Here is a 44,326-nt window from a genome sequence, read left to right on the forward strand (position 1 = left end):
CGCCGAGCCCGAAGGCGTCGGCGACCGGGTCGGCGCCCGTGCCGGGCCCCGGCACGGCCGGCACCCCCAACGCGCCGGCGGTGATCGGCGGCACGCCCGGCGCCGTGATCGGCGGCACCCCCACGAGCGGCCCGCCCGGCACCGGCGGGGCGGCCGGCGGACCGTCGCTCAGCGGACAATAGGGGCCGCAATCGCGGCTGCACGAGGGGCCGCACGGACGCGAACGCGCTGGCCACGGCCCGGCGATGGGCTAAATCCTCGGGCATGATGCGATGCCTGCGCCGACGTCCCGCCCCCCTCGTCCTCGCGCTCCTCCTGCTTGCGGGCCCGGCCCGCGCGCAGGCGGACGCGACGCCCGGCTCTTTGCCAGGCCCCTCACTAGGCCCCTTGCCCGCCGCGCCCGAGCCGCCGCCGATCCAGTCGGACGCGGCGCGCCTGCTGCCGGTGCTCGCCACCGGCGGGATGGTCTCCTCGCAGGACGCCCTGGCGACCCGGGTCGGGGTCGCCGTGCTGGAGAAGGGTGGCAACGCCGTCGATGCGGCGGTGGCGGTCGGCTTCGCCCTCGCCGTCACCCTGCCGCGGGCGGGCAATCTCGGCGGCGGCGGCTTCATGATGGTCCACCGCGCGCCCCGTCGCGAGACGGTGGCGATCGACTACCGCGAGACCGCGCCCGGCGCGGCCACCGCCGACATGTTCCTCGACCCGAAAGGCGAGCCCGACCGGGCGGCCTCGACCCGGAGCGGCAAGGCGGTCGCGGTGCCGGGTACGGTGCGGGGGCTGGCCGAGGCGCATCGCCGCTACGGCTCGGGCCGGCTGACTTTGGCCGACCTGATCGCGCCCGCGGAGCAGCTCGCCCGCGACGGCATCCCGGTCGAGTCGGGGCTGGCCGATTCGCTGCCGCGGGCCTCGGGGCTCCTGGGGCAATGGCCGTCGAGCCGAAAGATCTTCTTCGAGGGCGACGCCGTCCTACCGCGCGGGGCCCGGCTGGTTCAGCGCGACCTCGCCGACACCCTGAAGGCGATCGCCGATCGGGGGCCGGACGCCTTCTATCACGGGCCGATCGCCGACAAGATCGCGGCGGCGGTGCAGGAGGCGGGCGGCATCCTGACGACCGCCGATCTGGCCGCCTACCGTCCCGAGATCCGAACGCCGGTGCGCGGCAGCTATCGGGGCTACGAGATCGTCTCGATGCCGCCGCCGAGTTCCGGCGGCGTCCATCTCATCGAGATCCTCAACATCCTGGAGGGCTATGACCTCGCGGGCCTGGGGGTCGGCAGCGCCGAGGCGCTGCATCTGATGGCCGAGGCGATGAAGCCCGCTTATGCCGACCGCGCCACCTGGCTCGGCGACCCGTCGCGCACGAAGGTGCCGGTCGCCGGGCTCATCGCGAAGCCCTATGCCGCGACCCTGCGCGACCGCATCGATCCGGCGCGGGCGCGGCCGGCGGCGGAGGTGAAGGCCGGCGATCCGCTGCCCTACGAATCCGACCAGACCACGCATTTCTCGGTGGTGGATGCCGAGGGCAACGCGGTGTCGAACACCTACACCCTCAACTTCTCCTACGGGATCGGGCTGGTCGCCGAGGGCACGGGGGTGCTGCTCAACAACGAGATGGACGATTTCTCCGCCAAGACCGGAGCGCGCAACGCCTACGGCCTCGTCGGCGGCGAGGCGAACGCGGTCGCGCCCGGCGCCCGCCCGCTCTCCTCCATGACGCCGACCTTCGTGTTCCGCGACGGCAAGCTCTACCTCGTCACGGGCAGTCCGGGCGGCAGCCGCATCATCACGACGGTGCTGCAGGTGATCGTCAACGTGCTCGATTTCCGCATGAACCTCGCCCAGGCCGTCGCCGCCCCGCGCCTCCATCACCAGTGGCAGCCCGACATGCTGATGGTGGAGGAAGGCGTCTCGCCCGACACGCTGGCGCTGCTGCGGGCCAAGGGCCATCCGGTGAAGGTCGGACCGACCTCCGGCTCGGCCAATTCGGTGATGGCCGAGGACGGCCTGCTCGCGGGGGCCGCCGATCCGCGCCAGCGGGGGACGCTGGCCGAGGGGCATTGAGGCCCGCCGACCCTCCGGCCGTCACGCCGGGGCCGCGCAGCGGAACCCGGAGCCCAGCCGTGAGGCGCGGCGTCGGCGTCCCTGATGGATTCCGGGTTCGCCTGCGGCACTCCGGAAGCACGGCGGCGGGGGCGAGCGGCTGACAGTGGGCAAGTGCGGGCACGCAGGATAAAGCTGCCCCGTTCTCACGCGGACTTCCGATGCTCCTCCTCCGCTCGCTCGCCTTCAACCTCTGCTTCTACGTCGCCACGGCGCTGATCGCGCTCCTGGGCCTGCCCGCGCTCGTCTCGCGCAAGGGCGTGATCCGGGTGGCCCAGTTCTGGGGGCGGACCGTGGTCTGGCTCCTGCGGGTCGTCGGCGGCACGCGGGTCGAGTTCCGGGGCCTGGAGAACATCCCGGAGGGGCCGCTGCTGGTGGCCGCCAAGCACCAGTCGGCGCTGGAGACGATCGCGCTCACGGTCCCGTTCGCCGATTTCGGCTACGTGCTCAAGCGCGAGCTGATGTGGATTCCCGTGATCGGCTGGTACTTCTCCCGGGGCGGCATGGTGCCGATCGACCGCTCCAAGGGCAGCAAGGTCATGGCGGCGATGAACGCCGCCGCCATCGAGGCGATCGGCCAGTGCCGCCAGCTCATCATCTTCCCCGAGGGCACCCGCCGCCCGGCCGGGGCGCCCGCCGCCTACAAGCAGGGCGCCTCCCACCTCTACACGGCGCTGAACGTGCCCTGCCTGCCGGTGGCGCTCAACACCGGCCTGTACTGGCGCCGCCGCGGCTTCCGCCGGATGCCCGGCACGACCGTGATCGAGTTCCTGCCTGCGATCCCGCCGGGCCTGCCGCGGCTCGAATTCCTGGCGCAGGTGCAGGAGCGCATCGAGACCGCCTCCGCGGCCCTGCTCGCCGAGGGCCGGGCCGACCTCGCCCGCCACGGTCACCCGGTCGCCGTGCCGGTGGGCGGCGCGGAGCCGGCGGCGGACACATCAGCCACGCTCTGAACGGTCAGGGGTTCCCAAAGGGCGAGCCCGTTGGCGGGTCCAGGGTGGAACCCTGGAAGGCGTCGGTCCGACCGCCCCGGTCCGCACGAAGGCATCGGCGCAGCCCGCCCCCGCAGGACGATCCCGCGGCCAGCAAAGCCCGCGACCAGGGCGAGGGAGCGGGCGCGCCGCCTCCGGTTCCACGTCGCGGTGTAACGTAGGAACGCGAAGGTCAGCTGCTCCGGGCGGCCCCGGCGGCCCCTCGGGCCGGACCCGCCCCAGGCTCGACAGAGTGCGCCGGAGGACCCGCGCCGTGGAGAGTCATACCAAATCCGGTTGATCCCTTCGGGATGGCGGATGTGGGCTTCGCTCAAACGCCGCGCGGGCTTGCCTGATACGGGCTCCGCTTTGATCAAGCGGAGCCCGTATCAGGCCGGCGCGTCGAGGGGGATCAGCGTGTCGGCCGCTGCGAGCCGGGATGCGATGGTGCCGAGAGCGTTGCCGTCGATCACCCAGGCCGGAAGGGCGGCGAGGCGCGCGATCTCCGCCGCGAAGGCGGCGGGCGCCGCGGCGACCCAGCCGGGGCGCCAGTAGACGTGGTCGAGATGGAACATCGGCAGGCCGTGTCGGGCGCCGAGGCGGCGGGCGGGCGTCGTTTTCCCACTGCCCGGGGGACCCAGCACCACGATCCGGCGTGGCGCCTCAAGTGTCACCGCGTCCCGCCCCGCCGCAACAAGAACACCCCCTGGGCGCCGATCAGGTTCCAGAACCACCACGGCATCGAGAAGCGCATCGGCCGGCCGCGCACGTCCAGCGCCGTGGCCTTCTCGATGCGGGCATCGACGAGGCGGCACAGGCCGACGAAGTCGCGGATCGTGCAGTGATGGATGTTCTGCGTCTCGTACCACGATTCCGGCATGGTCTCGGTGACCGGCATCCGCCCGCGCAAAGCGAGTTCGGCCCGCACCCGCCAATGGCCGAAATTCGGGAAGGAGATCACCACCTGCCGCCCGATCCGCAGCAGGTGCTCCAGCACGATCTTCGGGTTGCGGGTCGCCTGGATGGTCTGGGACAGGATCACCACGTCGAAGGCGTCGTCGGGATAATTGGCGAGGTCGGTGTCGGCGTCGCCCTGGATCACCGGCAGCCCCTGCGCGAGGCAGGCGTTGACGCCTTCGCGGGACAGTTCGATGCCGCGCCCGTCGACCCCGCGCCGGTCGCGCAGGAGGGCGAGCAGCGAGCCGTCGCCGCAGCCGATGTCGAGGACGCGGGCGCCCGGCGGCACGAGGCCGAGCACGACGATATGGTCGATGCGCGCCGCCGCCCCGTCGCGGGGCAGCCCCTCGGCTGCCTCCCAGGGGGCATCGGAGGCGGCATCGGTGAAGCGTTCCGTGGCCACGGACGAACCCCCGCTCACAGGCCGCGTGCCCGCGCCGCCGCGTCGATGAAGCCCTGGGCCGCCGAGAACATCGCCGGCTCGTCGAGCAGGAAGGCGTCGTGGCCCTTGTCGCTCTCGACTTCCACGAAGGCGACCGGCGCGGCGACCGCGTTCAGGGCGTGGACGATGGCCCGGGAATCGGCGGTCGGAAACAGCCAGTCGGAGGTGAACGAGATCACGCAGAAGCGGGTCTTGGAGCCCCGGAACGCCTTGGCCAGCACGCCGTCATGGTCCTCGGCGAGGTCGAAATAGTCCATCGCCCGGGTGAGGTAGAGATAGGCGTTGGCATCGAACCGCTCGACGAAGGAGAGCCCCTGGTGGCGCAGGTAGCTCTCGATCTGGAAGTCGGCGTTGAAGGAGAAGGTCGGCGCGGCCCGGTTCTGGAGGCGGCGGCCGAACTTGCGGTGGAGCGCGGGCTCCGACAGGTAGGTGATGTGGGCCCCCATCCGGGCGACGCCCAACCCCTTGGCCGGCCGCGTGCCGGCCTCGAGATAGCGTCCCTCGGCCCAGGCCGGGTCGGCCATGATCGCCTGACGGCCGACCTCGTGGAAGGCGATGTTCTGCGCCGAGTGGCGCGGGCCCGTGGCGATCGGCATGGCGGCGAAGACCCGCTCGGGGAAGAGCGAGGCCCATTGCAGCACCTGCATCCCGCCCATCGAGCCGCCGATGCACAGGAACAGGTCGGGAATGCCGAGCCGGTCGAGCAGCATAGCCTGGGCCCGGACCATGTCGCGGATCGTGACGAGCGGGAAGTCGAGCCCGTAGGCACGGCCGGTCTCGGGGTTGAGCGAGGCCGGGCCGGTCGAGCCCATGCAGGAGCCGATGACGTTGGAGCAGACGACGAAGTAGCGGTCGGTGTCGACGGGCCTGCCCGGTCCCACCAGCGTCTCCCACCAGCCGGGCTTGCCCGTCACCGGGTGGCGATGGGCGAAGTGCTGGTCGCCGGTGAGGGCGTGGCAGATCAGCACCGCGTTGGAGCGCTCGGCGTTGAGCGTGCCGGCGGTCTGATAGGCGATCTGGAAGGGCCCGAGCCGGGCGCCGGAATCCATGGCGAGCGGTTCGTCGATCGCGAACACCATGACGGGGCTGCGCGGGTCCGTCGCCTCGATGCCCGCCCGGCGCGCATCCTCGGGCGTGGCCGGCTCGGCGCCGTGCTCGGCGGTGTGGCTGAGGGTCGAATCCATCGCGCGTCCCGGGTGCCGACCCTGGAACCGGGTCCTGGCGCGGCGTGCCGTCAACGCGTCCCGCCGATGGCGCGGGCGGATGCGTGCGGCAGCACGCGCCGACGAATGCTCCGCCCCGGCCGGCTGAGAGCAGGAGGTAATGTGCGCGTCCCGAAGCGTCAACGCGGCGCGCCGGGAGTGCGACGCCGCATGCGGAGCATGGCCAAGCGGCCGGCCTGCCTCCCATCCCGCACCCTGGCCCATCCCGGGGAGGCGACCGTCGCGCGGCCCGGATCGGGTCCCTGCGCCGTGCGGCGGAAGGTCCGGCGGCGGCCGGGGCGAATCGTGCTATCGATTGTGCACCATTGAGGCTTTCGCCCGCGCGTCCGCCCCCGGCGCGCCCCGGGCCCCGTGCCGGAGACCTCGCATGAACCGCCGCCAGACCCTGCAGGCCGGCGCCTCGTTCCTCGGCCTTCTCGCCGCTTCCCGCCTGACCGGCTCGGCCTGGGCCGGTCCGGGCCCGGCCTTCGAGGTGGAGAAGACCGAGGCCGAGTGGCGGGCCGTCCTCAGCCCGGCGGCCTATACGGTGCTGCGCGAGCACGGCACCGAGCGGGCGGGCACCAGCCCCCTCGACCGCGAGAAGCGCAAGGGGCGCTTCGCCTGCGCGGGCTGCGACCTGCCGCTATTCGCCTCCGAGACCAAGTTCGACAGCGGCACCGGCTGGCCGAGCTTCTACGCGCCCCTGCCCGACGCGGTCGCGACGCGCACCGACACCGCCTACGGGATGCGCCGCACCGAGGTGCATTGCCGGCGCTGCGGCGGCCATCTCGGCCACGTCTTCGAGGATGGGCCCCGCCCGACCGGCCTGCGCTACTGCATGAACGGCGTGGCCCTGCGTTTCGACCCCGCTGCCTGATCCGTCGCCATCACCCCGTTCGCCATCACCAAGGGAGCCACGCCATGACGCGCGAAGTCTCAGGCCGTCCCCGTTCCTGGAGGCCGGCCCTGCTCGGCGGTCTCGCCGGTCTCGGTCTGCTCGGAATCGCCGGGCTGCCGCTCGCGCCGGTCTCGGCCGAGGAGGCGGGCCGGCGTCTGCCGGAGGCCGCGAGCCGCGCGCAGGAGGCGGGTGGCCTTCGCACCGCGACGCTCGCGGGCGGCTGCTTCTGGGGCGTGCAGGGCGTGTTCCAGCACGTGAAGGGCGTGACGCAGGCGGTGTCCGGCTATGCCGGCGGCACCAAGGCCAGCGCCACCTACGAGGCGGTCGGCACCGGCCGCACCGGCCACGCCGAGGTCGTGCGGATCACCTACGACCCGGCGGTGATCCGCTACGACGAACTCCTGCGGATCTTCTTCTCGGTGGCGCTCGACCCGACCCAGGTGAACCGCCAGGGCCCGGATGTCGGACCGCAATACCGCTCGGCCGTGTTCCCGGACGGCGCCGAGCAGGCGCGGGTGGCCGGGGCCTACATCGCCCAGCTCGACGCCGCGGGCGCGTTCGGAAAGCCCATCGCCACGCGGATCGAGACGGGGGCGACCTTCTACCCGGCGGAAGGCTACCACCAGGACTACATGACCCTGCACCCGACCAACGCCTACATCGCCGCCCACGACCTACCGAAGCTGCGGGACCTCAAGGCGCTGTTTCCGGAGCAGGCGAACCCGCAGCCGGTGCTGGTGGGAAAGCCGCGGGCGTGAGCGGGCCCGCGCCGCGCGGCGGATGGAGCCTGGGCCTCGCCGGGCTTCTCGGCGCCCTCGCCGGCGCCACCCTGTTCCCGCGGCCGGCCCACGGGGCGGGCCGAAGGGCGGCCGAGCGGGCCGGCAACGGGACCGGCAGAGATCGTCCGGCGGGTGATCCCGCGCCGGGAGCGCCCGATCGCGGATCGCCGGGCGCCTGAGCACGGCCCTGGCCTCCCTTGAGGGAGAGGCCGACGGCGCCGAAGATCCGCGCGACGCGGCCAGGGCATCGTGGCAAGGGCATCGTGGCACGGGCATCGTGAACGGGTCGGTGCGAGTGTCGCGCTTCGTCCAGGCCGGAGGCCGGGGCGGGGGCCGCGTCCAGAACCGGCTTGCCTCGCCCGGGGTCGTCGGCGCAGGAAGAGGGGCTTCCATAGGGAATCCTCGACCATGACGCGCCCGGTCCTTGCCCTCTGTCTCGTCGGGGTGACGATGAGCGGCGCCGCCCTGGCCCAGGAACGGCCCTTCACCCCGGCGCTGACCTGCGAGGCCGTGCGGGCGATCGTGGCGCGCCAGGGCCGCGTGGTGCTGGCCTCTTCGCCGACGGCCTACGAGACGGTGCACGCCCTCAGCGGCGCCTGCCGCAACGAATCGACCGCGGCCCCCGCCTTCGAGCCGACCCTCGACGACCCGTATTGCTTTGCCGGGTATCGATGCGTCCAGCGCAACAACGGCGACAATTCCGTCCGCTGACCTCACGATCCAAGATCTGATTTGCCGGCTACGGATCGAAGGATATGTCGGCATCGGCGGGAAGTGGGACCCGTTGTCAAGATTTTTCTGAGATCGACAGTGCGGCAATAGTGCTCTATCGCCTCGTCTGGTGAGATGGACGCCGTCTCTGTGACAAAATACCGAAGTCGCGCAATCTTTGAGAGAGTCGCTTTGGATCCGCTATCCGAGGCGATACGGGAAGAGACTGCCGATCCGGCGGGCGTCCGGACGATCGACGGGGGAATTGCTGATGTTCAATATGTTCAAGGCGCAGGCGCCGTTTGAATTGACGCCGCGCAACTGTCTTGTCGTGTCCCTGCTCTACTGCATGGCCTCCGATGGGGAGCTCGATCCCGAGGAGCTCGGCCACCTGATGTCGGTGCTCGGCCGCCACGCGACCCAGCAGCAGCTCGACGCGGCCCTGCGCTACGTCCGCGCGACCCCGCCGCCCACCTTCGCCGCCGAGGCCGCCCCGCGACTGCGGCCCGACCAGAAGCTCTGCATCCTCCTGAACATGATCGACAGCGCCATGGCGGATGGCGAGGCGGAGCCGGGCGAGCAGCAACTGATCATGGGCTTCGCGCAGAGCTTCGGCCTGTCGGAATCCGATCTCACGCCCCACTTCCGGACGCTGGTGGCCAAGAACGACCGCGCGGTGCTGGACCGCTGAGCCCGGCCGGACGCGTCAGGGCCGCCGCCCGAGCCCCGGCACGAGGGCGGCGAGCCGATCCTTGAGGGTGAGCCGCCCGGGACCGCCGGGCGGCGGCCCCGGCGGGCGCTCCGGCCGGCCGGCGGGCGTCTCGGCCCGATCGGTGAGGCCGGCGACCTCCGCGTCGCGGCGGACGCCGATGACGAGGCTCGCGACATAGCGGTCGCTCTCCTCCTTCACCGCGCAGAAGGCCCGCCGCTGCGGGTCCTCCTCTCGGGCGATCCCGTCATTGACGTTGACGACGAGGCGCTCGAACCGGCGCCCGCCATAGGCCGGGACCTGGGTGTAGAGGAACTCGCTGAGCGCGTCGGGGAAGTAGATCTGCCCGGTCAGCACCGTGCGCCGATCGAGGAAGACTTTTACGTGGATGTGGGTCGCCCGGCCCGGATACCAGCCCGGATAGATCGTCTCGAAGCTGGCCCAGCCGCCGGCATCCGTCGCCTGCGTGCCGCGCAGAAAGGTCTGGCCGCTGGTGTCGAGGGTCCGCGCGTCGCCCTGCCCCGGATAGCCCGAATAGAGCCCCTGCGCGTCGCAGTGCCAGACATCGACCCGGGCCCCCGGGATCGGCGTGCAGGGGCCCGCCTCGATCACCCGCAGGCGCAGGCGCAGCGGCACGCCGGGGCGTCCCTCCGCGATGTCGGCCCGCACGAGGCGGGGATCGGTGTAGAACGGCCCCTCGACCGCCTGGGGCGTCAGCAGGCAGACCGCTGCGTCGGCCCCGTCCGCCTGGGCGGCGGCGCTGGCCGGGGACGGCCGCGCCAGCAGCCCGGCGGCCCCGGCGCCGAGGGTGGCGAACAGGCCGCGGCGTGAGGGCGGCGGAGGCGGCATCGTGATCCTCCCGATGAGGGCGCCCCGGGGCGCGCCGCCGCCAGGATGTCCCGAATCGGTCCGGCTGTCAGCCCGCCCGCGGTCCGGTCAGGACCGGCGTCGGCTGGCCTGTGCGGCGATGCGCAGGAACACGGCCTGGGCCTGGGCATGGGCGAGGTCCGGCTCGGCCCGACGGCAGGCCAGCACCGCCTCCTGCAGCCAGGCCACCGCCGGCCGGAGACCCTCCGCCGACCAGCGGGCGAGCTGCGTCTCGGCCAGCGCCTTGCGCCGGAAGTGGAGGCCGCGCCAATTCGCGACGAGTTGGCTCGCGCTGCCATGGGGGTTGTCGACGCGCAGCGCCAGGAGCGCCAACCCGTGGCGCAGCGCGGCGCCGAGCATCGCGGAGGGGTCCATCCCCTCGTGGCGGAAGCGACGGTACTCGCGCTCGGCCTCCGCCGGGCGGCCGGCGAAGGCGGCATCGATGAGCGCGTTGAGGACGCTGGCGCCGACATCGCTGACGATCGCCTCCACGTCCTCGACCCCGACGCTGCCGCTGCCGCGGGCGTAGAGGGCGAGCTTGCCGATCTCCGAGAGGCTGGCACGCCGGTCGCTGCCGAGGCTGCCGACGAGGAGGTCGCGGGCGTCCCGATCGATGCGCAGGCCCTCCTCCTGCAGGGTGCGCTCGATGAGATCGGCGAGGGTGCGCTCGTCGTCCGGGTAGCAGGGCATCGCCAGGGCCCGGGGCGAGGCCTCGCACAGGGTGCGCAAGGGGGCGGAGCGGCCGAGATCGCCCGCCTCCACGACGATGCGGGCGCCCTCCCCCGGTGCCTTGAGCACCGCCTCGACGGCGGGGGCGTAGTTGCGGCTGCCGGACTTGACCCAGATCGTGCGGGTGCCGCCGAACAGGCCGACGGTGCCGGCCTCGTCCACGAGCCGGCCCGGATCGGCGGCCAGGGCGTCGCCGTCGAGGCGGATGAGCGCGAAGGGATCGTCGGGGTCGGCGACCCACTTGGCGATCAGGCGCGCCGCCCGGTCGCCGACGAGGCCGGTATCGGGGCCGTAGAGCAGGACCACGGGGATGCGCGGGTCGGAACCCCGCCGGATCAGGCCCTCGACCTCGCCGGCCTTGACCGCCGCCATGGCGTCAGGAGTTCGGCTTGACGGCGAGGACGGAGGCGATGCGGGTCTTGATCTGGTCGGAGAGCACCTTGGCGAGGCGGAGCTCCGCGTCGCGGGCGGCCCGCAGCGAGGCGAAGCGCTGGATCGAGCGGTCGTAGGTCGCGGTGGCGGTGGCGACGCCCTCGGTGATGATGCGGCGCCCGTCGAGGCTCTCGAGGGAGAATTTCACGGTGCCGACGATGGTGCCGGCCTCGGCGCGAGCGGTGGTGGAGGAGACGATCGGCGTCTGCACCTGCTCGCTGCCCTGCATCTTTAGACGGTAGCGCTTGGGCGGGCCGCCCTGGCCGGAGCCGTCGAGGGCGAAGATCAGCTCGCTGCGCAGGTAATGCCCCAGCCGTTCCTGGTCCTGGGCCATCAGCACGTCGTCGACCTGCACCGCGGCGAGCACGTCCTGCATCGCCTCGCCCGAGGCGGTTGGCCCGTAGAGGGGGCGGAAACAGGCGCCCAGATTCAAGGCAAGCCCCGCGGCGAGCACGAGCCGCGCGATCCGGAGTCCCGGCCTGTTCGTCGCCACACCCATCAGACGCCCCACGGCCGCTCCCAACACGCGACAAGATCCGCGCGACAGACCCGCGCGATCGGTTCCGATTCGTCGGGATCCGACCCATCGGACGGTCGCGGCGCGCGGGCGCACGGCTCCGCTTGTACGGCACGCGCCGCAGCGGGTCACCCTGCCACGGCGTTGCTTTACGAACCCTCTGCGGCGGGACGATGATCGGGCGTGGCGTGTGCGCGACCGCGCTTGTGGCGAAACGGGCGGCCCCCCACCTTGGACCTCATCGGGCAAGCCGGCGTGAACGCTCCCTGAAACGGATGCCTTGACGACGGCGGAACGCGCGGCGTAGAACAGAACAAATGGCGAACAAACGAGCCTTGTCCTGGTCGGTCGCGCTTCGCGACCTGAGGGACGACCGAACCCGGAGAGCGGATGTGCGCGAGGAGCGTCTGCGAACGATGGCCGGCCTGCGCGGCACCCCGGCTTTGGCCCTGAGCGCGTGGCGCGGGCGCTCGGGCCGCCGCTACGTCGTGGGCATCCACGAACTCGTGGCGCCCGAATTCGCCGAGGTGGACGAGGCGGTGGTGATCGCGGTGCGACGCGACGGCGCCGGCATTGCCGAGCCGGTCTCGGTCGCCGCGACCGGCCGGAGCCCGCGGGAGCGCCTGCACGGCAACTGGCTGGCCCGGGCTCGGCAGAAGGGGGCGACCGAGATGCATGTCCATCGCCTGGCCGAGGGCGAGGAGGAGCGCCGCGCCATCGTGGCCGACCTCGCTCTGGACGCGGACGCCACCGGCGACGCCTGATCCGGGCTCCGCTTGATCAAAGCGGAGCCCGGATCAGGCAAGCCCGCGCGGCGTTTGAGCGGAGCCCACATCCGCCATCCCGAAGGGATCAACCGGATTTGGTATGACGCGGGCTGAACCGCGACATCGCCGCAGGCGCACAATCCCTCCGGGAACACAGCGCACTTGCCTTGCCGCGCCCCCGTCTCCAAAGACGGGGCCGCCCGGCCGGTCCTGCCGGGTCCGCAGGAACGAGGCCGATGGCGCAGACTCCCCAACCGATCCCCGGCGGGCCGACGGCCCGGCCGCGCTGGCGGATCGGCCTGTTCCTTCCCTTCCTTCTCCTGGCCGCCCTCGTGCTGGCCTGGACGATCGGCTGGTTCGTTATCCGCGCCAAGGCGCAGAGCGAGATGGACGCGTGGTTCGCTCGTGAGGCCCAGGCCGGGCGGGACTGGACCTGCACGGACCGCTCCATCACCGGTTTCCCGTTCCGGCTCGAACTGCGCTGCGCCTCGGTGCGCTTCGCCCGCTCGGACAGCCGTTTCACCCTCGGGCCGATCACCGCCCTGGTGCAGATTTACGATCCCCGCCACGTCCTGCTACAGGCGGCCGGGCCCTTCACCGTCCAACAGGGCGATGTCGGCGCCGACGTCACCTGGACCTCGCTGGCGGCCAGTGTCCATGCCGCCTCGGACGGGTTCAGCCGCGCCTCGCTGGTGGTCGACGGGCCGAAGGGCGTCGTGACGGCGCCCGATCCCGGGCCGATCGATTTCGCCGTCGGGCATCTCGAACTGCATGCCCGCCCGACGCCGGGCCGCTTCGCCACGGACGGCGCGGTGGATGTGAGCCTGCGCCTCGCCAAGGCCGCCGTGCCCCGGCTCGACGCGTTGACCGGCAGCGCCGACCCCGCCGATCTCGATCTCGACACCACCATCGAGCAGGCCACCGTTCTGCGCACCGGCACGATCGCCCGTGAACTGGAGAAGTGGCGGCAGGCCGAAGGGCGCCTGGACGTGACACAGCTTGCCCTCGTCAAGGGCGAGCGCCGGCTCCAGGCCAAGGGCGCGGTCGGCCTCGACGGGCAGCACCGGCCCGAGGGCCGGTTCGAGCTGCGCGCCCTCGGGCTCGAGGCCCTGGTCGGGCAGGTGATGGGTCAGCGTTTCGGGGCCGACAAGGGCGCCCTGATCGGCAACATCGTCGGGCAGTTCCTGGGGGGCCTGCGCCGCAAGGAGGCGGGCGACGCGCCGGCCGCCGAGGCCGCTCCAGACGCGCTCAAGCCGCTGCCCACGCTCAAGCTCGGCGATGGCCGCCTGATGCTCGGCCCGTTCGCCGTCCCGAACGTGGTGCTGCCGCCGCTCTACTGAGCCGGGCCGCCCCTTCGATCCACCGGTCTCGGGCCGCCGCTCACCAGGGCGGCGACCGGGGCCGCAGACGCCCCTGTACGAAGCGCACCGCCCCCTCCAGCCAGCGGCGGTTGAGGTTGTCCCATCGCCAGCGCCGATGGGCGAGCGGGCGGACGGGTTCTGCGAGGTCCGGGACCGCGCCCTGCAGGGCCGCGATCCATGATCCGCCCCCCTCCGGCCGCGCCTGCGCATGGACCAGCAGGTGGCGCATCTCGTCGCGCGTCGGGCCGATCCAGGCTTGCGTCCGGAGGCAGGGGCTCGTCCCCGGCACCGCCGCGGTCGCATCGTAGCGATGGAGCTGGAGCGCGATCCCCTCCGGCTCGGACTTGGCCCGACCCTGCGTGGGCGGGCCATCGCCGTTCAGCCATTCCCCCTGAACGAGGTCTGGTACGCGGGCCTCGACGAAGCCCGCCACGGCGCCGCGGCGGTAGACGGCACGGACGGGATGGCGTCTCTCCGGCTCGCCTGGGCCCGACGGGGCCGCGGGCAGGCCCCCCAGGACGAGGCCGGACGCCGCCCCCGGATCCGCGAAGCGGCAAACCGGGAGGCGCACCGCGCCGGCATAAGCGGGGACGTCCCGGAGCCAGGCCGCGACGCTGCCGCCGGGCGGGGGCACGAGGAACTCGTCGGTGTCGAGGAAGACCGCGAAGGCGAACAGGCGGGCGTAGGAGGCCAGGAAGTGGTTCTGCGGCGTGAGCAGGTGGGCATTGGCCCGCGCCTCCGGCCACGGCACCCGGATGACCCCGAGGGCGGCATGAGCCGCGAGGATCGCGGCGGTCTCGTCCCGGGGGCCCTCGTCGTAGATCACGACATCGCGCACGCCGACGGCGCGATGGAAGGCGAGCCACTCGACGAGGCGGGGGGCTCGGCCGCGGACGACCGCGACGATCGCGAGCTGGCGCATCGGATCTCTCTCAGGCGCGGTCGGAAGCGGGCGGCGTCGCGCCCCGTGCGCGGCCGAAATCCGGCTCGGCGGTCTCCTGGCCCATGGCGACGATGCCGCGCCGGATCGCCCGGGTGCGGGTGAACAGATCGTGCAGGGCCTCGCCGTCGCCCCAGCGGATCGCCCGCGAAAGCGCGGAGAGATCCTCGTTGAACCGACCGAGCACCTCCAGCACCGCCTCGCGGTTGGTGAGGAAGATATCGCGCCACATGGTCGGGTCGGAGGCGGCGATGCGGGTGAAGTCGCGGAAGCCGCCCGCCGAGAACTTGATCACCTCCGACTGGGTCACCTCTTCGAGGTCGGCGGCCGTGCCGACGATGTTGTAGGCGATCAGGTGCGGCACGTGGCTGGTGATCGCCAGAACGAGGTCGTGATGCTCCGGCGTCATGGTCTCGACGATGGCGCCCAGCCCTTGCCAGAGCGCCTGCACCCGTTCGACCGCCGCCGGATCCGCATCCTCGGCCGGGGTCAGGATGCACCAGCGGTTCGTGAACAGGGTGGCGAAGCCCGAATCCGGCCCGGAATACTCGGTGCCGGCCACGGGATGGGCCGGGACGAAGACGTTCGTTTCCGACAGATGCGGCGTCACCGCCGCGACGACCGCCGCCTTGACCGAACCGACATCGGAGACGACCGCGCCGGGTTTGAGATGCGGCGCGATCTCGGCCGCGACCGTGCCGACGGCGCCGACGGGCACGCACAGGATGACGAGGTCGGCGCCCGCGACGCCCTCGGCCGGATCGCAGGTCGCGGTCTCGGCGAGGCCGAGTGCCCGCACCCGCTCGATCACCCCCGCGTCGCGGTCGATCGCCACGATCTCCCGGGCGAGCTCGTAGGTTCGGGCGCCGCGGGCGATCGAGGAGCCGATCAGGCCGAGACCGACGATGGCGAGGCGGTCCACCCCCCCTGTCACGCCCCAGCTCCGCCGAGGAACGCGGCCAAGGCGGCCACGAAGGCGCGGTTCGCCTCCTCGCTGCCGATGCTGACCCGGAGCGCGTCGGGCAGGCCGTAGGAGCTCACGCGGCGCACGATCACCCCGGCCTGGCTCAGATGGGCGTCCGCCTCCTCCGCCGTCCGGCCGGGAACGTTCGCGAAATGCACGAGCAGGAAGTTGCCGACGCTCGGCGTCACCGTGAGCCCGAGCGCCTCCAGCTCCCCGGTGAGCCACCCCATCCACATGTCGTTGTGGGCGACGGCCGCCGCGACATGGGCGTCGTCGGCGATGGCGGCGGCGCCCGCCGCGATGGCCCCGGCGGACACGTTGAAGGGCCCCCGGATCCGGTTGAGGGCGTCGACCACCTCGGCAGGCCCGACCATCCAGCCGATGCGCAGGGCGGCGAGACCGTGGATCTTCGAGAAGGTCCGGGTCATCACGACGTTCGGCGTCTCGAGCGCCATTTCGAGGCCGGCCGAGTAGTCGTTGGAGCGGACATACTCGGCATAGGCGCCGTCGAGGACGAGCAGCACATGGCCCGGCAGGCCCGCATGCAGGCGGCGCACCTCGTCGAAGGGCAGATAGGTGCCGGTCGGGTTGTTCGGATTGGCCAGGAAGACGATGCGGGTGCGCGGCGTCACCGCGGCAAGGATCGCATCCACATCCGCCGTGAGGCTCGTTTCGGGCGCCACGACCGGCGTTCCGCCCGCCGTCAGGATGGCGATGCGGTACACGAGAAAGCCGTGCTCGCAGTAGATGCCCTCGTCGCCAGGGCCGACGAAGGCCAGAGCCAGCAGGGTCAGCAATTCGTCCGAGCCCGCGCCGCAGACGATCCGGGCCGGATCCAGCCCGTAGCGGGCCCCGATCGCCGCGCGCAGATGCGTGGCGCTGCCGTCGGGATAGAGCGCGAGCGTGGCGGCTTCGGCCTGCAGCGCCGCGACGGCATGGGGGCTTGGGCCGAGCGGCGTCTCGTTGGACGACAGCTTGTGGATCTTGGCCACGCCCGGCGCGGCGCTCTTGCCCGGCACATAGGCATCGATGGCGAGCACGGTGGGACGGGGCACGGGACGGGTGGCAGGCATGGGATCTGGCATGGGGCAGTCGGAGCGGGAAGGCGTCGCCGTCCCTCTACAGCATTTCGGCCCCGGGGGGAGCCGTCACGGGCGCGCGTGCCGCCCCGGGACGGGCGCATGTTTCACGTGAAACATTTCGCTAACCCTGTCGGCGCCGACCCTTGAAACAGCGGCGCGGCAGCGCGCGGGGTCGAAAGCCCCGCCGCGCCCCGTCTTCCTCCACGCCCGGACCAGCACCCGGACCGGCTCCCATCCGGGCGGTTGCCCCGGCTGCGCGAGGGCGGCTCGGGGCAGTCCGACACCGCTAGCCCGCGCTCTTGCGTCTTGGGCTCAACGGCCTTGGGCTCAGGCGTCTCGGCCCAAGGCGTCTCGGCCCAAGGCGTCTTGGCCTAAGGCGTCTTGGCCTCAACCGGCTTCGTGCCCGGCGGCAGAAGGACGTTGCGGGCCACCGAACCCTCGGGGCCGTATTCGCCGGCCACCGCGAGGCAGGATTGCTCGCGATTGAGGTTCATCTGATTCGACATCAGCGTGAAGATCCCCATCACCCGATTGCCGAACGGACCGCGCGGGCTGACATCCTCCGGGCGAGCATTCTGCTTGGCGAGCAGCGCCTCGAACTCGGTGGTGCCGAGAGTGTAGCCGCAGACATTGACCGCCGCGTAGATATAGGCGGCGAATTCCACGGCCCGCGGGCTCGGCGCGTTGCGGATCGATCGCGGTTGGGGGGCCTCGCTCGGTGCGTCCTGAGCCGGCGGCCGGGCCGGCTCCTGCGCGGAGACCGAGGAGAGAAGGCCGCCGGCGAGCGCGGCGGCGAGAACGAGACGGGGGAGCATCGGGCGTTCCTCACAAGCACGGCTTCTGACGAGCCGCTTGGTTGAGGGGTCCGGATAGCCCGCCCTCCCCGCGCCTCCAAGGGCGATGGAGGCCGGCGGGCGACCCTGCGACCGTTCACCGCCCACCGGCTGTGCCGCGAGAGGCCTGTCAGGCGCTAAGCGATCTCGCGGCCCTCACGCTCTTAGGCCTCGGCACACTGGATCAGGGCGGAGGGCGCAAGGCTCTGCCCGTCGCGGGCGACGACCGAATGGAACTCGCCGGTCTTCGGATCGCGGATGCGCAGCTCGCCGGTGGCGATACCGAAATGAGCGCCGTGCAGATGCAGGCGCCCCGCCTCGACGGCCTCGCGCACGAAGCCGAAGGTCATGAGGTTCTCCAGGCTCTGGCCGATCATCGCGTATTCGAGCCGGGTGAGGTAATCCTCCTTGTCCTTGTGGTCGCCCGTGGCGGCGAGCTTCGTCTTCGCCGGCTCGACCAGAGAGACCCAGCGGCCGATGAAGTTGCCCGGAGACAGCGGGTCTGCGCCGTACCCGGCCGCTTTGATGCCGCCGCAGGTGGCGTGGCCCATCACGACGATATGCTTCACCTTGAGGGCCTGCACGGCGAATTCGATGGCCGAGGAGGTGCCGTGATAGCCGGTGTCGTCATCCTCGAAGGGCGGCACGATGTTGGCCACGTTGCGGATCGTGAAGATCTCGCCGGGCCCGGTGTCGAAGATCACTTCCGGGGCCACCCGGCTGTCGCAGCAGCCGATCAGCAGCACGTCCGGATCCTGGCCCCCGCCCAGGGTCTCGTACTTGCGGCGCTCGTTCGGCAGCCGCCCATTGAGGAAGGAAGTGTAGCCTTTCGTCAAAACCTCAGGAAACATCGTCTCGCTCTCCGGTTATCGTTGGGTGCGGCGTCGCACATGGGAGGCCGGCCGCGTCCCCCGGGAAGGCCGGACAGGGCCGCCATGGCGCACGCGGCACGGGCGGTGTGATCCCGTTTCCGGTCCCTGACCGGCGACGAGGTCAAGCATTGCGCCAGTTCAAGCGCACAGGTGTGGCCGGAACGTTTCCGGAGACGATTTGTTGCGCCAACGCGGCGAGTCCGGCCGGCTCGATCCGTTCCGCGCTCGCGGCGAGTGCGTCAAGGCACCACCAACGTGTTCCACGCACCGGATTGTCCTCGGTTTCGGCGAGGCGGTGGGTGTCGATCCGGTCGTCGGGCAGATGCACCACGAAGTAGCGCTCGCGGGCGAAGCGCGACGTGCGGAACAGGTGGAACGGACCGTCGCAGACCGCCACCAGGGGGCCGAGCGTCACGTCGGTGACGCCGATCTCCTCGGACAATTCCCGCCGGCAGGCCTCCTCGTGGCTCTCGCCGGGTTCGAGCCCGCCCCCGGGCATGAACCAGAATCCGCGCGCCTCGGGCTGCTGCGGATCGATCGGGCGCACGGATTCATACTCGATCAGGAGGAGGCGCCCGGCCGGGTCGAAGACGAGGGCACGGGCGATGTCGCGGATCGTCAGGTCTGAGTCGCTCATGCGCCCTGCCTATCAGCAAGGCGCGCCGGGTTCACGGGGGCCGTCGGCCACGAGCCCCCGGGCCGGCGCCCAGATCACGATGGGCAATCCATGGGCATCATGCTCGATCACGGGCGGCAGCGGCACGGCCCGCCCCTCCGCGATGTCGCGGGCGACCACCAAGGCGGCCATGGCGTCGAGATGGTCGTCGGTCGCCACGCCCCGCGGCGGTGCCGAGGCGACGAGGGCGGGCGGCAATCCCGCCACGGCGAGCAGGAGCCGCCGCTCGGCCGGTCCGCCCGCCTCGCGCTTGCGCCAGGACAGCGGCCGGTCGCCGTTCAGGCGGAAGAAGGCGACCTCCGGATGCACCTCGTGGACCCGCGCCCGGAAGGCCGGCTGCGCCCGCAGGAGCGCATCCACCTGCCGGATCGCCGGACAGATGTTCCAGCATTGCAGCGAGGGCGCGAAGGGCGGGTCGGACTGCGCCCGCGACAGGGCCTTCGCCGTCGCATAGTCCGCGGCCTCGACCGCGGCGCGCGGGGGCACCGGGAACACACTGTTGCGCCGCGCGCCGAGCAGGGCCCGCGCCGCCCGGTCGGCCGAACGGCCCTTGTCGAGGACGCGCTCCGGCAGGCCGATCGGCACATCGATGCCGACCACCTCCGGGGCCTCCACGGCTTCAAGGGCCTCGCGGACCTGGGCGAAGCGGGCGCTGCGCCAGCGGGTGGGATCGTCGCGATCCATCAGAACCGCGGCCCAGGCGCCCCGGCTGCCATCCAACCCCGCGATCCAGCGCGCCATCGATTCCCCCGGATTGCGCCTCGGCCGAGCTTCGCACAGAGTCGCGAACCGATCCGCACCACGCTCGACAGGAATCCGCACCGTGCCCGCTGATGGGGATTCTCCGCCGATCACGATGCGGCTCCGCCTTCTCGATCCGCGACTGCGCGGCTGGGGCTTTCCTCGCTGGGGCAGCCCGGGGGCGGCGGGGCTCGACCTGCATGCCTGCCTCGACGCGCCGCTCCTCTTGGAGCCTCAGGCGCCGCCCACCCTGATCCCCGCCGGCGTCTCGGTGCGAATCGGCGATCCGGCCTGGTGCGGGTTCGTCTTCCCCCGGTCCGGGCTCGGGCACCGGGAGGGGCTCGTCCTCGGCAACGGCACGGGGGTGATCGACGCGGATTACGAGGGGCCGCTCCTGATCTCCGCCTGGAACCGCAATCCGGCCGGGGCGGGAGCCGCGATCCGCATCGAGCCCGGCGAGCGCATCGCGCAACTCGTCTTCACCCGGGTGACCCGGCCGGACTTCGCGTGGATCGAAGGGGAAGCCGACCCCGATTCCGGCGCGGAGGCCGAGGGCTTGCGGGGACAGGGCGGCTTCGGCTCGACCGGCCGGCGGTGAGGCGCCCTCGGGGCTGCGCCACGACAGCACCCGCAACGGATAAGCTTGGCCTTAGAAAGGTTTGAGCGGGACGCGGCGCGAACCTTTTCCCGCCTCGCCCGTTGGTGGGGTCGAGCCCACCGGGACGAGACCTCATGGCTGCCCACGAAATCCTCGGCTATTTCGAGCACCGCACCGACGGCGCCTGGATCTGCGTGAAGCCTTTCACGCTCAACACCCGGTCGAGCCGGGTCGATATCCGCCGCGGCATGCGCTTCGAATACGGCCGTCGCGTCGGCGGCCTCGATCTGGCGGAATATCTCGAGCAGCTCGGCTCGCAATTCGGCTCCTGATCCGGACCGGCCTGTCCGGTCGAGCCCGTCGCCGCGGTGTATCCGGGCGCGAAGCCCGGATACCGGAGGTCTGAGCCGGACAGGCTCAGTCCTTTTCGGGCTCGATCTGCTGCAGCCCGCCGATGTGACGCTGGGCGTAGAGCGGCAGGCCGATCTGGCCGATCAGGTCCAGCTGCGTCTCGAGGAAGTCGATATGGCCCTCCTCGTCGGTGGCCAGCGCCTCGAACAGGATCTTGGTGACCCGGTCGTTGATGGAATCGCAGTACTTGGCCGCCTCGAGGTAGAGCGCCCGGGCCTCGTTCTCGGCCGCGAGATCGCACTCGATGATCTCCTGGACGTTCTGCCCGATCTTCAGCGGATCGAGTTCCTGGAGATTGGGAAAGCCGTCGAGGAACAGGATCCGATCGATGAACCGATCGGCGTGGTTCATCTCCTCGATCGATTCCTTGCGCCAGAACTTGGCGAGATCGACGTAACCCCAATCGTTCAGCAGGCGGAAATGGAGCCAGTACTGGCTGACGGCGGTCAGCTCGCTGCGCAGGCCCCTGTTCAGATATTCGATGACCTTCGCGTCGCCCTTCATCAGTCCAAACTCCTCTTGTGCGAGGCGTCGGGACGATAACGAACCGTCTCAGGCAGCGACGCCCTCGGGTTCCCTTGTAGTTTGGAATGATCCCAAACTGCAAGATGCCTCGCAGCCGCTGCCGCAGGCGTGGGACGCATGCCCCTCGGCCTCGGCCAGCGCATTGCGCAGGATGGACCGGATGGTCCGCGCGCAGCGCCCGCATTTCGCGCTGCAGCCGAGGCACCCATAGACCTGAGCCGGGGTGCGAGGACAACCCGGGCCCGCCTGCAGGCACGCGCGGACCTGACCGTCGGAGAGGACGTTACAAGAGCAGACGATCATGCGGTGAGTCGCAAACCTGTCGTGCCAGTGGGAGCGCCGGGGAACCCGCCGCGAGCCCGAAACCTTCCGATCATCCGGATCCGACCGTACCGCCAGAGGCAGAGCCGAGCGAACCCTCGCAGATTAGAATGATTGAAAAGTCCAAGCTTTTCAGGACTTTAGCGGTGGGTACGGCGTCTGGCAACTCCCCGCATGCCATATCGATCGCGCAAGGCATGATCGCGCACGTCCGGTCATCGCGCGGACGCGGCGAACGATCGTGGCGGGTCAAGGACTTGGCCGGGGTGGCGCCTCAATGCGCCATCAGAACCGGAACCGTCGCCTGCGACAGGATGTGGCTGGTCGGGCCGCCGAAGATCATCTGGCGCAGGCGGCTCTGGGTGTAGGCGCCCTTGATGATGAGATCGCAGCCGAAGCTCTCGGCGGTGTCGAGATAGAGTTCGCCCGGGGTCCGGCGCCCGGCCGGCAGGTCCTTGTGGGCGGCCTCGACCCCTTCGGCCGCCAACCCGCGGGCCACGTCCGCGGCGCTCGGCCCCGGCACCATGCCGCCCTCGGCGCTGAGAACCAGGGTGCGCCGGGCCCGGCGCAGGAAGGGCATCGCGAAGGCGACGGCCCGGGCGGTCTCGGTCGAGCCGTTCCAGGCGATCAGGATCGCCTCGCCGAGGCCCGATGGGGGCGCCGGCGGCGCCAGGATGATCGGGCGCCCGCTCTCGAACAGGGCGGTCTCGAAGGTGGTCATGCGCGGCGCCCCGTCGTCGGGGCCGGGCCGTCCCACCACGGTCGCGGAGAACAGGCGCGCATACTGGCCGAGGAAGGCGTCGCCCGGCGGGACGTCCGGCCGCCAGCGAAAGCGCGGGCCGGCCTGGGCCGCCGCGTGCGGCGCGCAGGTGGCGTCGAGGTCCCGCCGAGGCAGCCCGGCGGCTTCCATCGCGGCGATGAAGCGGGCGCCCGCATCCTGGGCCTCGGCCTGATCCGCCTCCTCGTCGCGCAGCCACGTCATGCCGCCGACCATGTCGACGGGGACGTACTCGGCCAAAGCCGGGCGCAGCGCGATCCCTTCGATCAGGCTCCCGAAACGGCGGGCCACGAGCACCGCCGTCTCGAAGACCGAGGGAAGCGCGTCGTGCAGGGTGACGGGAACGAGCAGGGTCTTCACGGCCGGCCTCCCTCGAACGCACCCGTGCGGGGCTGGGACGGGGGAGGCTAGTGCGAATCGATTCCCCAGAAAACCGCCTCCCTGGGTGCCCAACGGTCCCAGGTTCGCTCGTTCACGACTTTTTCCCATTCCCGGCCGGTCCGGCCCGAACGGAGCGCGGCACGGACGGCGCCCGGCGCATCGACCGTGGGAAGTCTATCGCAAGCACGGCCTCATGGTCCGGGAACCATGACGGACCGACAGGGTTGACGCGTCGAAGTCGATGTCGCCCCTCGACCGGTTGAGCCGGTGGCGAGGCTGCGACTTATGTCGATCTGTCTTGATTTGAGGTTAAGTATGCTGAAGAACTACGCTGTTGCGTCCGCTCTCGTCGCCGTCATGGCGACCCCCGCCTTCGCCCAGAGCACGGGCGATTTCCGGCTGGACGCGCTGCAGGCCAATTCCTTCGAGATTCAGTCCAGCCAGATCGCCCTGCAGAAGAGCCGCAACCCGGCGGTGCGCAGCTTCGCCAAGGAAGCGATCCGCGATCACCACGCCGCGGCCGTGGCGCTGACCGGCGGTGGTCGCGACGCGGTGGCCGGTGGCCCAGGTGGGCCGATCGGCGGCCTGCTCGAAGCGCCGCTTCAGGTGGCCGGTGGCGCGGTGGGTGCCGCCACGGGCGCTGCGGCGGGTGTCGTCGGCGGGACGCTGCAGGGCGGACCGGTCGGTGGCCTTGAAGGCGCGGGCGCGGGCGCCGCGCGCGGAGCCGCCGCCGGCAGCCGGGCCTTCGACGTGGACACCACCGCGGGCACGGGCCTCGGCGGTCGCCTGAGCCCGCAGCAGCAGCAGATGCTCGCCGAGCTCTCGGCCGCGCCGGCTGGCTCGCAATTCGACCGTCTCTACGGCCGTCAGCAGCTCCAGTCGCACCAGATGTCGCTCCAGATGCACCAGGCCTATGCCCAGTCCGGCCCGAACCCGGCGCTGCGCAACTACGCCCAGCAGGCCGTGCCGGTGCTGGAACAGCACTACGCGATGGCCCAGCGTCTGCCCGGCGCCCGGTAAGCGCCGACGGCCCGATCGATCAGGACGGGAAGGGGCGGGCCGGGAGGCCCGCCCCTTCCCGTTTGGGGGCCGCCGCCGTCCCTAAAACGGCCGAGCCCGACACCGATCGTCTCGGGCGCCTAACGCTCAGGCCTGCGCCGGGTCGAGACGTGGCCGCCATTCAGGCGGCGCAGGGAGACCTGGAGGCGCGCTTCCGAGGCCTTGATCTCGTTGAGGGCCCGGTGCGTGTAGTGGATATGCGCCTCCGCGGCTTGGCCGGCCGCCTCGACATCGCCCGCCATCACGCCGTCGTAGATCGCCCGATGCTGGGCGTACAATTGATCGCGCGTCTCCGGACGGGTGAACAACTTCTCCCGGTTCTCGATCACCCCCTGCCGCAGCATGCCCGACAGGGCGCGCATGGTGTGCAGGACGACGAGGTTGTGGCTCGCCTCGTACACCGCGATGTGCAGGTCGACATCCGCTTCCGCCTCCTCGCGCTGGACGCCGTCCCCGTGGGCGCGCTCGATGCGCTCCATGCAGGTGGTGAGCCGCGCCCGATCCACGGCGTTGGCGCGCTCGGCGGCGAGGCGGGCCGCCATCCGCTCCGTCGTCGCCCGGAACTCGAGATAATCGTCGACGACCTCCGCGTGGGAGGCGATGAGCGCGATCAGCGGATCGGTGATCTCGCGCCCGAGGGAGGCGACCGAGCGCCCGGCCGGCGTCGAAACCAGCAGGCCCTCCTCCTCGAGGATCTTGATCCCCTGCCGCAGAGTCGGGCGCGACACGTTGAGCTGTGCGGCGAGGTCGCGCTCGGGAATCAGCAGATCGCCCGGGCTGAGGGCCCCTTCGAGGATCAGGTCCTTGAGATGGCGGGCCGTGCTCTCGGCGACGCTCCCGCCCTTGATCGGGTCCTGCTCCATCGCCCACCCCCGCTGGAGCCTCGCCCGGGACACGGCATCCGGAGCGAGGCGTCACGTCACTGCGTCACGATTCGATCGTCCGAACCGGCCGCAGCCTTCCCGGCGGGCCGTGCCGGCCCATGGAGGGCTCGGTCGGCGCCGCCTTCCTTCACGATCGACCGTAGGACTGTAGTGTGGGCAATCGCCATTTCCAATTGACGCGTCTGGTAAAATCATTTTACCAGAATATCGCCTTCGGTTCGTGAACAGGACCGGGGCGATCCGCACGGCAGAGGGCACGGCCTCTGCCCCGGACGCGTACGCCACGCGTCCAGGGCGACGCGAAAGGCTGCCCAGCGTCCAAGCGCGGATCATTCGCATACGATGGGAGGATCACGCCGTGAGCTGGAGCCAAGTTTACGACCCGCTGGGGAGCCCGTTCTGGTCGACGGCCCTCGCGGCCTTGCCGATCGTGGTGCTGTTGGGCGGCATCGGCCTCCTGCACATGAAGGCGCATACGGCCGCCCTCCTCGGCCTCGTGGTGGCCCTGGCGGTGGCGGTGGTCGGGTTCGGCATGCCCGCCCGGATGGCCGGGGCCACGGCGGTCTACGGCGCCGCCTTCGGCCTCCTGCCGATCGGCTGGATCATCCTGAACGTGATCTTCCTGTACCGCCTGACCGAGCGGACCGGGCAGTTCGACATCCTGCGCGACTCGATCGCCGGGATCACCCCGGACCGGCGGCTGCAGCTCCTGTTCATCGCCTTCTCGTTCGGGGCCTTCTTCGAGGGCGCGGCGGGCTTCGGCACGCCGGTGGCCGTGACCGCCGCCATGCTGATGGGCCTCGGCTTCACGCCCCTGGCGGCGGCCGGCCTGTCCCTGATCGCCAACACCGCCCCGGTGGCCTACGGCGCCTTGGGCGCCCCCGTCATTGCCCTCTCGGCGGTCACCGGGCTCGACCTGCTCGAGCTCTCGGCGATGATCGGGCGCCAGCTCCCGTTCTTCTCCGTCCTCGTGCCGTTCTGGCTGATCTGGGCCTTTGCCGGCCGCAAGGGCATGCTGGAGGTATGGCCGGCCCTGCTCGTCGCCGGTCTCTCCTTCGCGATCCCGCAATACCTCGTCTCGAACTTCCACGGCCCCTGGCTCGTGGACGTGGTCGCGGCGATCTGCTCGATGGGCGCGCTCGCGGGCTTCCTGCGAGTCTGGCAGCCGGCCCGGATCTGGACCGCCACCGATCTCGACGCGCCATCGACCGCGGCCGTGATGCGCACGACCCACCGCCCCGCCGTGGTCTTCCGGGCCTGGATGCCCTGGCTGATCCTGTCGGTCTTCGTCTTCGCCTGGGGCACGCCGCAGTTCCGCGCCTGGCTCGATTCGATCTGGGTCTGGCGGATGCCGGTGCCCTCCCTGCACGGCCTCGTGCAGAAGATGCCGCCCGTCGTGGCCAAGCCCGTCAGCGAGGCCGCGATCTACACGCTCAACCTGCTTTCGGCGACGGGGACCGGGATCCTGCTCGCGGCGATCGTCGGCGGCCTGATCCTCGGCTTCACCCCGGTCCGGCTGCTGCGCGAGTACGGGCGCACCGCCTACGCCGTCCGCTATTCCCTGGTGACGATCGCGGCCATGCTGGCCCTGGGCTACGTGACCAAATATTCGGGCACCGACGCCACCCTGGGCCTCGCCTTCGCCCAGACCGGCTTCATCTATCCCTTCTTCGGCGCCATGCTGGGTTGGCTCGGCGTCGCCCTGACGGGCTCGGACACGGCGTCGAACGTGCTGTTCGGCGGCTTGCAGAAGATCACGGCGGAGCAACTCGGCCTGTCGCCGACGTTGATGGCCGCAGCGAACTCGTCCGGCGGCGTGATGGGCAAGATGATCGACGCCCAGTCGATCGTCGTCGCCTCCACGGCGACGCAATGGTACGGCGGCGAGGCGAAGATTCTTCGCTACGTCTTCTTCCACTCGATCGCGCTTGCTGGCCTCGTCGGCGTGCTGGTGATGCTGCAGGCCTACGTGCCGCCCTTCACCGCCATGGTGCCGGCGATGCCGGTGCCGGCGGTCGCACCTTAAGGCTCGCCGGGCCGGGGGCGCTCACCCGCCCCCGGCCTCTCCCCTGTCCGATCCGGGGAGGGCGCCCGCGCGCCCTCGGAGACCCGACATGCGATTGACCCACTGCCACAACTTCCACGATTTCCGCCGCCTGGCGCGCAAGCGCCTGCCGGGGCCGATCTTCGATTACATCGACGGCGCCGCCGACGACGAGGTCACCCACCGGGCCAACACCTCGGCCTTCGCGTCCTACGATCTCGTGCCCAACGTGCTGCGCGGCGTCGGCGCGGTCGACATGTCCGTGACGGTGATGGGCCAGAGGCTCGCCTTGCCGGTCTATTGCTCGCCCACGGCCCTGCAGCGGCTGTTCCACCACGAGGGCGAGCGCGCCGTCGCCGCCGCGGCGGGCAAGTACGGCACGATGTTCGGCGTCTCCTCGCTCGGCACCGTGAGCCTGGAAGAGGCGCGCCGCATCAGCGGCGCCCCGCAGGTCTACCAGTTCTACTTCCACAAGGATCGCGGCCTGAACCGGGCGATGATGGACCGCGCCAAGGGGGCCGGCATCGAGGTCATGATGCTGACCGTCGACAGCATCACCGGGGGCAACCGCGAGCGCGACAAGCGCACGGGCTTCTCGATCCCGTTCCGGCTCACCCTGCCGGGCATGCTGCAATTCGCCATGAAGCCCGCCTGGGGGATCAACTACCTGACCCATGAGCGCTTCAAGCTGCCGCAGCTCGACGGTCACGTCGACATGGGCGGCGGCGCGCTCTCGATCAGCCGCTACTTCACCGAGATGCTCGATCCCGCCCTGTCGTGGGACGACGTCGCGGCGATGGTGCGGGAATGGGGCGGCCAGTTCTGCCTCAAGGGCGTGATGTCGGTGGAGGATGCCCGGCGGGCGGTCGAGATCGGCTGCACCGGCATCGTGCTGTCCAATCACGGCGGCCGGCAGCTCGACGGTTCGCGCACGGGCTTCGACCAGCTCGCGGAGATCGTCGATGCGGTGGGCGACCGGATCGACGTGATCATGGATGGCGGCGTCCAGCGCGGCACGCATGTGCTGAAGGCCCTGTCCCTCGGGGCGAAGGCGGTCGGCCTCGGTCGCTACTACCTGTTCCCCCTCGCGGCGGCCGGACAGGCGGGCGTCGAGCGCGCGCTGGGGCTGATGCGAACCGAGATCGAGCGGGACATGCGGCTGATGGGATGCGCCTCCATCGACCAGCTCACGCGGGCCAACCTGCGCGCCCTCGGATCGACGCGGCCGATCGCGCCCCTCCCGGTGTGACCGGCCCGAATCGGAGCCGTCGGGGCGACTGGTCCCGGCCTGCGGCCACGCGGCCGTCGGCGGGCCCGTCCCGGCCCGTTGCCGAGCCCTCGATCGCGTCCCAGATGGAGGCGATCAGGGAGGGAGGGGCGCGTGGTGGGACGGCGGGTCCGGCGCTGGCGCGACGACGATCCGGACACCCACGGGCCCGGCCCGGCGGTCCTGCCGGTCTGTCCCCTGTGCGCGCGTCCGATCCCGCGTCACGCCCGCCAGAGCCTCCACCATCTCACACCGAAGCTGAAAGGTGGGGCCCGGGGCGCGACGGTGCGTCTGCACCAGATCTGCCATTCGGCGATCCACGCTCGCTACAGCGAGGCCGAAATCGCCCGGCGCCTCTCGGAGGTCGAGGCGCTGCGGACCGACCCCGAGATCGCGCGCTTCCTGGACTGGGTGCGGGGCAAGCCCGACGATTTCCACGCGCCGACCCGGCAGACCCGCGCGCGGCGCGGCGAGGGCCGGGCCCCGCGGTGAGGCCGTTTCCCGTTCGTTAACCGCCCGGCGCGCTTTCCCGCATCCATGGAGGCCGGCTTAACCCCTCGCCGCCAGGCTCGGTGCCCGATCGCCCGATCCTCAGGAGGCCCGCGGATTCCCATGGCTGGCGCCACGCACCCACTCCGCCCGCATCCCGAGGAGGCGGCCCGCCTCGCCTGGGTCGATGTCGCCAAGGGCCTGTGCATCGTCCTCGTGGTGATGATGCACTCGACGCTCGGCACCGGCGAGGCGCTCGGCGGCGAGGGCTTCATGCACACCGTCGTGGCCTTCGCCAAGCCGTTCCGGATTCCCGACTTCTTCCTGCTGTCCGGCCTCTTCCTCGGCCGCGTGATCGACCGCGACTGGCGCCTGTTCGCCGACCGGCGCGTGGTCCACTTCGCCTATTTCTACGTCCTGTGGGTGGTGATCCAGTCGGTGTTCAAGGCGGGGCTGATCACCGCCGACGCGATCGGCACGGGGGGCAAGCTCGCGGCCTTCGGCCTCCACCTCGCCGAGGCGCTGGTGGTGCCCTATTCGACGCTGTGGTTCGTCTACATGCTCGCCGTGTTCTCGGTGGTGACGAAGCTGCTGCATCGGCGGGTGCCCCCGCTCGTCCTGCTCGCCGGCGCCGCCCTGCTCCAGATGATGCCGGGGGGCCACCTGCCGCTTCTCCTCGAGGAGTTCTGTGGCCGCTACGTCTACTTCCTCGGCGGCTATTTCTTCGCCGGCTGGATCTTCCGGTTCGCCGACCGGGTCCGGGCGCGCGCCGGCCTCGCTTTGGCCGGGCTCGCCGCCTGGGCGGTCATCGAGGCGGTGCTGGTCTTCGCGCCGACCGGGCTCGACGCCCACCCCTCCGCGGCGGACCTGCCGGGGGTCAGCCTCGCCCTCGGGACGGTCGGGGCGCTGGCGATCGTCGCCTTCGCGAGCCTGATGAGCCGGGCGGGCGGGCCCGTGACGGCGGCCTTGCGCACCTGCGGCCAGAACTCCATCGTGATCTATCTCGGCTTCTTCCTGCCGATGGCCCTGACCCGGACGGCGATCGCGAAATCCGGGCTGGCCATCGATATCGGCGTGGCGAGCCTCGTCGTCACGGGCGTGGCCGTGCTTGTGCCGCTCGCCTTCGAGCGGCGGGTGCGGGGCACGCGCCTGGACGTCCTGTTCCGCCGTCCCGCCGCCTTCCACATCGCACCGGAGGCGGTCCGTTCGCCCGCCCTCCGGCCCGTCCCAGCCACGCCGCAACAGGCTTGAGACCGGGAACCCGCGCCTGCCCCCCGGCGGTTTCCCCCCGGATGCCCCCCGGTCCCCGGGTGGGCGACACGGAGCGGACGGGCATGGCGGACGAGGGCAGCGGCGGGGCGAGCGGCGATCCCGCCGTGGTGGTTCTGGAGGCGCCGCGCGACCGGGCCTACTGGGCGCGCCGCTTCGAGGTGCCGGTCGAGCAGGTCCAGGCGGCCGTGGCGGCGGTGGGCTCCGATCCCGCCCGCGTCGCGGATCATCTCGGCAAGCCCTGGCCCTACGAGGCGAGCGGCATCGTCTGATAGGCGCCGTCGGACCGTGACCCGCTACGTTTCCCCTCGCGCGGGATCGAGCCGCTGCTGCAGGCTGCGCTCGTAGGCGATGAGATCGCGTCCGCGCTTGATCGCCCGGTGGAACTGCCGGGCGGCCAGTTCGTCCTGGATCGCCAGGATATAGGGGGCCATGCTCGGCGCCGCCTCCAGCATCTGGTTCGCCTGGCGCACGAAAAGGTCGTCGGCCTCGAGCGGATTGTCGGCGAGATAGATCAACTGGAGCGTGACGCAGAGCCGCTTGGCGGCCGTGTCGGCCTCCGTCTCGAAGATGATCTCGCTCTCGCGCAGGAACTTGCACTGGTTCTCGATCATGAAGACCGAGCGGCGGTCGCCGTTGCGGATCAGGGCGCCGTTGATGATCAGCCGCTCGTTGGGCTTGAGTTCGATGCGGAGCGGCATGGTTAGCGATTCCTTGATCGGTCGGTGTGTCGGGTGGGGACTGACATTCGCTTAACCATCACGAGAGAACCTTGGGATCGACTTGACGGAGCCGGGCGGATCCCGGCGAATTCTTGGTCTCGATTAAGATCTCGGCAAGACTGGAAGGCGAGGGTTCGGGACGCCGCCAAAACGACGGCTTCGAGACCCAATAGGATCGTCCCCCGATGTCCGGCATCACGCTCTCCGCCGCCACCCGCCAGAACCTGCTCTCGCTGCAGGACACCGCCAGCCTCACCTCGACGACGCAGAACCGCCTCGCGACGGGCCTGAAGGTTTCCTCGGCGCTCGACAGCCCGGTCAACTTCTTCACCGCGCAGTCCCTGTCCAACCGCTCCTCCGACCTCGGCGGCCTTCTCGACTCGATCTCGAACGGCGTCCAGGCGGTCCAGGCGGCCAACCAGGGCATCACCTCGATCCAGAAGCTGATCGACTCGGCCAAATCCACTGCCAACCAGGCGCTCTCGACCCAGCTGACCACCACCGGCACCGCCTCGACCGCCTTCGACTCGACTGCCGCCAGCACGGTCACCCTCTACGTCAACGGCGAGGAGAAGACCGCCAACATCGCCGCCAACGACTCGATCGACACCGCGATCAGTGCGCTGAACACCTCGGCGGGCGCGACGATGTTCTCGAAGGACACGAGCGGCAAGAAGATCGTGCTGAACGCCAGCTCCGACGTGGAGTTCAAGACCGCGGCCGACCAGACCGCCCTCGGCTTCGCCGCGGGTGCGACGACCACGGCCGACACCTACGGCACCGGCAAGGACACGATCAGCAAGAGCGCCGACCTGACGGTCGCCGGCGTCGAGGCCCGTTCCAAGCTTGCCGACCAGTTCAACAGCCTGCTGACGCAGATCACGCAGCTGGCCAAGGATTCGAGCTTCAACGGCGTCAACCTGATCTCGAACGGCGATGCCTCGAACAAGCTGCACATCGCCTTCAACGAGAAGGACACCTCCAACCTCGACATCCAGGGTCAGGACCTCACCTCCGACGGTCTCGACCTGAAGGCGATCGAGGCGAATTCGGGCGCGACGGCGAACGGCCAGGGCAAGTTCCTGCTCGACACCGACATCAAGACGACGCTCTCGAGCCTTTCGGCGGCCTCCGACACCCTGCGCTCGGCGAGCTCGACCTTCGGCTCGAACCTCTCGGTCGTGCAGAACCGTCAGACCTTCTCGAAGAACCTGATCAACGTTCTCGATCAGGGCGCCGGCAACCTGACCAACGCCGACCTCAACGTCGAGGCGGCGAACTCGCAGGCGCTGTCGACCCGCCAGTCGCTGGGCATTTCGGCCCTGTCGCTCGCCAACCAGGCCCAGCAGAGCATCCTTCAGCTGCTCCGCTAAGGCCGCCCGGATCCGCCGCGCCCGCCGCGCCCGCCGCGCCCGGCGCGGCGGATCGAGGTTCTGGTGCCACCGCTGTCCTGAAACAATACGGCCGGAGCCTCGCTCCGGCCGTTTTTTTGGATCCGGAACGAAGAAGTTGGCGCAGGCGAATTCATTGTTAACCCTACGGAAACCGGAACCATGCTGAATTAACCCTAATGCCGGTTAGGCATGCGCTTTGAACGGGTAGCCAGTCATGTCGTCCAGCGTCACACTCTCCGCCGCCACACGTCAGAACCTGCTCTCGCTGCAGGACACCGCCAGCCTCACCTCGGCGACGCAGAATCGCCTCGCGACGGGCCTGAAGGTTTCCTCGGCGCTCGACAACCCGGTCAACTTCTTCACCGCGCAATCCTTCACCAGTCGCTCGGGCGATCTGGGCGCGCTGCTCGACTCGATCTCGAACGGCGTTCAGACGGTCCAGGCGGCCAACCAGGGCATCACCTCGATCCAGAAGCTGATCGACTCGGCCAAATCCACCGCCAACCAGGCGCTCTCGACCCAGCTGACCACCACGGGCACCGCCTCGACCGCCTTCGACTCGACTGCCGCCAGCACGGTCACCTTCTACGTCAACGGCGAGGAGAAGACCGCCAACATCGCCGCCGCCGACTCGATCGACACCGCGATCAGCGCGCTGAACACCTCGGCGGGCGCGACGATGTTCTCGAAGGACACGAGCGGCAAGAAGATCGTGCTGAACGCCAGCTCCGACGTGGAGTTCAAGACCGCGGCCGACCAGACCGCCCTCGGCTTCGCCGCGGGCGCCACGACCACGGCCGACACCTACGGCACCGGCAAGGACACGATCAGCAAGAGCGCCGACCTGACGGTGGCCGGCGTCGAGGGCCGCGCCAAGCTCGCCGACCAGTTCAACAGCCTGCTGACGCAGATCACGCAGCTGGCCAAGGATTCGAGCTTCAACGGCATCAACCTGATCTCGAACGGCGATCCGTCCAACAAGCTGCACATCGCCTTCAACGAGAAGGACACCGCCAACCTCGACATCCAGGGCCAGGACCTCACCTCCGACGGCCTCGGCCTCGACGCGATCGGCCCCAGCTCCGGCGCGACGGTGAACGGCCAGGGCAAGTTCCTGCTCGACACCGACATCAAGGCGACGATCTCGAGCCTGGGCGGGGCCTCCGACACCCTGCGCTCGGCGAGCTCGACCTTCGGCTCGAACCTCTCGGTCGTGCAGAACCGTCAGGACTTCACCAAGCGCCTCGTCAACATCCTCGACACCGGCGCCGCCAACCTGACCAACGCCGACCTCAACGAGGAAGCGGCGAACTCGCAGGCGCTGTCGACCCGACAGTCGCTGGGCATTTCGGCCCTGTCGCTCGCCAACCAGGCCCAGCAGGGCATCCTCCAGCTCCTGCGCTGACGCCGCGCGCCCGGCGCTCCGGCCGGGCCACGCGACGTCGCCCCGCCTGCGGGCCCGCGCCGCGCGCGCGACCCGCCGCGGATCCGGACGCGCCGTGTCCCTCCCCCGTTCCGCTCCGGTGCCCGCCGCCCGGCGCATGGCCGGGACGCTCCGGGCGAAGCCCTCCCGTCCACAAATCAGCCGCGTTGTGCGCGGCTTAATCGGGGGCACGGGCGTTGAGGTCCGTCGTGGGGTGACCCGAACGCTCGATGAACGCCATCCTGATCAAGCTGTTCGCGACCGCGCTGACGCTCAGTCAGGTCACGACGCGGCCCGACGCCGTGCGGACGCAGTTCGACCCCGCCAAGGACGGCGCGACGGTCGTGGCGATCCTGCGCGACGGCTGCGCCCATATGCGCAAGAGCTTCGACATCGAGGACATCAACCTCGACGAACTGATCACCACCGCCATGGAGGATCCGAGCGCGGTGGCGGGCGACAACGCGCCCAAGATCCTGCACGGGCTCGACCTCTCCGAGCTGAACACGAGCTACAAGCAGTTCTGCAAGGGTGAGAACCCGGCGAACTCGCCCTTCGACGCGGGCGCCGTGATCGCCTTCTACAACAACGCCGTGCGCGACCTGCCCTCGGCCGAGGCGCTGCGCGACATCAAGCTGCCGAGCGCCAGCGTGATCCTGGATTCGGCGGGCCAGCCCTATTCCGAAACCTTCGAGCCCAACGGGCGACGCCTCATCGTGGCGATCGATCGGGTGCCCGACCTCGTCCGACAAGCCTTCGTCGCGGCCGAGGACAAGCGTTTCTACAGCCATCACGGCATCGACGAGCGTGGGGTGATCCGCGCCTTCGTCGGCAACCTCGCCTCGCCGGGCCGGCCGGCGGGCGGCTCGACCATCACCCAGCAGGTGGTCAAGAACCTCTCGGTCGGCGACGACGTCACCTACGAGCGCAAGATCCGCGAGATGATCGTGGCCTCGCGCCTGGAGCGGTTGCAGACCAAGCCGCAGATCCTCGGGCTCTACCTCAACGGCATCTATCTGGGACGGGGCGCCTACGGCATCGAGATGGCGGCCCGCTCCTGGTTCGGGAAGTCGGTCGGGCAGCTGACTGTGCCGGAGGCGGCCCTGCTCGCGGGCCTGCCGAAGGGCCCCAATTATTACAGCCCGGACCGCTACCCCGACCGTGCCCGGGAGCGCCGCGCCTACGTCCTGACCCGGATGAAGGAGGAGGGCGCGATTACCGAGGACCAGATGAACGCGGCGCTCCGCAGCGACCTTGGCATCCGGCCGCCGGAGTCGAGCCGCCGCGATTCCGGGTTCTACCTCGTCGATCACGTCGCCCGCGAGTCGCGCACCTTCGCCGGGCTCGAATCGCTGACGAGCGCCTCCTACACGGTGCGGGCGACGGTGAATGCCGGCCTGCAGAGCGCGCTGGAGGGCGCCTTGCAGGAGGGGCTCTCGACCTATGAGCGCGGCACCGGCCGGGCCCGCTACGAGGGGCCGGAGCTCAATCTGGCCGAGACGATCAAGCGCCTCGAGGCCGCCGCGCCGGCGCCCGCGCCCGAAGCGCCGGCCGCGGCGCCCCTCGCGGTCCCTCCCGCCGTCCCCCCCGCCGTCCCCTTGCCCAGGGGCGTGAGGGCGGCCAAGGCCCTGCCGGTGCCCGCCCGTCCGCCGGCCCCGAAGCCCGCGTGGCAGCGGGCGCTGGAGAGCGCGCGGGCGCCCCTCTACGATCTGCGCTGGCCGCTCGCGGTGGTGCTCCAGGCCGGCAAGAACGGGGTGAAGGTCGGCCTGCCCGACGGGCGCGTCGCGAGCCTCGATCCCGGCCCCGCGCGCGGCAAGCTCCAGCTCCACGACGCGGTGCGGGTGCGCCTGCGCGAGGGTAAGGGCAGCCTCCGCGCCGACCTGCGCGTGCGCCCCTCGGTCCAGGGCGCCGCCATCGTCCTGGAGAACCGGACCGGACGCATCCTGGCGATGAGCGGGGGCTTCTCCTATCCCCTGAGCCAGCTCAACCGGGTGACGCAAACCGTGCGGCAGCCGGGCTCGACCCTGAAGCCGCTGACCTACCTCGCCGCGCTGAACGCCGGCCTCCAGCCCAACACCCTGGTGATGGACGCCCCCGTGACGCTGCCGCCCATCGGCGGCATCGGTGCCTCGTGGTCGCCCAAGAACTACGACGGCGGCGGCTCGGGGGCGACGACGATCCGGCGCGGCCTCGAATTCTCGAAGAACCTCGTCACCGCCCGCCTGCTGGAGGGCGGCATCGCGCGCGATGCGCCCCAGAGCCTGCAGCGGGTCTGCGACATCGCCCTCGAAGCCCAGCTCTATGCCGAGTGCGAGCGCTACTATCCCTTCGTGCTCGGCGCGCAAGCCGTGCGGATGATCGATCTGGCGAGCTTCTACGCCGCCATCGCCAACGAGGGGGCGCGGCCGAGCGCCTACGCGCTGGAATCGATCGAGCGCGACGGCACGCCGGTCTACACGCGCCCCGTCAAGGCCCCGGTGCGGATCGGCTCCGCCGACCGCGTCGCCTTCTACCAGCTCAAGACCATGCTCCAGGGCGTGACCCAGCACGGCACCGCCGCCGCGCTCGCCGGCATCTCCGCCTACGTCGCCGGCAAGACCGGCACCTCGGAGAACGAGAACGACGCGTGGTTCGCCGGCTTCACCAACGAGATCACGGTCGTGGTCTGGGCCGGCTACGACAACGCCGACGGCGTGCGCAAGACGCTCGGCCGCGGCCAGACCGGCGGCCATGTCGCGGTGCCGATCGCCCGCGCGATCGTCCAGGCCGCCTGGGCCAACGGCGTGCCGCGCACGCCCCTCGCGCCCCCCTCGCCCGAGGCCAAGGCCCTGATCGCCGACCTGCCGATCGAACCCCGCAGCGGCCAACGGGTCGCGGGCGGCGGCTTCATCGAGCATTTCCGCCTCAAGGACGGGCGCGTGCCCGACACGCAATTCGCGCTGGTGCCCCGCGAGACCCTCTACGCCATGCGGCCGGACGCCGAGGACGGCGATGGCGGGACTGCCGAGGATGGGGCGGACGTGGCCGGCGACATTCTCGGCAACATGATGGGCGGCGGCCGGCGCGGCAGCGACGACCCCTTCGGTGGTCAGGCCCGCACCGCCGATCCCCGAGGCGCGGATTCTCGCAGTGCCGATCCTTGGGGCCTGCGCCGCGACCGGCGCGAGGAGCCGAGCCCCTGGCCCGGCCGCGACCGCTACGGGCAGGTGAATCCCTCCCCGTTCGGCTCGCCCTTCGAGGACGAGCCCGAGCCGCGCACCCGCCAGCGCCGCCGCGATCCCGACTACCTGTTCGGCGACGACCCGCGCTACTGAGGGCCGCTCATCGAACGCCCGCCCCGCGGGCCGCGCCCGGACCGAGAACGACCGGTGGCCGGGCGTTTCGTGAACAGCCCAGTGCTCCCCTCCCCGCTCCCATTCCGACCCCGAGGTCCGTTTTGCGACAGCATCTCCCGGCCATCCTGCTCGCCGCCGCCACGCTGGCTGGTCCGGCCCGCGCGCAGGACGCGGCGAAGGCGCCCGCGGCGATGCCGGTCTCCGACCGGGTGAAGGACGTGGCGGCCCTCAACCCGGCCGATGCCGCGACCCTCAAGCCCGGCACGGTGCTGTTCCGCGATTCCCGCGAGGCGGCGTCGGTCAATCCCGAGAACGGCCTCATCGCCTTCGAGGCGTGGCGCAAGGCGCGGCCCGCGGAGGCCGCGGCGCTCTCGCCCTGGCCCGGCTATACCGAGCCGGACTATCCCCAGACCGTCAACGGCGTGACCAAGCAGCGCCACGAGAGTCTCAAGGTCTATGTCGCGGAGGGGCGCTTCATGGTGGCCAAGCCCGCCGCGTCCATCGATCTCGCGGCCTTCGCCGGGCTCGATTTCCTCGCCAGGATGGACCCGGTCATCCGCCACAAGCGGCTGGAGCCCGCCGACGCGACCCCGACCAAGGATCCGGCCGCCGCCTTCGCCAAGCGTCCGGACCGGCCCTGGTGCGGGGCGGGCGGCGTCTGCATCGAGTCGCGCTACGACCTCGAAGGCAAGCTGCCCCTCGGGGTGAAGCTCGCCAACAAGCTGGAACTCGGCTCCTCCAAGAAGGTCGCCGAATTCGTCTCGTTCCAGAGCGAGTTGCGGGTGTTGCCGTCCGCGGAGGCCGCCGGCCTCTCCGCCCTGACCCGGATCGAGACGCCGGTCGCGGGCGGCCTCGAACAGACGATCTTCTGGGTCAACCAGATCCTGCGCTTCGGCAAGTTCCTGGCGGTGATGCAGCCGGCGCCGAACGACCCGAACCGCACCGTGGTCACCACCTACATGGCGCTCGCCATCAAGGCCGACGTGCTGGACCGCAAGCAGGAATATGCCCGCGTGCCGGTGCTCAAGAACCTGTTGCCGGTACAGGTGCTCATGGGCAATTCCTCCTTCAACACCGGCACCTCGATCAGCGCGGGCGTGCCGACCTATGCCCGCAACCGCATCGTCGCCTTCGCCGACGCCCTGGCGAAGAACTGACAGCCCCCCGTCGGACCGGCCATGGCGCGCCTGAGCCTGCGTATCGATCTGGGGCCCGGCCACCGGCTCGGGCCGGGCAAGGTGCGGCTCCTCGAGGCCATCGCCGCGCACGGCTCGATCGCGGCCGGAGCCCGGGCGCTCGGCATGTCCTACCGCCGCGCCTGGACCCTGGTGGAGGCGATGAACCGCGGCTTCGGGCAGCCGGTGGTCGAATCCCAGGCCGGCGGACGGGACGGGGGTGGGGCCCGGCTGTCGCCCCTCGGCACCGAGGTGGTGGGGCAGTACCGCGCCGTCGAGCAGGCCGCGGAAGCCGCGGCGGCGCCCCTTTTGCACCGCCTCGCCGCCTGGCCGACGGGCGAAACGGCGGACACGGAAACGTGAAAGTTGCAGCTATCTGTCACCCGCGCGCCATGGACGACCGGTGGTATATTTCATACACTGATCCGGCTCGTTCCTGAGACCGCGAGTCACCTCGACCGGCGCGCCCCTTAAGGCGCGCCGTTTTTCTGTTCGGCGTCAGGGACTTCCGGGGCCGCGGGCGAGGCCGGTGAGAGTGAACAGGTCCACCGAGAGCTTGGCGCCGACCACCAACGTATCGGGGATGGTCTTCCGGTAGAACGGGAACCGGGTCTGATCCGGGTTGATGATGTATTGCAGGTTCGGCGTCAGCCGGATCGCGGGCGAGACTTGGAGCCCGTAGTTCAGCTCCATCATGATCTGCTGGTCGGGAATGGTTCGCGCCCATCCGAGCGAAGCTTGTGCCGCGGCAATGTTCGACAACGCCAGCGGGCTGAAGGCTTGCAGGTTGATGACGAAGCCGACCGTGTCGTAGGGGCGCCCCACGAAGGTCCCGGTCTGCACCGCGCCGATCTCCAGGAAGTAATCCTCGACGAGGCGTCCGCCGGTGCCCGCCATGGCCACGCCGAACAGGGTCAGGCCCTGAATGCCCGTCGGGTCGGGGCGCCAGACCATCTGGTCGAAGCGCGCATAGACGCCCGAGCGACCGAAGCGCGTCCGCGGATCGAGGCCGGTGAGCACCGCGCGGCCTCCGGCGACGTCGCGGACCGGGTCCGCGTAGGCGGAGCGGTCGATCCAGCCGCCGATGCCGTAATGGCGCGGCCGCGCGTCGTTGGCGAAGGTCGTGGCGTAGCCGAGTTCGAACGGCACGATCGCGCCGGTCGCGCCCTTCACCGAAAGGTCGAGGCCGTTGTCGCCGGGCTGCTGATGGCGCGGATTCACTTCGTAGGCGCCGACATGGAAGAAGAGCGTGTCGGTCAGCCAAGCCTTGGCATGCCCGCCCCAGCTCGACACCGGCCAGAAGGTGAAGTTCGAGGTCTTGAACACGAAGGTCGGGTTGCCGCAGGCCGAATTCGTCTGGAAATTGCAGTAGATCGGTGAATTCAGGAAATTGATGTTGGCGACCAGCCGCCCGACTTCGAGGTCGAGGCGGTTGTCGAACAGCTTCTGCTGGTAGGACAGCAGGGTGAGGCGCGTGGTCTGCCCGCCGCCATAGATCTCCTGGACCGACGTGTTGTTGCCGATCACGTCCTGGGCGAGGCTGCGGCCGTGGCGGTTGGTGACCGCGACGTGGACCGAGGCGCCGTCGATCCCGGCGAGCCGGTTCAGGTCGGCGTCGAGGCCGAAGAAGAGCTGGCCCGCCCAGGCCGTGCCCTGGCGCAGCCCGCCGACCGGGTTGGCCGCGCCCTGGCCGGTGTAGTTCAGGAGGAACGACAGGCCGTTGCCGAGGTCGAACGTGCCCGGCGGCAGGGTCGGGGGCGTCGCGCTCTGGCCGAGCACGTCGGCGGCGGCCGCTGCGCTGCCGTCGTCGCCGAAGGTTCTGCGGAGGGGGGCGCGGCGCACGATCCGGCTGACGAGCGGGCGGCGGACCGCGCGAGGCCCGGCGACGGCAGCCGGCGGCGCGACGCCAAAAGGTGCGAGGATAGGAGGTGTGAGGACGGGCGGCGCATCCTGCGCGCGCACCTGGGTGCCGAGCGCCGCGCAAAGGCCGAGCGCGACCCCGGTTGCTGTGACCGCTTTCATGTCCTCCCCCCGTGTCGACGATGTGGGACGTCAGCCCGAACGCACCGGCGCCCGGCGCCATTGGGGCGGCCCAAGGCGGAAACCCATCGCCGTTGGCCTTCCCCGCCCCTGGCGCGTCGCGCGCCGAGGGCGGCCCGAGCGCCGCGTCAGGCCGCCCGCTTCTTGAGAAGGCCCACCATCAGGCCGGTGACCAGACTGCCGGCGACCAGGGCGATGAGGGCGCCGGGCAGGTTCGTCACCGCGTTCGGGATCGGCAGAACGAACAGGCCGCCATGGGGCACCTTGAGGGTCACGCCGGAGGCGAGGGCGATGGCCCCTGCAACGCCCGAGCCCGCCACCATGGAGGGGATGACGCGCAGCGGATCGGCCGCGGCGAAGGGAATCGCGCCCTCGGTGATGAAGGCGGCGCCGAGCACCGCCGCCGCGCCGCCGGCCTCGCGCTCCGGCTTCGTGAATCGGGTGGGGAACAGCCGGGTGGCGAGGGCGAGGCCGAGCGGGGGCGTCATGCCGCCGAGCATCACCGCCGCCATCGGGGCGTCGACCCCGGAGGAGAGCAGCGCCGCGGCGGAGGCGTAGGCCGCCTTGTTGATCGGCCCGCCCATGTCGACCGCCATCATGCCGCCGAGCACGAGGCCGAGCAGCAGGGCGCTCGTCCCCTGCATGCCCTTCAGCCAGTCGGTGAGGGCGGCGAGCACTGCCGCCACGGGGACGCCGACCACGTAGACCATCAGGAGGCCGGTGATCGCGGTGGCGAGGAGCGGCAGGATCAGGACGGGCTTGAGACCCTCCAGATTCCGGGGCAGCCGGATGTGCGTGTTGAGGAAGGCCGTGACGTATCCGGCGATGAAGCCCGCCGCGATGCCGCCCAGGAAGCCCGCCTGGAGGTTGGCGGCGAGCATGCCGCCGATCATGCCGGGCGCGATGCCGGGGCGGTCGGCGATCGAAGAGGCGATGTAGCCCGCGAGCGCCGGGACGATGAGGGCGAAGGCCGCCTTGGCGCCGATCTCGCCCAGGGCGTAGCCGAGGGTGCCGGCCTTCTCCGGATTCAGGACGTCGATGCCGCCGACCGCGAAGGCGAGGGCGATGAGCAGCCCGCCCGCCACCACGAAGGGCAGCATGAACGAGACGCCGGTCATCAGGTGCTTGTAGGCGCCGGCTTGCCGCTCGGCCGCCGCCGGGCGGGCGGGACCGTCGGTCGTCGGCGCCGCCTCGGCCGTGCCCGCGGCCGCGAGCTGCGCCTCGGCGAGCGCGGTCGCGATCAGGCCCTTGCCGTCGCGGATCGCCGCCTTGGTGGTCGTGGCATAGAGCCGTTTGCCGGCAAAGCGCGCCCGGTCGACGCCGGTGTCGGCGGCGATGATGACCAGGTCGGCCGCCGCGATCTCGGGCGCCGTCAGGGCGTCGCGGGCGCCGACCGAGCCTTGCGTCTCGACGCGGATCGCGTGGCCGAGCGCCTGGGCCGCGGCTTGGAGCCCTTCGGCGGCCATGAAGGTATGGGCGATGCCGGTGGGGCAGGAGGTGATCGCCACGAGTCTCCTGGGACCAGTCGCCGCGCGCGCGGACGCGCCGGGCGTCTCCGCGGCGCCGGCCAGGAGGCGGTCCAGCACGGCATTCACGTCGGTGAGCACCTCGTCGATGGCGGCCCGCGCCCGGGCCAGCGCCCCGAACCGGCCCTCGCCGAGATCGCCGTCACCGACGAGAAGCACGGCCGTCGCCTCCCGGATCGCCGCCTCGGGGATCGGGTTGCCGCCGCCCTTGCCGCGAATCTCCAGGGCGAGCGCCGCGTTGCGCCGTCCGGCCGCCCTGCGCAGGGCCTCGGCCGCGAGGACGGCGTGGGTGGAGAGGTCGCCGCCTCCCACCACCGCTAGGAGCTGTGCCATAGGTTCCTCCTGTGACTTGGGTTCCTCCTGTGACATGGGTTCCTCCTGGGACATGGGTTTTTGGACGCGGGTCGCGCCTAGTTCAGGGGGGCCACCCGGATCTCCCGGGCGATGGCGGCCACCACGTCGCGCGGGGGCAGGTTGGCGCCCGTGCGGCTGAGCTTGCCCGCCGCGAAGGCCAGGGCCCGCCGGGCGAGGTCTTGCAGGGCGAGGCCCTCGTGCAGGCCGGCGACGAGGCCGGCCACCAGCGCATCGCCGGCGCCGACCGTGCTCGCGATCGTCGTGGGCGGCGGCAGGGCCTGCAGCGCGCCGTCCCGTGAGACGAACAGCGCGCCCTCCGCGCCGAGCGAGACGCAGACGAGGGGAATGCCCGAGGCCTGAAGCCGGCGGGCGGCCTCGCGCAGGGCGGCGGGCTCGGCGAGGGGGCGACCGGCCCATTCCTCCAGCTCGGCGCGGTTGGGCTTGATCGCGTGCGGCAGCGCGTCCGGTCCGGCCGCGAGAGCGGCCGCGAGAGCGGGGCCGGAGGCATCGAGCACCACCCGGGCGCCGCGGGCGCGCAGGGCGCCCGTCAGCCGGGCGTAGGTGTCCGGGGCAAGCGAGCGCGGCAGGCTGCCGGCTAGCACCACGAGGCTGCCGTCGCAGGCCAGCTCCGAGAGCACCGCCCGCACCGCCTCGAGGGTGGAGGGGCCGATATCGAGACCAGGAAGGTTGATGTCGGTGGTTTCGCCCGTCCCGGCGTCGAGGAGCTTGAGGTTGGTGCGGGTCTCGCCCGGCACCCAGACGAAGCGGTCGTCGATGCCCTTGGCGGCGAGAAGCTGCGCGAAGGGTGCAGCGTTGTCCTGGCCGAGCACGCCGGTGGCGGCCACGGGCAGGCCCCAATCGGCGAGGCAGGCGGCGACGTTGACGCCCTTGCCGCCGGCATCCGCCCAGACCGAGCGGGCGCGGTGGACCTGGCCGGGCCTCAGCGCGTCGAGGGTGACGGTCTGGTCGATCGCCGGATTGAGGGTGAGGGTCGCCAGCATGGCTCAGGCTCCGGTCGCGATCGGGGTGTCGAGGGCACGCACGGCGGCCGCGTCCTCCTGCTCGCAGGCGCGGACCGCGAGCGCCCGCAGCTCGGCCATGTCGGAGGCGCGCAGCCGCGCCTTCACCCCGGGCAGGTCGCGGGGCGTCATCGACAGCTCGTCGACGCCGAGCCCCGCGAGCAGGCAGGCCCCGAACGGGTCGCCCGCGATGCCGCCGCAGACGCCGACGAAGCACCCGTGCCGGGCCGCGCCCTCGCAGGTCATGTGGATGAGCCGCAGCACCGCCGGGTGGAGCGAGTCGGCCTCGGGGGCCAGCTCGGGGTTCTGCCGGTCGATGGCGAGGGCGTATTGCGTCAGGTCGTTGGTGCCGATCGAGAAGAAGTCGCAGTGGCGGGCGAGCACATCCGCCTGGATCGCGGCGGCCGGCACCTCGATCATCAGGCCGAGGGGCACGGGCGGCGCGCCGACCTCCGCCCGGATGCGCTCGCAGATGGCGCGGAGCTTCAACACTTCGGGGACCGAGGTGATCATCGGCATCATGATCGAGAGCGGCGCCGCCTTGCCGGTAGGGGCGTCGGCCGGGATGCGATCCCTGGCCGCGCGGTAGAGCGCGCGCAGCTGCGGCTCCAGCAGGTCGGGCCGGCGCAGCAGCAGGCGGGCGCCGCGCACGCCGAGGAAGGGGTTCTCCTCCTTCGGCAGGTGCAGGTGGGCGACCTGCTTGTCGCCGCCGATGTCGAGGGTGCGCACGATCAGCGGGCGCCCGCCGAGCGCCGTCAGCATCCCGGAATAGGTCTCGTACTGGTCGTCCTCGGAGGGGGTGTCGCCGCGCTCCAGGAACAGGAACTCGGTGCGCATCAGGCCGACGCCCTCCGCGCCCTGGTCGAGGGCCAGCGGCACCTGCTCGGGAGTGTTGACGTTGGCGCCGACGGCGACCCGGTGGCCGTCGCGGGTCTCGGCGGGCCGCGCCCGCTCCCGTGCCTCGGCCTCGGCCCGCTCGCGCTGCCGGACCTGCCACAGCCCAGCGGCGGCGAGGTCGGACTCGCTGGGATCGAGGTAGAGGCGGCCGGTGGTGCCATCGAGGATGGCGCGCGTGCCGTTCTCCAGGGCCAGCAGGCGCGCGCCGCCCGCGACCATCGCCGGGATGCCGAGGGTCCGGGCCAGGATCGCGGTGTGCGAGGTTGGGCCCCCTTGCGCGGTGGCGAGCCCGATGACCCGGGCGGGGTCGAGCCCGGCGGTGTCGGAGGGGGCGAGATCGGGCGCGATCAGGAGGCAGGGCACGTCCGGCAGGTCGTGGCCGCCCCGGAGGGCCGGATCGATCTGGGCGAGCACCCGGCGGCCGATGTCGCGTAGGTCCGCGGCGCGGGCGGCGAGAACCGGGTTGCCGAGGGCCGAGAGCCGGGCGGCCATCCGCTCCACCGCGGCGTTCCAGGCGAATGCCACGCCGTGGCCCTCGACCATGCCCTGGCAGGCCAGGGTGATGAGGTCGGTGTCGGCGATCAGCTCGCCCTGGGCCCTGAAGATGCCGGCATCGGCCTTGCCGAGGCGCCGCTCGGTGTCGTCCGCCAGCGCCCGGAGCTGGTCGCCGGTGGCCGCGAGCGCCCGGTGCAGGCGGTCGGCGCCGGAGGTGAGCGGCTCGGGCTCGTCCGGCACCGTGAGGTCCTGCGCGGCGAGGACGTGGATCGGGCCGATGGCGAGGCCGGGGCTCGCGCCGAGGCCGGCCAGGGTGCGCGGTGCGTCCGAGGGGGTCCAGCCCGCCACCGGTCCGGCCGCCCGGGCGGCC

Annotated in this window: 43 protein-coding genes; 21 read left to right on the forward strand and 22 right to left on the reverse strand. The window is 71.4% G+C overall.

What is annotated here, in order from left to right; all coding sequences use genetic code 11:
* Positions 1–267 precede the first annotated feature (267 nt).
* Positions 268–2,061 (forward strand): gamma-glutamyltransferase, encoded by a 1,794-nt coding sequence (gene ggt, locus LW587_RS16080; protein WP_232630643.1) that lies wholly within the window; start codon positions 268–270, stop codon positions 2,059–2,061.
* Between the two features lie 200 nt (positions 2,062–2,261).
* Complete coding sequence (locus LW587_RS16085; protein ID WP_232630604.1) at positions 2,262–3,053, forward strand: lysophospholipid acyltransferase family protein; 792 nt, start codon at positions 2,262–2,264, stop codon at positions 3,051–3,053.
* 407 nt (positions 3,054–3,460) lie between these two features.
* Here LW587_RS16085 and LW587_RS16090 read toward each other — a convergent pair whose 3' ends face one another.
* The 3 genes from LW587_RS16090 to metX all read right to left on the reverse strand — a co-directional run bounded on the left by LW587_RS16090 (position 3,461) and on the right by metX (position 5,654).
* Complete coding sequence (locus tag LW587_RS16090) at positions 3,461–3,646, reverse strand: hypothetical protein (RefSeq protein WP_232630605.1); 186 nt, start codon at positions 3,644–3,646, stop codon at positions 3,461–3,463.
* A 95-nt stretch (positions 3,647–3,741) separates the two neighbouring features.
* On the reverse strand, positions 3,742–4,431 hold the full coding sequence (metW, locus tag LW587_RS16095; RefSeq protein ID WP_232630606.1) for a methionine biosynthesis protein MetW: 690 nt from the start codon (positions 4,429–4,431) through the stop codon (positions 3,742–3,744).
* A 14-nt stretch (positions 4,432–4,445) separates the two neighbouring features.
* Positions 4,446–5,654, reverse strand: coding sequence for a homoserine O-acetyltransferase MetX (gene metX, locus LW587_RS16100; RefSeq protein WP_232630607.1), 1,209 nt, complete (start codon positions 5,652–5,654; stop codon positions 4,446–4,448).
* A gap of 406 nt (positions 5,655–6,060) precedes the next feature.
* On the opposite strand from metX, the gene msrB reads away from it, so the two are divergent.
* From msrB to LW587_RS16120, 4 genes are all read left to right on the forward strand, one after another.
* Positions 6,061–6,549 (forward strand): peptide-methionine (R)-S-oxide reductase MsrB, encoded by a 489-nt coding sequence (gene msrB / locus LW587_RS16105; RefSeq protein WP_232630608.1) that lies wholly within the window; start codon positions 6,061–6,063, stop codon positions 6,547–6,549.
* A gap of 44 nt (positions 6,550–6,593) precedes the next feature.
* The gene (msrA, locus tag LW587_RS16110; RefSeq protein WP_232630609.1) at positions 6,594–7,328 is read left to right on the forward strand and encodes a peptide-methionine (S)-S-oxide reductase MsrA; all 735 of its coding nucleotides are present in this window, start codon (positions 6,594–6,596) and stop codon (positions 7,326–7,328) included.
* Between the two features lie 429 nt (positions 7,329–7,757).
* On the forward strand, positions 7,758–8,060 hold the full coding sequence (locus tag LW587_RS16115; protein WP_232630610.1) for a hypothetical protein: 303 nt from the start codon (positions 7,758–7,760) through the stop codon (positions 8,058–8,060).
* Positions 8,061–8,331: 271 nt separating this feature from the next.
* The gene (locus LW587_RS16120; RefSeq protein WP_232630611.1) at positions 8,332–8,751 is read left to right on the forward strand and encodes a tellurite resistance TerB family protein; all 420 of its coding nucleotides are present in this window, start codon (positions 8,332–8,334) and stop codon (positions 8,749–8,751) included.
* A gap of 15 nt (positions 8,752–8,766) precedes the next feature.
* On the opposite strand, the gene LW587_RS16125 is transcribed toward LW587_RS16120, so the two are convergent.
* The 3 genes from LW587_RS16125 to lptE all read right to left on the reverse strand — a co-directional run bounded on the left by LW587_RS16125 (position 8,767) and on the right by lptE (position 11,296).
* The gene (locus LW587_RS16125; protein ID WP_232630612.1) at positions 8,767–9,618 is read right to left on the reverse strand and encodes an intradiol ring-cleavage dioxygenase; all 852 of its coding nucleotides are present in this window, start codon (positions 9,616–9,618) and stop codon (positions 8,767–8,769) included.
* An 87-nt stretch (positions 9,619–9,705) separates the two neighbouring features.
* Complete coding sequence (gene holA / locus LW587_RS16130; RefSeq protein ID WP_232630613.1) at positions 9,706–10,737, reverse strand: DNA polymerase III subunit delta; 1,032 nt, start codon at positions 10,735–10,737, stop codon at positions 9,706–9,708.
* Between the two features lie 4 nt (positions 10,738–10,741).
* Positions 10,742–11,296, reverse strand: a complete 555-nt coding sequence (lptE, locus tag LW587_RS16135; protein WP_232630644.1) for an LPS assembly lipoprotein LptE — start codon at positions 11,294–11,296, stop codon at positions 10,742–10,744.
* Between the two features lie 434 nt (positions 11,297–11,730).
* Between lptE and LW587_RS16140 the strand changes: the two genes are divergently transcribed.
* Positions 11,731–12,078 carry a hypothetical protein gene (locus LW587_RS16140; RefSeq protein WP_332839840.1) on the forward strand — a complete coding sequence of 116 codons (348 nt, stop codon included), beginning with the start codon at positions 11,731–11,733 and terminating at the stop codon, positions 12,076–12,078.
* Positions 12,079–12,317: 239 nt separating this feature from the next.
* A complete protein-coding gene (locus tag LW587_RS16145) occupies positions 12,318–13,421 on the forward strand; it encodes a DUF2125 domain-containing protein (protein ID WP_232630615.1) in 1,104 nt (367 codons plus the stop codon).
* A 40-nt stretch (positions 13,422–13,461) separates the two neighbouring features.
* Here LW587_RS16145 and LW587_RS16150 read toward each other — a convergent pair whose 3' ends face one another.
* The 7 genes from LW587_RS16150 to LW587_RS16180 all read right to left on the reverse strand — a co-directional run bounded on the left by LW587_RS16150 (position 13,462) and on the right by LW587_RS16180 (position 19,550).
* Complete coding sequence (locus LW587_RS16150; RefSeq protein ID WP_232630616.1) at positions 13,462–14,364, reverse strand: glycosyltransferase family 2 protein; 903 nt, start codon at positions 14,362–14,364, stop codon at positions 13,462–13,464.
* A gap of 10 nt (positions 14,365–14,374) precedes the next feature.
* The gene (locus LW587_RS16155; protein ID WP_232630617.1) at positions 14,375–15,316 is read right to left on the reverse strand and encodes a prephenate/arogenate dehydrogenase family protein; all 942 of its coding nucleotides are present in this window, start codon (positions 15,314–15,316) and stop codon (positions 14,375–14,377) included.
* Positions 15,313–16,419, reverse strand: a complete 1,107-nt coding sequence (gene hisC / locus LW587_RS16160; RefSeq protein WP_232630618.1) for a histidinol-phosphate transaminase — start codon at positions 16,417–16,419, stop codon at positions 15,313–15,315. Before hisC ends, LW587_RS16155 begins: the two co-directional genes overlap by 4 nt.
* A gap of 380 nt (positions 16,420–16,799) precedes the next feature.
* The gene (locus LW587_RS16165) at positions 16,800–17,243 is read right to left on the reverse strand and encodes a hypothetical protein (RefSeq protein WP_232630619.1); all 444 of its coding nucleotides are present in this window, start codon (positions 17,241–17,243) and stop codon (positions 16,800–16,802) included.
* 182 nt (positions 17,244–17,425) lie between these two features.
* Positions 17,426–18,112, reverse strand: coding sequence for a carbonic anhydrase (locus tag LW587_RS16170; protein WP_232630620.1), 687 nt, complete (start codon positions 18,110–18,112; stop codon positions 17,426–17,428).
* A 142-nt stretch (positions 18,113–18,254) separates the two neighbouring features.
* Entirely contained in the window at positions 18,255–18,770 is a 516-nt protein-coding gene (locus LW587_RS16175) for an NUDIX hydrolase (RefSeq protein WP_232630621.1), read from the reverse strand.
* 12 nt (positions 18,771–18,782) lie between these two features.
* Positions 18,783–19,550, reverse strand: coding sequence for a DUF429 domain-containing protein (locus LW587_RS16180; protein WP_232630622.1), 768 nt, complete (start codon positions 19,548–19,550; stop codon positions 18,783–18,785).
* Between the two features lie 115 nt (positions 19,551–19,665).
* Here LW587_RS16180 and dut point away from each other — a divergent pair, with 115 nt between their 5' ends.
* Together dut and LW587_RS16190 are read left to right on the forward strand one after the other, a co-directional pair.
* A complete protein-coding gene (gene dut / locus LW587_RS16185) occupies positions 19,666–20,148 on the forward strand; it encodes a dUTP diphosphatase (RefSeq protein WP_232630623.1) in 483 nt (160 codons plus the stop codon).
* 134 nt (positions 20,149–20,282) lie between these two features.
* Positions 20,283–20,480 (forward strand): hypothetical protein, encoded by a 198-nt coding sequence (locus LW587_RS16190; protein ID WP_056240908.1) that lies wholly within the window; start codon positions 20,283–20,285, stop codon positions 20,478–20,480.
* 85 nt (positions 20,481–20,565) lie between these two features.
* Here LW587_RS16190 and bfr read toward each other — a convergent pair whose 3' ends face one another.
* The 3 genes from bfr to LW587_RS16205 all read right to left on the reverse strand — a co-directional run bounded on the left by bfr (position 20,566) and on the right by LW587_RS16205 (position 22,543).
* The gene (bfr, locus tag LW587_RS16195) at positions 20,566–21,063 is read right to left on the reverse strand and encodes a bacterioferritin (protein WP_232630624.1); all 498 of its coding nucleotides are present in this window, start codon (positions 21,061–21,063) and stop codon (positions 20,566–20,568) included.
* A gap of 48 nt (positions 21,064–21,111) precedes the next feature.
* Positions 21,112–21,387: a (2Fe-2S)-binding protein gene (locus tag LW587_RS16200; RefSeq protein WP_232630625.1), complete on the reverse strand. Its 276-nt coding sequence runs from the start codon at positions 21,385–21,387 to the stop codon at positions 21,112–21,114.
* 292 nt (positions 21,388–21,679) lie between these two features.
* On the reverse strand, positions 21,680–22,543 hold the full coding sequence (locus tag LW587_RS16205; protein ID WP_232630626.1) for a universal stress protein: 864 nt from the start codon (positions 22,541–22,543) through the stop codon (positions 21,680–21,682).
* Between the two features lie 336 nt (positions 22,544–22,879).
* Between LW587_RS16205 and LW587_RS16210 the strand changes: the two genes are divergently transcribed.
* Complete coding sequence (locus LW587_RS16210; RefSeq protein ID WP_232630627.1) at positions 22,880–23,584, forward strand: DUF4142 domain-containing protein; 705 nt, start codon at positions 22,880–22,882, stop codon at positions 23,582–23,584.
* Positions 23,585–23,703: 119 nt separating this feature from the next.
* Here LW587_RS16210 and LW587_RS16215 read toward each other — a convergent pair whose 3' ends face one another.
* The gene (locus LW587_RS16215) at positions 23,704–24,486 is read right to left on the reverse strand and encodes an FCD domain-containing protein (RefSeq protein WP_232630628.1); all 783 of its coding nucleotides are present in this window, start codon (positions 24,484–24,486) and stop codon (positions 23,704–23,706) included.
* 379 nt (positions 24,487–24,865) lie between these two features.
* Here LW587_RS16215 and LW587_RS16220 point away from each other — a divergent pair, with 379 nt between their 5' ends.
* From LW587_RS16220 to LW587_RS16240, 5 genes are all read left to right on the forward strand, one after another.
* On the forward strand, positions 24,866–26,533 hold the full coding sequence (locus tag LW587_RS16220) for an L-lactate permease (RefSeq protein ID WP_232630629.1): 1,668 nt from the start codon (positions 24,866–24,868) through the stop codon (positions 26,531–26,533).
* Between the two features lie 88 nt (positions 26,534–26,621).
* Entirely contained in the window at positions 26,622–27,800 is a 1,179-nt protein-coding gene (locus tag LW587_RS16225; protein WP_232630630.1) for an alpha-hydroxy acid oxidase, read from the forward strand.
* Positions 27,801–27,932: 132 nt separating this feature from the next.
* A complete protein-coding gene (locus LW587_RS16230) occupies positions 27,933–28,310 on the forward strand; it encodes an HNH endonuclease (protein WP_232630631.1) in 378 nt (125 codons plus the stop codon).
* A gap of 120 nt (positions 28,311–28,430) precedes the next feature.
* The gene (locus tag LW587_RS16235; protein ID WP_232630632.1) at positions 28,431–29,558 is read left to right on the forward strand and encodes an acyltransferase family protein; all 1,128 of its coding nucleotides are present in this window, start codon (positions 28,431–28,433) and stop codon (positions 29,556–29,558) included.
* A gap of 83 nt (positions 29,559–29,641) precedes the next feature.
* Positions 29,642–29,848, forward strand: coding sequence for a DUF3606 domain-containing protein (locus LW587_RS16240; RefSeq protein WP_232630645.1), 207 nt, complete (start codon positions 29,642–29,644; stop codon positions 29,846–29,848).
* 24 nt (positions 29,849–29,872) lie between these two features.
* Here the strand turns inward: LW587_RS16240 and LW587_RS16245 are convergent, their stop codons facing one another.
* Positions 29,873–30,277, reverse strand: coding sequence for a flagellar biosynthesis repressor FlbT (locus LW587_RS16245; protein ID WP_232630633.1), 405 nt, complete (start codon positions 30,275–30,277; stop codon positions 29,873–29,875).
* Positions 30,278–30,483: 206 nt separating this feature from the next.
* On the opposite strand from LW587_RS16245, the gene LW587_RS16250 reads away from it, so the two are divergent.
* The 5 genes from LW587_RS16250 (at position 30,484) to LW587_RS16270 (ending at position 37,988) form a co-directional block, all read left to right on the forward strand.
* A complete protein-coding gene (locus LW587_RS16250; protein WP_232630634.1) occupies positions 30,484–31,671 on the forward strand; it encodes a flagellin N-terminal helical domain-containing protein in 1,188 nt (395 codons plus the stop codon).
* Positions 31,672–31,906: 235 nt separating this feature from the next.
* Positions 31,907–33,097 carry a flagellin N-terminal helical domain-containing protein gene (locus LW587_RS16255; RefSeq protein ID WP_232630635.1) on the forward strand — a complete coding sequence of 397 codons (1,191 nt, stop codon included), beginning with the start codon at positions 31,907–31,909 and terminating at the stop codon, positions 33,095–33,097.
* Positions 33,098–33,345: 248 nt separating this feature from the next.
* Entirely contained in the window at positions 33,346–36,429 is a 3,084-nt protein-coding gene (locus tag LW587_RS16260; protein ID WP_232630636.1) for a penicillin-binding protein 1A, read from the forward strand.
* A gap of 122 nt (positions 36,430–36,551) precedes the next feature.
* Positions 36,552–37,607: a hypothetical protein gene (locus tag LW587_RS16265; protein ID WP_232630637.1), complete on the forward strand. Its 1,056-nt coding sequence runs from the start codon at positions 36,552–36,554 to the stop codon at positions 37,605–37,607.
* A gap of 21 nt (positions 37,608–37,628) precedes the next feature.
* Positions 37,629–37,988, forward strand: a complete 360-nt coding sequence (locus tag LW587_RS16270; protein WP_232630638.1) for a winged helix-turn-helix domain-containing protein — start codon at positions 37,629–37,631, stop codon at positions 37,986–37,988.
* 135 nt (positions 37,989–38,123) lie between these two features.
* On the opposite strand, the gene LW587_RS16275 is transcribed toward LW587_RS16270, so the two are convergent.
* The 4 genes from LW587_RS16275 to ptsP form a co-directional block, all read right to left on the reverse strand.
* Positions 38,124–39,647: a carbohydrate porin gene (locus LW587_RS16275; RefSeq protein ID WP_232630639.1), complete on the reverse strand. Its 1,524-nt coding sequence runs from the start codon at positions 39,645–39,647 to the stop codon at positions 38,124–38,126.
* A gap of 146 nt (positions 39,648–39,793) precedes the next feature.
* Entirely contained in the window at positions 39,794–41,524 is a 1,731-nt protein-coding gene (locus LW587_RS16280; RefSeq protein WP_232630640.1) for a PTS fructose transporter subunit IIC, read from the reverse strand.
* A gap of 77 nt (positions 41,525–41,601) precedes the next feature.
* Complete coding sequence (gene pfkB / locus LW587_RS16285) at positions 41,602–42,546, reverse strand: 1-phosphofructokinase (protein WP_232630641.1); 945 nt, start codon at positions 42,544–42,546, stop codon at positions 41,602–41,604.
* A gap of 3 nt (positions 42,547–42,549) precedes the next feature.
* The coding region (gene ptsP / locus LW587_RS16290; RefSeq protein WP_232630642.1) for a phosphoenolpyruvate--protein phosphotransferase at positions 42,550–44,326 on the reverse strand (1,777 nt) is incomplete at its 5' end.

This window comes from Methylobacterium sp. Leaf118 (assembly GCF_920984675.1).
Taxonomy (GTDB): Bacteria; Pseudomonadota; Alphaproteobacteria; order Rhizobiales; family Beijerinckiaceae; genus Methylobacterium.

Bases quoted from the DNA above. Each gene is read 5' to 3' on its own strand.
- LW587_RS16180 (WP_232630622.1), bottom strand. From the start codon at position 19,550: ATGGCGCGCTGGATCGCGGGGTTGGATGGCAGCCGGGGCGCCTGGGCC.
- LW587_RS16280 (WP_232630640.1), bottom strand. From the start codon at position 41,524: ATGGCACAGCTCCTAGCGGTGGTGGGAGGCGGCGACCTCTCCACCCAC.
- LW587_RS16140 (WP_332839840.1), top strand. From the start codon at position 11,731: ATGGCCGGCCTGCGCGGCACCCCGGCTTTGGCCCTGAGCGCGTGGCGC.
- msrB (WP_232630608.1), top strand. From the start codon at position 6,061: ATGAACCGCCGCCAGACCCTGCAGGCCGGCGCCTCGTTCCTCGGCCTT.
- metX (WP_232630607.1), bottom strand. From the start codon at position 5,654: ATGGATTCGACCCTCAGCCACACCGCCGAGCACGGCGCCGAGCCGGCC.
- LW587_RS16085 (WP_232630604.1), top strand. From the start codon at position 2,262: ATGCTCCTCCTCCGCTCGCTCGCCTTCAACCTCTGCTTCTACGTCGCC.
- lptE (WP_232630644.1), bottom strand. From the start codon at position 11,296: ATGGGTGTGGCGACGAACAGGCCGGGACTCCGGATCGCGCGGCTCGTG.
- LW587_RS16225 (WP_232630630.1), top strand. From the start codon at position 26,622: ATGCGATTGACCCACTGCCACAACTTCCACGATTTCCGCCGCCTGGCG.
- msrA (WP_232630609.1), top strand. From the start codon at position 6,594: ATGACGCGCGAAGTCTCAGGCCGTCCCCGTTCCTGGAGGCCGGCCCTG.
- LW587_RS16170 (WP_232630620.1), bottom strand. From the start codon at position 18,112: ATGTTTCCTGAGGTTTTGACGAAAGGCTACACTTCCTTCCTCAATGGG.
- LW587_RS16210 (WP_232630627.1), top strand. From the start codon at position 22,880: ATGCTGAAGAACTACGCTGTTGCGTCCGCTCTCGTCGCCGTCATGGCG.
- holA (WP_232630613.1), bottom strand. From the start codon at position 10,737: ATGGCGGCGGTCAAGGCCGGCGAGGTCGAGGGCCTGATCCGGCGGGGT.
- LW587_RS16270 (WP_232630638.1), top strand. From the start codon at position 37,629: ATGGCGCGCCTGAGCCTGCGTATCGATCTGGGGCCCGGCCACCGGCTC.
- LW587_RS16145 (WP_232630615.1), top strand. From the start codon at position 12,318: ATGGCGCAGACTCCCCAACCGATCCCCGGCGGGCCGACGGCCCGGCCG.
- LW587_RS16275 (WP_232630639.1), bottom strand. From the start codon at position 39,647: ATGAAAGCGGTCACAGCAACCGGGGTCGCGCTCGGCCTTTGCGCGGCG.
- LW587_RS16255 (WP_232630635.1), top strand. From the start codon at position 31,907: ATGTCGTCCAGCGTCACACTCTCCGCCGCCACACGTCAGAACCTGCTC.
- dut (WP_232630623.1), top strand. From the start codon at position 19,666: ATGCGGCTCCGCCTTCTCGATCCGCGACTGCGCGGCTGGGGCTTTCCT.
- LW587_RS16090 (WP_232630605.1), bottom strand. From the start codon at position 3,646: ATGTTCCATCTCGACCACGTCTACTGGCGCCCCGGCTGGGTCGCCGCG.
- LW587_RS16120 (WP_232630611.1), top strand. From the start codon at position 8,332: ATGTTCAATATGTTCAAGGCGCAGGCGCCGTTTGAATTGACGCCGCGC.
- LW587_RS16125 (WP_232630612.1), bottom strand. From the start codon at position 9,618: ATGCCGCCTCCGCCGCCCTCACGCCGCGGCCTGTTCGCCACCCTCGGC.
- LW587_RS16245 (WP_232630633.1), bottom strand. From the start codon at position 30,277: ATGCCGCTCCGCATCGAACTCAAGCCCAACGAGCGGCTGATCATCAAC.
- LW587_RS16240 (WP_232630645.1), top strand. From the start codon at position 29,642: ATGGCGGACGAGGGCAGCGGCGGGGCGAGCGGCGATCCCGCCGTGGTG.
- LW587_RS16250 (WP_232630634.1), top strand. From the start codon at position 30,484: ATGTCCGGCATCACGCTCTCCGCCGCCACCCGCCAGAACCTGCTCTCG.
- hisC (WP_232630618.1), bottom strand. From the start codon at position 16,419: ATGCCTGCCACCCGTCCCGTGCCCCGTCCCACCGTGCTCGCCATCGAT.
- LW587_RS16235 (WP_232630632.1), top strand. From the start codon at position 28,431: ATGGCTGGCGCCACGCACCCACTCCGCCCGCATCCCGAGGAGGCGGCC.
- LW587_RS16215 (WP_232630628.1), bottom strand. From the start codon at position 24,486: ATGGAGCAGGACCCGATCAAGGGCGGGAGCGTCGCCGAGAGCACGGCC.
- LW587_RS16115 (WP_232630610.1), top strand. From the start codon at position 7,758: ATGACGCGCCCGGTCCTTGCCCTCTGTCTCGTCGGGGTGACGATGAGC.
- LW587_RS16175 (WP_232630621.1), bottom strand. From the start codon at position 18,770: ATGAGCGACTCAGACCTGACGATCCGCGACATCGCCCGTGCCCTCGTC.
- pfkB (WP_232630641.1), bottom strand. From the start codon at position 42,546: ATGCTGGCGACCCTCACCCTCAATCCGGCGATCGACCAGACCGTCACC.
- LW587_RS16165 (WP_232630619.1), bottom strand. From the start codon at position 17,243: ATGCTCCCCCGTCTCGTTCTCGCCGCCGCGCTCGCCGGCGGCCTTCTC.
- LW587_RS16150 (WP_232630616.1), bottom strand. From the start codon at position 14,364: ATGCGCCAGCTCGCGATCGTCGCGGTCGTCCGCGGCCGAGCCCCCCGC.
- LW587_RS16190 (WP_056240908.1), top strand. From the start codon at position 20,283: ATGGCTGCCCACGAAATCCTCGGCTATTTCGAGCACCGCACCGACGGC.
- LW587_RS16260 (WP_232630636.1), top strand. From the start codon at position 33,346: ATGAACGCCATCCTGATCAAGCTGTTCGCGACCGCGCTGACGCTCAGT.
- ggt (WP_232630643.1), top strand. From the start codon at position 268: ATGCGATGCCTGCGCCGACGTCCCGCCCCCCTCGTCCTCGCGCTCCTC.
- LW587_RS16200 (WP_232630625.1), bottom strand. From the start codon at position 21,387: ATGATCGTCTGCTCTTGTAACGTCCTCTCCGACGGTCAGGTCCGCGCG.
- bfr (WP_232630624.1), bottom strand. From the start codon at position 21,063: ATGAAGGGCGACGCGAAGGTCATCGAATATCTGAACAGGGGCCTGCGC.